The sequence below is a fragment of the Pseudoalteromonas sp. NFXS53 genome (assembly GCF_056629255.1).
In genome coordinates this window covers 1-53,407 of record NZ_JBWVBR010000025.1, presented here as the reverse complement: position 1 = coordinate 53,407, position 53,407 = coordinate 1, and the positions used below count along the sequence as shown (strand labels likewise).

Sequence of the window (53,407 nt, the reverse complement as noted above, 5' to 3'; positions counted from 1 at the left end):
AGAGAAAGCCCGATTCGAAAGAGTCGGGCTTTTTTGCTTTAAGTCCCTCTGCAATATATAAAATGGTTCACTTCACCGTAGTCACTCAGTTGATTCTTAAACACTTTTCACACGCCTAAATAACTAAACCCTCAACTTCAGTTAAACTAATTCAGTCCACCTTGCGCGAAAAGAATGTAAGCGCTACGCGCTTGTCATAAACCTTTCGCACTATACTTGCGCAAAAGAAGCGCTCTCACTGCGTTCTCAGTCGCTAATTTTGCACCATAAGCGCAAGGTGAAATGAGCAACTTTCACAGTAGTTACTCTCTTCATTCTGAAACACTTTTGTCACGCGTAAATAACTAAAGCCTCAACCCCAGCTAAACTGGTTTATCTCACCTTGCGCGAAAAGAATGTAAGCGCTGCGCGCTTATCATAAACCTTTCGCACTATACTTGCGTAAAAAGAGCGGGTTCACTTTGTTCACTGTCGCTAGCCTTTTACACCTTTCTTGCGCAAAGCAAATGCACTCGCTTTGCTCGCTGTCATTAACTTTGCACCATATTTACACTTTTATTGAATAATAAAATTAAATAACTCGGTCATCTGTGTGTATGCTTAACTTATATATCTAGAGGCTGCTATACACTAAGGGTATACGCACTCAAAAATATGGAACATTTAGATGAAATACAGCAAACTGAAGTTTCTCTTTAGCTTAGCTTTATGCTTTGTAACACACTCTCAGGCATTTGAAGTTATAGTCAAAGACAAAGCAGGCAACCCTTTAACTAATGCTGTGGTGTGGCTTGAGGGCGACTTATATAAGCCTAAAGCAGAACAAGTTTCAGATATGTATAGTATGGGACAAAAAAATAGAGCTTTTACACCCCATATCTTGGTTGTACCAACTGGTGCTAAAATTGAATTTCCTAACCTCGATTCTATTTTGCATCATGTTTACTCCTTTTCGAAGCCAAAACCATTTGAATTAAAGTTATATAAAGAAACGCCTAAATCAGAGATTGTCTTCGAGAATAATGGTGTTGTTGAGTTAGGGTGTAATATTCATGACTGGATGTTGGGATATATCTTAGTAGTCGACTCTGGCTTCTATGCGATCACTGATGCGCAAGGTATGGCAAATATAGAGTTATCTCCTTCGCAAATAGGTTCGGCGCAATTACATGTTTGGCATGAGCGTTTTGAAAAGCTAGAGGCAAGTGAGCAAATAGAAGTGCAGCTTAGTTCTCATTCTCAAAAAGAAACCTATAAAGTAAAGCAATCTCTTATAGAAGCTTTCGACTTCGCAGTGGATGAAAGTGATGGTTATGAATAAAGTTATTTTTGTACTGCTAGGTTTAAGTTTTTCTTCGGTTGCTATTGCAAGCAATATTCAAACAAAACTAGAGGGTAAGTTCGACCTAAGCTATGACTCGGGCTCTGATTCCGTGAGTTGGTTAGATAATGGCTGGGGTACAACTCGATTTGGTAAACACGATGATAAACTCTCAGTATCTCGTGCAGTTTTAGCTGGCCGAGTAGATTTTGCAAATAGTTGGTCCCTCTTTGGTGTGGCACAGTATGTTCCAAACCCAAAAGCTACTTTAGGCTTTACCGAAGCCTATCTTCAGTATCAACCTATTGCTAAGGGGTATCAAGTATCAGCTAAAATTGGTGCTTTTTATCCAAAAATGTCTCTTGAAAACACGGGGTTTGCTTGGTCTTCGCCTTATACATATAACTATTCTGCTTTGAATGCTTGGTTAGGTGAGGAAGTTAGAGCCATTGGCACAGAATTTACGATAAAGCGTCCGGCAAGAAGGTTTAGAAGCAAGTACGATGTAAGTTTTCACACAGCTGTTTTTAAGGGAAATGATCCTGCTGGAACATTGATTGCTTGGCGAGGTTTACTTCCTCATGACAGACAAACACATTTAAATGAACGAATAGGTTTTGCATCTCTGTATTCATTGCAGAAGCCACAGCTTGCAAAACAATGGCAGTACTCAGATCCGTTTCATGAAATAGATGGTCGCTTTGGTTTTTATGCAGGTGTGCATTTAGACTATTTGAAAAAGCATAGCCTTAGAGTTTACTGGTATGACAATAATGGTGACCCTGCTGCGATAAATGAAGGAATTGGTCAATATGCTTGGGATACCAGCTTCTTATCAGTAGCTTGGAAAAGTAAGCTGTCTAGTCAAACACATCTTTTGGTGCAAGCAATGTCAGGCTCAACGGCAATGGGCCCAGGTAGGGGGGTTGATAATGATTTTCGTAGCTGGTTCGTTTTATTAAGCCATAAATGGAAAACATATCGATTCTCGGCTCGCTTAGAAAAGTCTGAGGTTGTTGATAAGGATCATTGGGTATTTGATCTGAATGCCAGTGACAACCAAGCGCTCACGTTACATATCAATCGTTCTATAAATGATAACTTGAAGCTTGGTATAGAGTGGTTATATTCAGATAGTTGGTTGAGTTATCGATATAAAAGCGGATTACCACTAAATGTAACTGATAAAGTTTGGCGTGTTGCGCTAAGTTATAAGTTTTAATTTTAAAGGCAGCACGGAATACTTATTTAATAAAGTATTCCGTGCTTTTTATTAGTCTTTAAATGACTTGTGGCAATCCTTACAGCCTTTAGCCCAATTTCTAAATGCAGGGCCGATTTCTTTTTTATCCCCTGATTGAGCTGCTACAGCAAGTGCCTTAGCATACTTTGCAAATTGTTCCGCTTTCTTGTCAAACGTTGCACGGTCAGACCAAATAGCAGGTAAAGCGCCGGTATCGCCTTTTTGTGAATCTGCAGTAAATGCTTCCCATGGCATACTTGAAAGAGCAGCTGCACTATCAGCTCTCTGCTGAAAGCGTTTTGCATCAAAAGGTACTTTACCTTTTAACATGTCACCCATATCGCCAATTTGATAACGAATAAGCTGAAAGGTTGCTTTGCGATATTCAATCGCGTCTTCTGGTTTTTCAAACATAGATTGTGCATTTGCTTGTAAAGAAAATGCACCAACTAAAGCTGCTGCTAAAAGAAGAGTCTTTTTCATGATTTGCCCCAAAAAAATTAGAATCCATTCTTTTTACGTAAAACAACATAAAAACGCAAGTCGAACATGATGAGTGGTCAAAGATGTTCAAAAATGCTGAAAAGTGCAACCATATTAACTTTGTGAACGTTTTGTTTACGTTTATTTACCATTTTATGTCGTTATTTAAGTTTATGAAATATTGAGAATTTTTGGTCGGTGTTAGTCTCTTTGCTCTACTTGTTACCAGTGTACCTATAAATGTTTTGCTTGGATTAATGTATTGTTGTCGCAATGGAAACATTTAAGAAATTGTGTCCACTTACAAAATAAGAATGAAGGGTAGTTATGTCTAATCAATTTATCAAAGCCACAGCTGTTGCATCGGCTGTATCAGGCGTTTTGTTTGCAGCAAATGCATCTGCAATCGATACAAAAGCATTATTGGAGCATCGTCAAAGCTTGCTTCAAAACGTACAAGAGTTTAAAGCTGAGCAAAAGCATGAAGTAAATGCTTACATGGTTGTTTTGAAAGCAGAAAGTGCGTCTGATTTATTAGATCAAGGTCGATACTCAGTAGCTGCAGCGCAGCAGGCTGCAATTTCGATTGAAGAAGTGCAAGCACAGGTTTTATCAACGCTTTCAAGCTTCGACCCTGGTGCAAAAGTGATCGCCAAGACAAAGATCTTAGCAGCGACTTTGATTGTTGATGCGGATGAGGTTGCACTTGAGTCACTTCAGAGCCACCCATTAGTTGAGAAAATTTTACCTGTACTTGATAACGAAATTCAGGTTGCAGATGTTAACAAATATATTTCAGCTGATATTGTTAATACAGAAAAAGGCTTTACAGGTAGTTCACAATCAGTGGCTGTACTAGATACAGGTATTGATTACACGCACAAAATTTTAGGTGGTGAAGGTACACTTGAAGCTTATAGTGCTGCTGCGGCTGACCAAACTTCAGTAACATGGCCACAGGGCCAAGTTGTTGGCGGTTATGATGCATTTCGAGGTGATGCGGACCCGATTGAAAATGACCCTCGCTTTGACAGCACAACAGGCACGCCAAGTGCGACAAACCACGGTACTAATGTAGCGCACTCGGTAACAGGTATCGCGCCAGGTGTTGAGCTATACGCATATACAGTGTGTGGTGACCGCTCGCAAGGTTGTACAGGTGCAGCGCAAATCTTAGCGCTTGAAAAAGCAATGGATCCAAATGGCGACGGCAACATTAATGACCGTGTTGATGTAATTAACATGTCACTAGGTGGTGATTATGGTTCAACGCACACGCAAAGTGGTACGCAATACCTAATTCACAAAGCAGTTAAACTAGGCACTAACTTAGTTATTTCTGCAGGTAACGATGCGGATCATCCATTCATCGTTGGCGGTCCAAGTACAACACCAAATGCGCTTTCAGTTGGTGCAATGACTCACCCGGTTGAGCAGATTGTGACTTCAAAAAGGGAAGCATCGTTAAATGGTAGTGCTGTGGCATTTGGTACAGCATCATTTGGCGAACAAGGGCCACTAAGCTTCACAAGTGAAGGTAAAGAGTTTATCTATCCAGAAGCAAACCAAATTGCCTGTGAAGAGTTTGCTGAAGGCACAGATTTTACCGGTAAAGTTGTTCTGGTAGATCGAGGTGGTTGTGGTTTCTCTGACAAAGTACTTAACGCTCAAAAAGCGGGTGCAAGTTTTGTTATTGTTGTAAATAACAAGGCAAATGACGGTGCATTCGGGATGGCAGCATCACCAGGTGCGGAAGCAGTTACTATCCGTTCGTTCATGTTATCACTTGAAGATGGTCAAGTTGTTAAAGATGCGATTGCAAATGGTCGAGCGTTTGACCTTACTGTGGATATTGAAGAAACAAATATTGCAGGTAATGCAGTAGCTGGTTTCTCATCTCGTGGTCCTTCAATGGATGGCTTATTAAAGCCAGAAATTACAGCTCCAGGCTCTGAAATTGTACTTGCAAAACCAGGCTCAGTTGAAAGTGATCCAGCAGCGATTGGCACGTCAACAATGAAAAACTCAGGTACTTCATTCTCTGGCCCTATCGTTGCAGGTGCAGTAGCGCTGGTACGTGATGCACGTCCATACATGAATGCTGAAGAAGTAAAAGCTGTATTAATGAATACTGCTGACCTGAACGTTTATGAAGAAGCGTTAGCGCTAAATGAAGATGCGAAGTTAGCGCCAATCAGCCGCATTGGTGCGGGTCTAGTAGATGTAAATAAAGCAATCGAATCTCCGGTTGCTGCGTGGGTACATCATGCAGACTTTGATACCAACCAAGCTGCACTTTCATTTGGTTTACTATCAGTATCTGAACCATCATCTTACACAAAGACAGTACAAGTGAAGAACTTCTCTTCTGAAGCGAAAACTTACAGCCTTCGCGCTGAAGCTCGCTATGAAGATGACAGTAAAACAGGTGCATTTTCTTGGGACCTTCCTGAGGAAGTGACAGTACCAGCTGGTCAAACAGTTACATTTGATGCAACGCTAAATATTGATCCTGCCAAGCTGAATGAGTGGACGTTGAAGAGTACTTCAATGGCGCGCATGTCTGGAGAAACGGACGCAGAATTTAATGCTCGTCGTTCTGCTGAATACCAACAGCGTCGTGATGCCCTAACAGCAGCTGAATTTGATGGTGCGATCATCTTCAATGACATTGCTTCTAGTGAAGATCATGATTTACACCTAGTATTCCATGCTATGCCTAAAGCGGTTGAAGCACTTGAGATGGGTTATGAATTCATTGAAGGTAAAAAGCAGCTAGTTGTACACAACACAAGCGCAAAGGATATTGAGCTAAATGCAGACAATTTAATTGTATCTCAAGAGCCGGATCATTCGCTTACTATGGACATTGTGTCTACGTCGATGAACGTATACGGTGGTATCACAAGTTGTCCTTCTGGTCGTATGATCACAGCGACAATGCAATTACGTGATTCTGTGCAACATCTAAGACAAGGCGATTTTGGCTTCCATTTTGATACTAACAATGATGGTATTGATGATTGGGTAATTTATAACTGGACAGATGGTAACCGCGATGGTAGTAGCGTTGATGGTAATGTTCGAGGTGTATCTGGCTTTGTACGTGAAGATGGTTCAATTGGTTGGGCATACTGGGTAGATGTGCACCATGAGGTTGGCTCTGACTCAATTACTTATTCTGCATGTGATGACTATGTTGGTTTAGGTGATCAAACTGTTGATATCGATGGTACGCCGACAGTTCAAAGCCCTGTAGGTCAAAACATTCGTATTTCAGCAACGGTTGGTCCTGATAACGGTTGGTACCTAGGTGGTCCATTACTAACGACTGATGTTGTAAGTGGCACTGTGACTTATCAATCTGCTCGTGTTTCTATGGAAGACATGGAAGGCGAAGACGTAAATATGATTGTTGCAGGTGGTAAAGTAACGATTGAAAGTGAAGGCGCATTTGTACTAAGTCGTTCTGACTTACAAAAAGCAGTTGCTGTCGTTGATCAAGCAGTGCTTGATGAGCAAAGTAGAATTACACCATTAGCGATTGAATCGATGTCTTATGACATTAGTGAAGATATTACAGATGGTACAGTGATTGGTCAGCTTTCACTGGTTGAGCAAGAAGGTGTTCTAGAGCTATCTGAGTACTTTGTACGTAGCCAGTCTAACGAAGGTATTAACATCACTAAAGGTGGTGAGATTGTTGTATCGAATGCTGCTCTATTAGATTACGACCAAGGCGTCACTGAAGTTGAACTGAAAGTGGTTGCTATTGATGTTGCAGGTAACGTATCTGAAGAGGCGTCAATTTATATCAGTGTTCAAAATGCGGTGGATACAGTTTCAGAGAAAACACCAATGATTGCGGCTGATCAAGCATTTGAAGTGAGTGAAAATGTAGCAATTGGCACTATTGTCGGTAAGCTTTCTGTTATGGACCAAGATGACAATCTTGAAAGCTTTGAAGTATCAGGCTCTGATGCATTTGCAATCGACACTGATGGCACAATCACAGTTAAAGGTGAATTTGACTTAAGCCAAGGTGCAGAAGTAATGCTTGAAGTAGTTGCGGTTGATACTGATGGTAATAAGTCTGAAAGCACGAATGTTGCAATTACGATTATTGAAAACGTTGCGACGATCGCTGCGGGACAACAGTTTACAGTACAAGAAAATGTAAGAGTTGGTTATCAAGTGGGTCAACTACAATTCACTGATAGAGACAATGGTGTAATTGGATTTGAAGTATCTGGTACTACTCTGCTAGAAGTAAATGCGCAAGGTAATATCTTAACTACGTCAGCTCTAGACTATGAATATGATCGTAAGATTACTTTCACAGTAACCGCTGTTGATGCGCACGGTAACCGTTCAGATGCTGAAACAGTTGAAGTTAAAGTAAACAAAGTTGAACCTGTAGATGTATCTAGTGGCTCAAGTGGTTCACTAGCTTGGTTAGCACTTTTAGCAGCACCATTTGCAGCACTTCGTCGCCGTAAGCAGAAGTAATGCAAATAGATTAGCTGCCTGAATCTCAGCTAATTACTAAAAAACCCAGTCTTTAATTTGACTGGGTTTTTTTATTGTATTTTTAAACTCATCAATTCTCTAAACCCGACATAAAGTCGGTGCTACCGAATGTGACTCCATTCAGTGAGAGGGATTATTTTCGTCAACTCGTTATACCAATCCTCTTAATTAAGCGGTCTATTTTGAGGCAAGAAAAACTAGTCGATAACGAGGCGGAAATTTTGCTATTTAGTTGTTCTAAATAAGAAATTTTCAACGAAGTTAGCGTTAGTTTTAGTCCCTCAAAATGATTGAGTATTATTGAGGGTTGGTATTATTGAATATCTTTAAAAATCATGCCTCTGCGCATACTGCGAGTCGCTAAAAATACTTCGGCTAGCAGCGCTAAAAATGCGCCAATCAATAAAATCATCGCACCGATAAAACAACTAGAAATAGTGACACTTAGCGGCATAGTGTATAGATGCGAGATAAACATCATCATCACCACGGCACAGACAAGTAGGGCGCTGAGCACACTCATACTAAAAGCGATATGAATACAGCGAGAGCGTTTTAATAACGCGCGCATTTCTTGTGTGAGTGAGGATGCTAGGGAGTCGTCTTGGTTGTTATTCAGTTTTCTGTCTAACAGTCTTGCTCTGTCAGTAATACGCGCTAAACGGTTAGATAAAACGCCAAGCGTTGCGGCAATACCTGTAATTAAGAAAACCGGCGCAACCGCAGTTTGAATAACTTTAGCAATTGTTAGAATGTGAACTGGATCTTGTGACATATAACCTCTTTATTGAGAGCGTTTAGTGTAAATCAGCGATTGGCTATTTGATGCTTTTAACTCATTACCAAATGACTTTCTCAATCACATTGGCTTGTTCGCCAATCAATGTTTTCACTACTTTATTTTGTTCGTCTAATAAGATTAAACGTGGAATGCCCTTATTTGCGTAGTGTTGATAAATGACGCGTTCTGGATCTGCAATTAGGGCAAAAGGTAACTCAAATTCTTGATTGAACTTAGCCATTGATTCAGTATTTTCTTCGCGGCCAATACCGATAATTTGTATATCCTGATTGGTAATGAGCGGTGAAGCTTTTAGCTCACGCAGCGTGCGTTTTGAGTCAGAGCACCAAGTTGCAAATAAGATAACCAATTTCTTTTTATCATTTAAGGTGACTGGCTTACCGTTAATATCGGTAAAACGGGTGTGTTTAAAATCATCACCTTGCACCACGTAGGTTTCATATCCCTTAGGGTGAGGCTCAATGCTTTGGGTGGCGGCGCAGCCGTTTAAAGTCAGTGCAATTGATGCAATTAACACGCTCTTTTTAAAGTATTCGAACATGAGGCTAAATCCTTGTTGTTATTTTATTATCAGCAACGAGTAAGTAATTAACCTGAGGTCAGGTTAGTTACTCGGTTTTCGCGCTTACATTAACCGCTATTTGATAGGATAATGCAACGCTATATGTGATGACATGAACGCTTTATTGAATGTGGATTTATCTTAGTCTGTTTGCCTCGGCATTCTTATCAGCCACGCTATTACCCGGTTCGTCTGAAGTGGTGCTTTCAGGGCTGGTGGTCAAACAGCAAGGGTTACTCTGGTTACTTTGGTTGTCTGCGACTGTGGGTAATGTATTGGGTAGTTGCGTCAATTATTGGCTGGGCTTAAAAATGATGGCGTTTCAAGATAGGCGCTGGTTCCCGATTAATGCGGAGCAAATTGCAAAAGGGCAACGGGTGTTTGATAAATATGGCGTGTATAGCCTGCTGTTTGCTTGGCTGCCAGTGGTTGGAGATCCACTCACGTTATTGGGTGGGGTCTTTAAAGTTAGGTTGTCATTGTTTGTGTTACTGGTGAGTATCGGTAAAGCGTTGCGTTATGGTTTTATTATTGCGATCGCATTAGGTATAGAGCGGCTGATATAGCCGCACTTGAATTGAATAACTGTTAACTTTTACGCCAATCTAAAGTCAAAGAGACTGAATCAGCGAAGCGCAGCGCATGCGGTTTATCGACACGCACTTTTGCATAAGTGACCGATTCATGTTCGTGACAAATCTCTAATATGTCAGCAACCAGCTTTTCTAGCAGTAAAAAGTGGCCTGTTTCGACTTGGCTTATTACCGCCTTGGTGATGGTTTTATAGTTAAGCGCATGTTCTACAATATCACCGTTGATACAGGCGCTGTCAGCAGGATAATGAATTTCAATGTTCAATACCACATCTTGCTTTTTCTCACGCTCTTCTTGGTTAAAACCAATATAAGTACGTAGTCTCAAATTGGTGATATTAATGATCGCGTTTTGCATTCACTGCTCCTTAGTTTTTTACTAGCTGTAAAAACTCATTACGAGTTTTAGGGTCGTGCCTAAAGTTGCCCAGCATCACTGAAGTGCGCATTTTTGAGTTTTGTTTTTCAACACCGCGCATCATCATGCACATGTGTTTTGCTTCAACAATGACACCGACGCCTTTCGCGCCCGTCACTTCTTCAACGGCTTTAGCGATTTGGTGAGTAAGCTGCTCTTGAATCTGAAAGCGACGCGCGAACATATCAACAATACGTGCAAATTTAGATAGGCCGAGTACTTTACCATTTGGAATATAAGCAATATGGCACTTACCTACAAAAGGAAGCAAGTGGTGCTCACACATTGAATAAAGCTCGATATCTTGAATCAGCACCATGTCATCGGCATCTGAGCTAAACACGGCATTATTGGTGATCTCATCTAGAGTTTCACGATAGCCTTTGGTTAAAAACTCCATTGCTTTGGCGGCGCGTTTTGGGGTGTCTAACAAACCTTCTCGCTCTGGGTTTTCACCTACCGCAGTTAAGATTTCGTGATAACTTTTCTTTAAATCGTCATGCATAATCTGTCTCTTTATTTTAAGTGGCGTCCGCCATCAACTGCTAGGGTGCGGCCTGTGATGTAGTTACTGCTTAATAATAGCTCAACGCTATTAATGATCTCACGGCAGCCAGGCTCGATGCCCATCAGGGATTTTTTTAATGTTTTTGCTTTATAAGCGTCGTCGTCATGATCGTTGAAAATGATCAAACTCGGCGCGATAGAGTTCACTTTAATACGCGGTGCAAACTTCGCGGAGAAAGACTTAGTTAAGTTGTCTAAAGCCGCTTTGCTTGCTGCATAGGCAATATGTTTCGGACTGCCTGTCTCAACCACATAATCGGTTAGGTGAATGATATCGGTAATGTCATCAGAGTTTTGTAACAGCGGGCTTAGCGCCATATTTAATAAGTAAGGGACTTTGGCATGAATATGCATCATGCGGTCAAATAAGTTGGCATAGTCGTCACAACTGGCTTCACAATCCCAGCTTGATGCGTTGTGGATCACAGCATGAAGGCTGGGAGTGATCGAGGTTACTTGATTGACCAATTCGGTAACGGCGTCGGGCTTATCAAAGTCACATTGAATACAAGTAACGCCTTGGGCTTCGAGTTCATCAATACATGCATGACGGGTGCGATAAGTCATTATTACGGGTTGGGCTTGAGCAACAAAGTGTTCTGTGAGTGCTAAGCCAATGCGCTGGGCGCCACCGGTAATAAGTATGGGTGCTGTCATATAAGACCTATCTTGATTGTTAAATTTTTTCTATTTAACCAGTGTATACGCTTTTTTTATTTTTATCGATCAAGCGCTTGCATCGGCTTAAATTAACGCTCCTAAAAATGTGAACTTAAAGTATACAACTTGGGTATAATTGACAGCGTTGTCTATGGAGGTCGGATGTTAGCAAGAGTTACGCAAAAGTCAGTTTGGCCGTTTTGGTTTACTGCCGGAGTTTATGCCACCTTGTTATTGTTACAAGGCGCAAAGCCTGCGTTGATGCAGGTTTATCAAGAATTTGAGATTGCCTTAACCATGGCGTTAGGGTCTTTTGTAGCAGGTGGCACAGCCTTGGGAGGTGGTGCGGTGGCGTTTCCGATCATGACCAAGGTGCTTGATATTGAACCGGCCACATCTAAAGTGTTTTCTTTGGCGATACAAAGCTTTGGCATGACGGCTGCGAGTTTAACTATTATCTGTCGAGGCATTCCTTATTATCGCAATGTGGTGCTGCTTGCACTGCCAATGGCATCACTGGGTGTGATTTTAAGTTTATTGTATGTTGCCCCTGTTGTGCCTAGGTTGTGGGTTAAGTCGGTATTTAGTGTGTTGCTGCTGTGCTTTGCTGTGACCATGCTGGTTAGGTGGTGGCGCAAAGCCCACCATGAGCAAAGTATTGATGACATTCACCCGCATCAACAGCGCTTAATGCTGGTGGCTTTTATTGGCGGGCTTGCCAGTGGCTTGGTGGGCTCAGGTGCAGATATTGCATTATTTGCGCTGTTATTGCTTTGCTATAAAGCTGATGTGAAAAAAGCGACCGCGACGTCGGTATTAGTGATGGCGTTCACCTCAGTGATCGGCAGTCTTATCAATGTGGTTTATTTACAGCAGATCACGCCGGAAATTCATAGCTACTTGCTTGCCGCTATTCCTGTGGTGGTGATTGGCGCGCCTCTTGGAGCATATGTATGTGCGAAAGTAAAAGTGGGTTATGTGGTGATGTTTTTACTGAGTTTAATTGTGCTTGAGGCGGGTATGACAGGTTATGAGCTAGTTAGCTCATAACCTAATTTTCTTTATTGCCTAAAAAACGAACTTACCTGAGCTCAGGTTACTTATACTTCGTCGTAAACCGTAGGAATAGGCTGGCGCTTATGCTGCGTGCGTAGGTAAATCGCAATCAGCTTGTCAGCGACTTCAGCGTCTACGTCTTTACCTTCCAAGAAGTCATCAATTTGCTCGTAGCTTAAACCTAACGCATCTTCGTCTTTTAGACCTGGCTTATCACATTCAAGGTCGGCTGTCGGTGCTTTTTCTACTAAGGCAGCTGGAGCGCCAAGCTTGCTGGCTAATGCGCGAACTTGGCGTTTAGATAGGCCAAACAATGGCGCAAGGTCACAGGCACCGTCACCAAACTTAGTATAGAAGCCAGTAATGTTCTCAGCGCTGTGATCAGTACCAACCACTAAACCTTGAGTAAGACCGGCAATCTCATATTGCGCAACCATACGCTGACGAGCTTTCACATTACCTTTTACAAAGTCCACATGGTTGTCACTAGGTAAAGCGGTATCGCTATCAGACATGGCCAGTAGAGCTTGAGCATGCAATGCATCTGCCGCATCCTTAATATTCACAGTTAGACGCTTGCTTGGTTTGATAAACTCAAGAGCTAATTGCGCTTCGTCTTCATCCGCTTGCACGCCGTAAGGTAAGCGCATCGCAATAAATTGATACTCAGTGGTGTTTAACTCGTTATTAAGCTCGTCAACGGCAAGCTGGCATAAGCGACCACAAGTTGAAGAATCTACACCACCACTAATACCCAACACCAGTGACTTACAATGTGCACTGACAAGACGTTGTTTGATGAAGTTAACGCGACGGGTGATTTCAAAGTCGACTTCTATATTAGGCTGAACGCGCATTTCGGCTAAAATGGCTTGGCGCATGATGATTCCTCTGTGAGTTCTGGTTTATTGAGTGCAAGCTCTATTATGTTGTGATATTTGCTGAATTTAAAGCGCTATTTCTTACATTTAAAGTCCTAAATGCTGTTTTATCTTGGCTAATTCTTGCTTAAGTTGCTGCACTTCTTCTAATAAGCTGTTTAAGTCTGACTCCGCCAATGGCTCGGCCCCTGCACTGGCCAGTTCCGCTTCTGTGCTAGATATAAACAGGTGTTGATAACGGCTTTCGCGTTTACCCGGCTGTCTTGGTAGTTGCTGAACAAGACTTTGCTGTTGGAGATCTTGTAATACTTGTTCAACTTCACAGACCTGAGCAAAGTTCGCTAGGCGGTTGGTACGACTGCGAAGCTCGCCGGGAGTTTGTGGGCCTCGCAATAGCAATACGCACACAACCGCAAGCTGTTGTTCGTTAAACTGTAAATCGCCGAATTCGGTATTGCAGAAACGATGGCGGTATTTATCGACTCGACCCGAAACAGCTTCATCTCGAACTACTATTCTTTTAGCAATTAAACCATCAACGGCATCTAAGACTTCAGCTTCGCTTAACTCTAAAACCGGCTCACGATTCGACTTTTGATTGCAACCCGTCGCCAGAGAATTTAAAGATAGAGGATATTGGTCAGGGGTAGTGACTTCTTTTTCTAGCAACACACCAATAATACGTTGTTCAATTTGATTTAATTCCATCGCCAAGCTCCTTAATTAGGCTATTTCTCAAATGTACGTTAAGGCGAATTAATATACCAGTAAGAATAGTTAAAGATTTGATTTAGTTGGCTATCAGAGAGGGACAAGATTGAAAAGCTGGGTATAACATGAACATAATGCAGTTTCGCTGACACAATAGCGTCACTTATTTATGGCTAGTATAAAAATAATAAAGCACAAGGAGACACCGCAATGTTAAGTTGGCTCAAGCGTGGATTATCTGGGTTGTTGATCCTCATTTTAATTCTTACCGCAGGTTTATATGGCTTGTTATCGCTCAGCCTACCGGCATTAGACGGTAAAGGCTCTTCTGATGCTATTTCTAAGCCCGTCACACTGGCAAGAGATACATTGGGGCAAGCAGTCATCACTGCGAAAACCCGGCAAGATGCCGCTTATGCGTTGGGTTTTGCTCATGGTCAAGATCGCTTCTTCCAAATGGATTTATTACGCCGCAACGCTGCGGGAGAGTTAAGTGAGTTATTTGGCAAAGGCGCGCTCGAACTTGATAAGAAAATGCGCTTTCACCAGTTGCGTGCTCGCAGCCAAGAAACTCTTAAATTATTACCCGAAGCTGATCAGCAACTACTGGCATCTTACACGCAAGGGGTTAACGAAGGTAGAAGTCAAGCAGGCATAGCTAGCTTTGAATACCTATTAAGTGGCGCAGAGGCAAAACCTTGGTTAAGCGAAGATAGCTTGCTGGTGATCTTTAGCATGTATCTCGATTTACAAGCTGGCACCTATTTTAGAGATGAAGCATTAATTCATTTAGATAAGCTGTACGGTGAGCAAATGCGCGAGTTCATCTTGCAGCCGAGTCAGTACCAGGCGGCACTCGATGGCTCAAAACTGCCACAAGGGCGAGTTGCTATTCCTGAGCCGATTAGCCGTGAAGCAATATCACAAGTAACCCATATTAAAGAGCAAGACCACTATGGCAGTAACAACTGGGCGGTAACCGGCACGTTAACCAAAACCGGAAAAGCCATGCTGTCAGATGACATGCATTTGGGTTTGAATGTGCCATCAATTTGGTATCGCGCGCAATTAAACTACCGTCACCAAGGCGAAAAATACCAGGTCACCGGGGTGACGTTACCGGGCACGCCAGCCGTTGTAGTTGGTAGTAATGATCATATTGCATGGGGCTTCACCAACGGTTATTTAGATACCGCGGATTGGGTAGCCCTAACAGAGCAAGACAAAACATGGCAAGTAAACGAGCGTATTGCATTACCAAACGGTGAGCATGCGGTGTATGAGCTGACCATGTCTGATTACGGCCCGGTGAAAGACATTCAGGGTGAGCAATATGCATTAAGCTGGGTGGCGCACCAGTCTTATGCAGTAAACTTAGAGTTACTTAGGTTTGAACGCACGAAATCGGTTGAAGAAGCCGTCGCACTGGCCCCGCATGTGGGTATTCCAGTACAAAATTTAATGGTGGTAGACGACCAAGGTAATGCTGCGTGGAAACCAATGGGTGCAGTTCCTGCTAGAACGAACCCAGCAGACATAGCACAACCAAGTGAGCACTACGCCAAGCTTTGGCAATTTAATGAAGTGCAGCGCCCACAAGTAGTGAATCCGCAAAGTGGTAAACTTTGGACGGGTAACGCTCGTGTGGTCTCGGCTGTTGCCCATCAGCGTTTTGGTGATGGCGGTTATGCTTTGGGTGCGCGTTCAGCGCAGATCAGAGATCGATTATTAGAGAAGTCACAATTTAGTGAAAAAGATTTTTATACCATTCAGCTCGATAATGAAGCGCGTTTCTTAACGCCATGGCATAAGCAATTATCGGCGTTACTACGACAAGACACCGAAACTCAGTTTAAGTATCAAATTGACTTAAGCTGGCTAGATGATTGGCAGCAATGCGCGTGTGCTGAGTCAGTGGGCTACACCTTAGTGCGCTATTATCGCGATAGCCTCATTGATACTGTGTTTGTGTCGGTTGAGCGTAACATGAAAAAGTCAGGTAGCAGTTTAAGCGCATTGAAAAATTATTTAGAACCGGCGCTTTGGCAATTGAGCAATGCCCAACCAGAATCTTGGTTACATGGGCATGATAACTGGCAAGCGCTGCAACTGGCAGCTTACGAACAAGCCAAGCAAAAGTTGGCCGCAGAGTTTGGACCAAATATGGCCGCATGGAAATGGGGTGAAGTGAATGCATTACAAATTCAACATCCGTTTAGCAAGCAACTGCCGATATTGAGTCACTTCTTAAATATGCCCAAATACGACGGCTTTGGCGATAGCTATATGCCTGCGGTCCAGCGACCTGAATTTGGTGCGTCACAGCGTTTTATTGTGCAACCGGGTGAGTTAGAAAAAGCCATTATGACTGTGGCTGGTGGACAAAGTGGTCACCCACTTTCACCTTTCTATCGCAGTGGCTTTGATGAGTATGCAGATGGCGATAATACGCCGTTATTGCCACAAGTTTTAACTCATGAAATCACGTTCACACCACAGCCATAAACAGTGAGGGGTTATATTTTTATCTCTTTATTGTGTTATAAATAGGCACAGTACTGGACGAAAATTAAAAAAGGTGAAGCATGGAACACAATAACTTACCTGACATCAGCACCAACTTTTTTAAGAAAAAGGGCTTGTTTGGTGGTGCAGCGGCGGCAATCGGTTTGCTGATTGTTGCGAATGGTGCGTTTTATACCGTTGACGAAGGGCATGTGGGTATTATCAAACGCTTTGGTGAAGCGACCGAGCAAGTTAACCCGGGTCTGCACACTAAGGTACCCATTGTCGATAGTGTTGAGATGTTGGAGATCCGTACACGCAAAAATGTCGAGAAATTACGTGCCGCGACTCATGAACAAATGCCAGTAACTGCAGAGGTATCAATTAACTGGACGGTGATCCGTGCAGAAGCGTTCGACTTATTTAAAAGTTATGGTGGCTTAACGCAATTTGAGAACCGTATTCTCGACCCTAAACTTCGCTCAGCAACGAAAGATGCTTTAGCACGCTATAAAGCCGAAGAGCTTATTCAAAATCGCTCTCAGGTCATTGCTCGTATCGAAGAGTTACTACTGGAAGAAATGAAAGACTATCCGGTGAAATTAGACTCGGCGCAAATCGAAAACTTAGAGCTTCCGCAAAAGTACATTCAGTCTATTGAAACCAAGCAAACAGAAAAGAACCTTGCGGCAGCCGAAAAGCACCGTTTAGAGCGTCAAAAGTTAGAAGCGCAGCGTGAAGTGAATACGGCACTGGCACAACGTGATGCGGCCAAAGCAAAAGCGGACGGCCAAGCATACGCAATTAAAGTAGAAGCCCAAGCCGAAGCTGAAGCCATTAAATTAAAAGGTTTAGCAGAAGCCGAGGCAATACTGAAAAAAGCTGAAGCGATTAAGAATAACGCAACCCTAGTTGATTATATGCGTGCCCAGCAATGGAATGGCCAGATGCCAACAACCATGATGGGCGAAGGGCAAAGCGTGCTTTGGAATATGAATAAGAAGAACTAACTCTTTTTGTGTATTAGCAAAGTAAAAGGCTCATCATGGATGAGCCTTTTTACGTTTATAAATAAAAGTTTGGTTAAGTCATCATCACCAAGATAGCCGCAACGGCGATTAAGCCTAGCCCAAGTCCATCGCGTTTTTTTACCGGTTCTTTTAACCAGAAAATCGACAGTAAGATGGTAAAGAACACTTCAACTTGCCCAAGGGTTTTGACATAAGCAACGTGTTGTAAGCTCATGGCACTAAACCAACCAATTGAGCCAATACAGCTAGTAAAACTGATCGCACAAGTCAGCGGTTTATGAGTGAGTAAAGTGCGCCAAGTGTGTGATTCTTTAATGCTGATATACGCTGATAGCATCATAGTTTGTGTAAGTAATACAAAGAGTAATACCCAAGCGGCACTATGTGGAAAAGGTAACCCTGATGCGATACTCGCTTCTCGTACCCAAAGAGAAGTAAGCGCAAATGCGGTGCCTGAGGTTAAGCCAATGAGTGCCGTTTTTGGGTTGAGGTTTTTTAAGGTAAAACCGCTCAGAAGTAGTACTGCGACACCACCGATTGCAACACCTAACCAGCCTAATAACGATAAAGTAGAGCCAAAGAACAACATGCCCAAAATGGCGGCGACTAAGGCTTCACTTTTAGCTAGTCCTGCGCCGACGGCGTAATTATTTTGCTTAAAGAGCACCACCATGAGCGCAGTAGCGGCAATTTGCATAACACTGGCTGCAAATACATAAAATAAGAAGCTGCTATTGGGTGATAGTGCTTCAGCAGGCTGCCATTGGTAAAGGCCAAATAAGTAGAGGGCCGCGAGTGGGCTGGCGAGTAAAAAGCGGGCGAGGGTGACACCTGCGACACTTGCATGGTTACTCAGCTTGCTTTGCAAGGCGTTACGCCATGCTTGAGAGAAGGCGGCTAACAGTGTGAAAGCGATCCAGGTCATAGGATACCAATTTGTTATTGTTAAATGATTTATCTAGTGAGCAAGGCTGCCCACCCACGTCGTCTAAAACTGCTTATATTTGACAACACTATATCGTAATAACCTCCTTGTTTTGTCAGCATGTTTGAATAATGAATATTTATCACAATCATTGATCACGAATTGCAGGTTTTAGGCATTTATTTTTATTATCTAAAGCATTATCTGAAAATATACAGCTTAGAAAGGGCAAAATTGAATAGAGGCTTTTGAAGCTTCAATGGCAACCACCTAAGCTGCGACAATCTGTCGCAGTGTGTTTTTTATTTTTGTGCGTATACTCGGTATCAGATGCTACAAAATAATTCGCCACCTGCTTTTTAGGTGGCTTTTTTTTGTCTGCAGTTTTGTGCTAGCGTGTTGTTTTGAGTTCAAAATATTTTGACTGTGAATATTGTCAGTTTGGAGTAAATAAAATGACCACGCTACTCGTTTGTGCTTTTATCGCCATGTTACTGCCTTATTTGGCAAAAGCCCCTGTCGCTATCGCGATGAATCGATTAGGCGGTTACGATAATCGACACCCAAGAGCGCAACAAACGCAGCTTACTGGCTTTGGTGCACGCGCTTTAGCTGCCCATCAAAATAGCTTTGAAGCATTAACTGTATTTGCAGTTGCATTAGCTGTGGTGTTGGGTACAAATACCATAAACGAGACCACACAAACCTTGGCTGTCACCCACATTATTGCCCGTGTTGCCTATTGCGTATGTTATTACCTTGACTGGCATATCGCCCGTTCATCTGTGTGGCTGGTGGGGTTAGTCAGCGCCTTGGCGATGGTCGTGGTGTGCTTATAAAAAACACTAGAGCAACTCATCTAAGGTGATGGCTTGGTAAGTGTTTTCGCTTACTTCATTTGGATTTAACACATAGTTGGCAATGCGCACTCGGTATAAATCTATCACCTTATAACCACAATATTTGGCCATTTTTCTGATCTGTCGATTTAGCCCTTGCTTGAGAATGATTTTAAAGCGGGTCTTATCAACCAGAGACACTTCACAGGGCAAAGTGATTTGACCATCAACAGGCACGCCCGCTGCCATTTTTGCACAGAAATCAGCATCAAGGGGCTTATCGACTTCGACTAGGTATTCTTTCTCTTGATGGTGATCTGGGTGGATTAACTGTTGGCATAATTCGCCATCGTTTGTTAGTAGTAACAAACCTCGAGAGTCTTTGTCTAAGCGGCCAATTGGGTAAACACGCTCACCTTGCGGTAAGTGATGAATAAGGCTGCTTGGATCATCAAGCTTTAGCTTACAGTCTATCCCAACAGGTTTATGGTAAGCGTAGAGCACCTTTTTGGCAGGTCCTTCAAGCTTCACGCCCTGCACTATGATCTCATCAAGTTCATCAACGTGATCGATGTGATTTGCAGGTCGGCCATTCACCGTCACTTCACCCAAGTCAATTAAGCGGGAAGCCTGACGGCGGGAGCAAACTCCCGCATGACCAATGTATTTTGCAAGGCGTGTTTTAGACATTGGGTTGTTTATTTATTGATATGTGCACGAATAATCTCAGCAATCGCTTTGGCAAACCCGCGTTCATAGTGGATCCCCATGGCTTTTAAGCGCTTATTTTCAAGAGCACAGTTATACGGGCGTGGTGTACCATCGTTGGGTTGGCCCAGTGGCTCCAATAAACTGCGGTCATAGCCAAGTGCATCGGCTATCAAACACGCCATTTGGTATTTAGTCATTTTCTGAGTGCCAGAAATATGGAAAATACCGCCTAATTTGTCAGCTTGTTGGACTAAGTCACGAATACTCATGGCGATATCGGCTACATGAGTTGGGTAGCGGATCGCCCAGTTGTCGTGACTTGAAGGCGCAGTGGCACTGAGTTGTTGTGCAAGCGTGGTGACAGCTGACTCGCCTAAATGCGTAACATCACCGTATAAAACCGGCACACGGATCACGCTATGAGTTTTCGCAACCGCTAACACGGCTTGCTCCGCTTGTTGCTTGCTTTGTCCATAGAGGTTTAGAGGATTCGGTGCGGCATTTTCTAAATAGGGGGCATCTTGGCCGTCGAACACATAGTCGGTACTAATTAAAATCAATTTGGCACCGATGGCTTCACACTGTTCAGCTAAAAATTTTGAAGCGGCGACATTCAGGGCAATGGCTTGCTCTGGCTTGTTGCTGCAAATATCTGGGTTGCGCTCAGCGGCGGCATGGATCACGACTTGTGGTTTATGCTCTGTTAAGCTGTTTGCAACTGCATCTTGGTCGTGTAGGTCTAATTTGATGATGTTGCCTTCAGCACGGTTAAAGCCTGTGCCAATTACATTAAAGCGGCTGTTCAACTCTGAGAATAAAGCGCGTCCCAAAAGGCCTGTAGCGCCTGTTATCATTATTTTGGTCTGAGACATTAAAAAGTCCTGTTAATTTACTAAAAGCTTTAACTGCATAATGTCAGTTATTTCAATATCAGCAAGCCCTTTGTAGTTGTATACACAATCTTGGTTATCGAGCCAAACACTATAACATCCTGCATTATTCGCCCCCTGTACGTCGGTATCAAGGCTATCGCCGATATGCAGAATATCACTTGGGTTAACTTCTAACAGTGCACAGGCTTTATCAAATAATGCGCGACTCGGTTTAGCTTCACCGTGAGGGCCGGCCTGCAACACCAGATCAAATTCGCCTTTTAAGTTAAATTTGCCGACTTCAACGTTGCCGTTGGTAATGGCGATGAGGGTATATTTCTCACGTAATTGCGCTAGTAGCTCAAGTACATCATCGCTCACCACAATATTGCTACGCGCATCGGCGAATGCCCTGTACGCTGCGTTTGCATATTCTTGGGCTTGCCTGTCAGAAAAACCTAATTGTGCAAAGCCATACCTTAATGCAACCTGACGCCATTTAGTCACATCACTCTGAAGTTCAGGCTGTGTTTCACCAATATGGTTGCGACACTCACGCCAATAATCGGGGCCTTTAGCATGCCACTGCTCAATTGTGGCAAGATAATCAAACTGTGCCTGTAGCGCAGCTTTGATTATCGGATGATTGTTATAAAGGGTGTCGTCTAGGTCAAAGCTTAAAACTTTAACGGGCGTGATAGCTCGGTTGAATCGCATTAAATGGCTCCTTTAAGGTTATGCGCATTATACGTAAATGAGTGGCTATTTGGATTTTTTCGCTCTCGGGTGTGCTTTGTCGTACACCTTGGCCAGATGTTGAAAGTCGACATGGGTATAGACTTGGGTTGCTGACAAACTACTGTGTCCGAGCATTTCTTGCACGGCGCGCAGATCACCACTTGATTCCAGCATATGACTGGCAAATGAGTGACGCAGTTTGTGTGGGTGCACTGGGGTACTAATGCCTTGTTTTAGGCCCCAGTCTTTCATACGCTCATGAACATGTCGGGTTGAGATACGGCGCTTTTGTTTGCTAACAAATAACGCGGGGTCGCCTTCAATGGCAAATTGTGGGCGCAGCTTTAACCATGCCTCTAATGCGGCGAGGGCTTTACTGCCAACTGGGACTACGCGCTCTTTACTGCCTTTACCCAGTACCCGAATTTCCCCTTCGCGAATATCATTTAAGTTGGCATTCACTAGCTCACTAACACGCAAACCACTTGAATACATTAACTCCATCATGGCTTTGTCGCGCACGGCTAGGGCATCGTCTTCGGGCAATTCTAATAACTGCGCCATTTGGTCGACATCGAGATTCTTTGGCAATGGTTTTTGAAACTTAGGGCCTTTAATACCTTCTCCGGGGTTGATTAAAGTCTGGTGGTGTTGATGTTTGGCTTTTAAAAATTTATACAGACTGCGAATGCAGCTAAGCTTCAAATTAATACTACGAGGATTGTACTGCTTGCTGCGCAGTTGCATGCTAAAACGTCGAATATGGTCGGGGGATACACCTAGCCAATCATGGCAGTCTTGCTGAAAGACCAAAGCGGCTTGTATAAGTTGGCGCTTATACTGTCCTAAAGTGTGTTCTGAGTATTGCTTTTCATGACGTAAATAAGCCATAAATGCATCGATTGGCTGAGAAAATTCGTCTTTAAGTTCACTTTCAGAGGCATTGAACTGACTATTCACAACGGGCTATCCAAGAGCTGCTATTCTCAGTTTTAAGCCTGCTAAAAACTCTTGCATCAACAAGTCGTCGTTATTAGGGCAAAAATGCGCAGGGTTGTCACTGGCAAAAGCCAATACCGCATCACTGTCGTCAAGTTGATACAGTGCCACAGAGCCAGTGCTCGGGGCTTTATCCCAGACGCTATCTAATTGCTTCGGCGTGCGACCTAAGTATTGGGCCTTATCCTCAAGAGTGGTGTTTAGGGCTTGGGTTACTTGTTTGGGCTGAAAGAGCAGCTCTGTCGCTGAAATATTAGGTGTATTGGCAAACGCTGTTTGGATCACTTTAGAGATTTCATTCAAGGAGTTAGCCTGCCAAATCTGGCGCTGGCAATCGCTCAGTGTTTTGAATATCTGTTCATTGCTGTGTGCAATTTTAGCCATTCCAGAGAGCTGCTGTTTTAATGCTTGGTTTTGCTCTCTTAATAAACGCAACTGTTGCAGGGCTAAATTCGGTAAGCTTTGGCTTTTGCTGAACAATTCTAATTCGAGTAACACATAAGGGTGATGCTGAAAAAAGTCGGGGTTGCGTTTTAAGTAGTCGCAGACTTGTTGTTCTTGATCTGTTTGCTTCATGTTAATTACTCCGACTTTTTATTGTGAGCGCGCTACAAAGCTGATTCTTTATAAAGAAATTTGCCCATCGAATACGTGCTCTGCAGGGCCTGTCATACGTACTGGGTTACCTTCACCTTGCCAACGTATTTGTAATGAACCGCCAGGTAAATCTACTCGCACTGTACTGGCTAACTTCTTTTGCATTATACCCACAGCAACTGCAGCACAAGCACCGCTGCCACAAGCGAGTGTTTCGGCAGCGCCGCGCTCCCAGACTCTCAGTTTTATGTGTTCAGGGTTGATGATCTGCATAAAACCCACATTGGCACGCTCAGGAAAGCGTTCGTGGTTTTCAAGTAAAGGGCCTAAGGTCTCGACTTCAGCGGTATGCACGTCATCGACTTCTAATACACAATGGGGGTTGCCCATAGACACTACGCCACAAAAAACCGTGCTTTCACCTGCGCGAAGAATATAAGTGAGCTCTGGCTTTTTCGCTTTAAATGGCACACTGCTCGGCGCAAAGTGCGGATTGCCCATGTTCACTGTGACTTGGCCGTCTTTTTCTGTGTACAGGGTAATGTTGCCACCCTTAGTAGACACTGCGACTTTATGTTTGTTGGTGAGACCCTTCATGCGCACAAAGCGTGCAAAACAGCGTGCACCATTGCCACATTGTTCCACTTCGGTGCCATCAGAATTAAAAATACGATAATGAAAATCGAGATCGGGTGAATAAGGCGCTTCAACCATGAGTAGTTGATCAAAACCCACACCGAAATTGCGGTCAGCAAGTTTCTTGATTTGGTCGCGTGATAAAAATACATTTTGAGTGACGTTATCAACGACCATAAAGTCATTACCCAAACCGTGCATTTTAGAAAAATTTACAAACATAATGTCTTAATGTAACTCCAAGCTGCTACTACTTTGCCATGGCAATTATCAAAAGCCCAGTGATATCCACTGGGCTTGGTACGGGAAAGCGCTTAATTAAGGCAGTAATTGCTCGCCTTGCCAAAGAGAAGTGAGCGTCTCGCGTTGGCGAACCAAATGACTCTCATCGCCATCTACCATGACTTCAGCGGCACGAGGGCGCGAGTTGTAGTTTGAGCTCATGGTAAAGCCATAGGCACCGGCACTGCGCTGTGCAAGTAAATCGCCTGCTTGAATGGCAAGGGGTCTATCTTTACCTAAGAAGTCACCGGTTTCACACACTGGGCCTACTACGTCATAATTTTGTGTTGGTGTGCCATCAGCGCGCGGTGCAACAGCAATGATGTTTTGCCATGCTTGATATAAAGACGGACGGAGCATGTCGTTCATACCCGCATCAACAATCGCGAAGTGTTTGTCTTTAGTTGGCTTAATATACTCAACTTTGGTCACTAGAATACCGGCATTGGCAGCAATAGCGCGACCTGGCTCAAAGACGAGTTCTAGGTGAGGGTAGTTTACTAGCTTAGCTTTCACTTCTGCGGCATAGGCACTTGGGTGAGGTGGCTTTTCACTGTCGTAAGGCACGCCCAGACCACCACCAATGTCTAAATGTTCAAGTTCGATACCTGCGGCTTTTAGCTTATCGACCAAAGCCAATACTTTGTCTAGTGCGGCTAAGAATGGCGCGACTTCGGTCAGCTGCGAGCCAATATGAAAATCAACACCGACCACGTCAATGCCTGGCAATGCATAGGCTTTTTGATAAATATCGAAGGCCTGATTGATGTCGATACCAAACTTGTTTTCTTTTAACCCAGTAGAAATGTAAGGATGGGTTTTAGCATCAATATCTGGATTCACACGAATAGACACGCGTGCTGTTTTATTCAGCTCGCTAGCAACATGACTGATACGCTCAAGCTCGGCTTCAGACTCAACGTTAAAACATTTGATGTTTTGCACTAGAGCAAAAGCAATTTCTTGTGCAGTTTTTGCAACACCAGAGAAAACCACTTTGCTGGCATCACCGCCGGCTTGCAAAACTCGCGCAAGCTCGCCTTGCGAGACAATATCAAAGCCAGCACCTTGTTTGGCCAAGATATTTAACACAGCCAGATTCGAGTTTGCTTTAACTGCATAGCAGACTAAATGCGGATGACCGTCAGCGGCATCAGTAAATGCATGATAGTGACGCTCTAAGGTTTTGCGAGAATAGACATAACAGGGTGTACCGTATTGCTCGGCGATATCTGCCACCGAAACCCCTTCAGCAAACAGCTGATTATTTTTGTATTCGAAAAAATCCATCTTACTTTTCCTCTTGCTGTTGTTTCTGTTGGTCTTGCTTTGGTTGTTTACTCGCAGGTGTTTGGTTATCTTGTTGCTGTTGCTCTGGTAAATAGAGCACGCCACTTTGGCCACAACCAGTCACGAATAAGCTGGTAAAGATGACCAAAAATAATAAGCTTGTGAATGAGGGGTTCGCTTTCATTAGATTAATGATGTCAGTGCCTTTATAATCGCAGAGTAACAGAATTCATAGAAAATGCAGCTATTGGGGCTGTGAAATTTCGTCATAACTTATACAACCGTGCTTATTGAAGGATGCCGTGATGACCGATCATGAATACCACGAACTTGCCGACGCGTTAATGTTAACCATTGAAGAGCAAATTGATGACTGTGATGTTGATTTAGACTATGAGTCTCAATCGGGCATTTTAGAGATCATCTTCCCTGATAAGAGTAAGATCATCATCAACAAACAAGCACCACTTCATCAAGTATGGGTTGCCACTAAATTCAATGGTCACCATTTTGAGCTACAAGGCGAACAGTGGATCGACAACCGCTCGGGTGCAGAATTCTGGCAATTTATGAGCGAAGCGGCGACCAAGCAAGCTGGTGCACCTATTGAGTGGCAGCACGACTAATGCTTGAATTTGTAGAATACCCAGCACAAAGCACGCATAAAGCGTCGATCATTTGGTTACATGGCCTTGGCGATTCAGGTAACGGCTTCTTACCGATAGCTCCTGAACTAGGTTTACCTGCAGATCTTGGCGTACGGTTTATTTTTCCTCACGCACCAGAGCAACCGGTCACCATAAATGGTGGCATGGTGATGCGCGCATGGTATGACATCAAGTCTTTTGATCTAGATAAAAGAGCCGATGAAACAGGTGTGAGAGACTCTTCAGCTCAAGTTGAAGTTTTAATTCAAGCCGAGTTAGACAAAGGTATACCTGCCGATAAAATCATCTTGGCTGGTTTCTCTCAAGGTGGGGTGATAGCCTTGCATTTGGCACCGCGTCTTCAGCAAAAACTCGCTGGTGTGATGGCGTTATCGACTTATATGTGCGCGCCGCAAAAGTTGGCAGACGAGGCTGTGCAAGCCGAGTTAGATATTTTCATGGCGCATGGGTCGCAAGATCCTGTTGTGCCTATGATGGCGGGTCGCCAAGCATTTGATACGCTCACCACGCAGGGTTACTCGGTATCATGGCAAGATTACCCAATGGCACATCAGGTATGTGCTGAAGAGCTAACAGCAATTCGCACTTGGTTGCTTGAAAAACTGGCTTAATTAAACGGAGCAAAATATGTCACAGAAGATTGTCATAAAAACCAGTGTGAGTAAGGCACCTGCCCAGCCGCAAGCTGTGTATTATCAGTGGCATTGGCGACGCATTTTTATGGCAGCAAGCATGTTAATGCTGACCGCTGTGGCTATCGTGTATGGCTTAATGAATTCAGTAAATGCCGATGAAGTGCAAAATATTGAAATGGTTGAGCCAAACACAGTCGTTATTTCAGAGCCAGAACTTGTTACAGATACTGCACAGCAAGAGTTAGATAACGGCGTTGCAGCTATACCTGAGCCTGAAACCGAGGTGATCGCCGAAGAAGCCATTACTCCTGTGCAAACTGCTGCAGCAGAGCTTGAGCTTCAAGAGTCGGTGCAAAATGCCGCAGCTGTTAATAACCAAGCTGGTGTGGAAAAAGCCAGCGTAGCTTTAACTGAGCAAACAGACGCAGTGCACACCCTTGATAGCGAGTCTGAGCTTGCGCAAGTGACTGATGAAATCAGCGTTGAGAAAGAAACTGTTGAGGCGGCAACTACTTCACCTGAGGCTGAGCAAGATGCAGAAACGTCATCAAAACAGTTTTCAGACAACGCGAAAGTGACTTCAGTGGCGTTAGGTGCACAAATTGATGTGCAATTTATTAGCCGTGCTGTACTGACTACAGGCATCAGTGAGCGTGAGCCAGTTGATGTGTTAAAAGAGTCGATTGAGCAAACCGAGTTTCAAGAAAAACTATTTTTCTTCACAGAGGTGCGCAAGCTAAAAGGTCAAACTATTAGCCATTTATGGTTTCATCAAGATCAGTTAATGGCAGAAATCCCATTGACGATCAGCGCAGACCGCTACCGTACTTATTCAAGCAAAAACATCATGCCAAGCCAAACAGGTCAATGGCGTGTTGAAGCCGTAACTGAGCAAGGCGAGTTACTGGCACAAAAAACTTTTCGAATTATTCCATCGGCGCTTTAATCGCGTCCAACAGGCAAAAGCATGACAGAACAAGCAAATATTTTACGTATCGCAACCCGCAAAAGCGCACTGGCACTGTGGCAGGCAGAATTTGTGAAAGCCGAACTTGAGCGTTTTCACTCAGACCTTACCGTTGAGCTGGTGCCAATGTCGACCCAGGGTGACATTATTCTAGATACACCACTGGCAAAAATCGGTGGTAAAGGGTTATTCGTAAAAGAGCTTGAACAAGCCATGTTAGATGGCCGCGCTGATATCGCGGTGCACTCAATGAAAGATGTGCCGGTTGAGTTCCCTGAAGGGTTAGAGCTTAACACCATTTGTGAGCGTGAAGATCCGCGCGATGCGTTTGTATCAAACAAATACAAAAGCTTAGATGAGCTACCGCAAGGCGCAGTAGTCGGTACTTCGAGTCTACGTCGCCAATGTCAAGTACGTGCATTACGCCCAGATTTAGACATTCGTGACTTACGCGGTAATGTAAATACCCGTTTAGCTAAGCTAGATAATGGCGATTACGATGCGATTATTTTAGCTGCTGCTGGTCTACTGCGTTTAGAAATGCCTGAGCGCATTGCTGACTTCATCGAGCCAGAAACATCATTACCAGCCAATGGCCAAGGTGCCGTGGGTATCGAGTGTCGCAGTGATGACGAACGAGTAAAAGCATTGCTTGCACCGTTAGAGCACACTGAAACACGTATTCGTGTACTTGCAGAGCGTGCTATGAACCGTCGTTTAGAAGGAGGTTGTCAGGTGCCAATCGGTGCTTATGCTCTAGTAAATGGTGAGCAAGTACATATTCGTGGCCTTGTTGGGGCAGTTGATGGCTCTGAGATTTTACGCGATGAAGTGTCAGGTTCAGTTGAGAACGCTGAGCAGTTAGGCGTTCAGCTTGCCGAGCAGCTATTAGCGCAAGGTGCTGACAAAATTCTAGCTGAAGTTTATAGAGACGCGTAATAAGGTTAAATCTAGTATGACAAAGATTGCAATCACACGGCCAAGCGGTAAAGGTGAGCAGCTTAAGGCGCAACTCGAGCAGCATCAGATTGCATATCTTCATACCCCAGTGTTATCACTTACCTCGATAACACTGGACGCTCAGCAGCTTGCGCCACTCGATAATGCTGATGTCATTATTTTCATTTCTCAAGATGCCGTGCAGTCCCTTGCTGAGCAATATCCAACTTTACCAGCCCATGCCAAACTATTTGCAGTGGGTGAGCAAACCGCACAGGCCATAGAAGCGCACTTTTCTCGCAAAGCTGATTTTCCAGAGCAACAAGATTCCGAAGGCTTATTGGCCTTAAAAACCTTACAAGATTTAGACGCAAAACAATGTGTACTTGTCAAAGGCAAGGGTGGTCGCACGCTGATAGCCAAAACCTGTAAATCACGCGGTGCTATTCTAAATCAATGTGTTGTATATGAACGCGCAGCGTTAGAAGAAAGCGCTGATAGCTGGTTAGACCACTGGCGTGAGCAACAGATAACCGCTATAGTGCTGAGCAGTAATGCTGCGATTGATGCTGTTTTTAACACACAATCAGAACAACATTTGGACTGGTTAAAGCAACGAGATTTTTATCTTGTTAGTCAACGTAGCTGTGATTATTTACAACAAGAGTACCAAATTGCTGAGACGCAGATATACCTTGCCGACGGTGCCAGTGATGATGCCGTGTTCAGTTGCATTAAGTCGTCTCAAAAACAGCAGGTAAGCACTATGAGTGAAGAACAAAAACAACCAACCGCTGCGAGTGAAAAACCGAGCGTGCCAGAGACCAAACCGATGAAGCAAAAGATCAGTAAAGTAGGCGTATTAGCCTTGTTGATAGCAACGGCAACGGGTGTCATGACAACCGGTTTAATTGTCCATGGACAGCAGATCAGCGACAAAACCTATGCGGCACTAGATGCCTTAAAAACCGAAAATAGCGCCTTAAAAAGTGAACTCAAACAGTCGCAACAGAATTTAGCAGCTCTGCAAAGTGAGCAATCACGCTTGTCACAAGCGGTGAACCAGTCTTTGTCATCGCAAGCAGCGCAATTACAAGAGAGCTTTGCAGCCCAGTTAGACAGCAAATTACGCCAAGCTGATCAACAACTCAGTGGCGCAGCAATTAATGAAGCGGTTTACTTGCATCGTCTAGCGGTATTTAAAGTGGCCGCAGAGCAAGATTATCAAGGCGGTGCAGCGGTATTAAAGCGTGTACACGATGTGTTGTTAGCACAGAGCAACAATACGGAAGTATTAAAAGCATTGGCAGATGACATTGCTTTACTCAACGCTCAGCCTCAACCCGCGGTGGAAAGTATTTACTTAGAGCTACATGGTTTATTGAATCAGGTCGATGCGTTGCCATTAGTCACTTTGCAGTTACCTGAGACACGTCAGCAAGCGCCAGCTGAATTATCAACAGAGGTTAGCGATTGGCAAACTAATCTGAAGAGAACATGGCAAGGGCTGGTGGATGACTTTATTAAGATCCGCGAGCGTGATGTGACAGTGATAGATCCGCTACTGGATGCCCAAGAGCAGCAATTATTAAAAGCACAACTACGCGGCTATTTATCACAAGCGCAAACTGCGCTAATGGATAAGCAAGCCAGCGTATTCTTCACTGCTTTAAAGCAGGCTCAGCAACATGTTGGGAGCTATTTCGCAGCAGATAAGGCTGAAGTTAAAGCAATGCAATCCGCACTGATTGAGTTACAACAACAGCCGCTTCAGTTTAGTCGGCCAGTGCAGTTAAGCTCTGAGCAAGTATTGAAGAGCTGGTTAGCTGAAGAGGTTGCGCCATGATAAGAGCAATTTTAGCATTTGCCCTTGTCGCTGCAGCATTGGCTGCAGGTCATCTATTAATAGATGAAAAAGGCTATGTGCTCATCGCATTTAATAACACCACAATCGAAGGCACAATCGTCGCCTTTGTAATCATGTTTGTGCTGGGCTTTATTGCGTTGTGGCTAATGCTTAAATTATTAAAAACATTGTTACGCATGTACGGCAAAACCACAGGTTTTTGGCGTGGTAAAAAAGCACTTAAAGCACAGCAAGTGTGGCAACAAGGTTTATGGGCAAGCATCAATGATGATGTGGCAGCGGTGCAAAGCACCTTTAATAAAGGACAAGCGCCTGAAGAGTGGCAAGACGCGCAGCAAGCCTTGCTGGCAAAAGCTGCTTTACAGCAAGGTGATAAAGCACAAGCGCTGGCGCATTTACAAAATATCAGTGATGCTGCGCAGAGAAAGGTGCCTAAACTTTGGTTGGATGCCAATCAGAACGAGCAAGCGTTAGCCTTATTAGACGCCCCAATGGCAGAGAAAAAACCAACGCAGGCTACGGTAAGTAGTTATTTAGCCGGGTTACTACAGGCTGAAAAACACGCTGAATTAGCGACGGCGATTAATCAGCATTACAAGCGCTTAGATTGGTCACAAGCACAGTGGCAGGTATTTATGGCACGTTGGTTTAATACGAACGCAGAGCAGGCGATTGGCCAATTTGAGCAACTACCTAAAGCATTAAAAGTGCAAAGCGAAGCACTTTACATGCAATCGCAAGCCAGTGCCGGTCAATGGCAAAACTTGCTGCCGACATTACAAAAATGGCTCAAGAAAGGTCAGTATCAAGCCTTTGCTGATGTGGTTGTGCATGCCAAAAACCCAGATGTTAAATTGCGTTCATCACTGCAAGATGCATTGAAAAAACACCCTGAGCAACCGCAATTGTTGTTTGCCATGGGGTGCCTAGCCAACGCGGCAGGTGAGTATGAATTGGCGGCAAAAGTATTCGACAATTGTCAGCTAACAGAGCTCGATAAAGCCCATTTAAAACCGGTTCTAAATAGTTATGAGCAAACCCAGCAGTTCCAAAAAGCTTATTTATTATTGGCCGCAAAATAACGGTAACTATTTAGAAAATTAGACACAGATAGAGCCCCAGCTATAGTTATGTAGCTGGGGCTTTTTATTGAAAGTGGTCGAATGAGCTCGCTCCGGAGGACACCTGTCCTTGATCGAGAGCCACACATGCGTATGATCTGAAAAATTTTATCCGCAAAACAGAAGAGTAAATTATGTTTAGTAACCAATATCCGCTATTAGACTTACACCGCCACTTAGATGGCAATGTGCGTGCTAACACTATTTTGGAGTTAGGTAGGCAATTTAATTTACCGCTTCCGGCCAATGATCTAGAAGGCTTATTACCACATGTTCAAGTGCAGAGCACTGAACCAAACCTTGTGGCGTTTTTACAAAAGCTAGACTGGGGGGTGAAGGTATTGGGTGACTACGATGCATGTCGTCGTATTGCGATAGAAAACGTAGAAGATGCCATTGCGCAAAACATCGATTACACAGAATTAAGATTCAGTCCATACTATATGGCACAAAGTCATAATTTACACCCGCAAGGTGTCGTAGAAGCCGTAGTTGACGGCATTAAGTCGGCAACTGCTAACCGTGATATCAAGGTTAACCTGATCGGCATTATGTCGCGTACTTTCGGTGTAGAAAAATGCCAGTACGAGCTAGATGCAATCTTAGCATTTAAAAACGATATGGCAGCTGTTGACTTAGCGGGTGATGAGCTTGGCTTCCCGGGTGAATTATTTGTTGATCACTTTAAGCAAGTTCGCGACGCGTATTTAGGCGTAACCATCCATGCTGGTGAAGCTGAAGGCGCATCAAGTGTGTGGCAGGCGATTCAAGAACTAGGCGCAACGCGTATTGGTCATGGTGTGAAATCAATTGAAGATCCAAAACTGATGGATTACTTACGTGACAACCGCATTGGTATTGAATCGTGTTTAACCAGCAACATTCAAACAAGTACCGTGGCTGATTTAACCAAGCACCCTCTTAAACAATTCTTAGATCACGGTATTGCGGCTTGTATTAATACCGATGACCCAGCCGTGCAGGGGATTGAGCTACAGCATGAGTTTATTGAAGCCGCAAAAGTAGCAGGCTTAACCGCTGATGATGTGAAAAAAGCTCAAGAAAATGCGCTTGAAATTGCATTCTTAAGTGATTCAGACAAACAAGCTTTACTAGCCAAAAAAGCGGGTTAATCTGCTGCTATCTCTATAAAAACTAATAGACGGTAACACCCTGATGGTTACCGTCTAGTCTAAACTTTGATTAACTTATGAAGCTTTTGCACAGCTTAAATAAGCTTGCTTAAGCGCATTGATAACCCGCGAGCGCGTGACTAATCCAATCACTTTATTGTCTTCTATTACAGGGTAAATTTTCGGTTTATCTCCCTGCATTTGCGTGGCTAGATCGACCACCAACATGTTGCTTTTTACTGCTAAAACGTCTTTATTCATCAAGTCTTGTGCGGTGATTTGACCGTCACAAAAATAACTGTTTTGTAACAGTGGATTAAGCAGTTGTTGTTCAGAGATAAAACCAATTAACTGTTTTTGGCCGTCGAGTACGGGCGCACCAAATAGTCCATGGCTTTGTAGTTGTTCAATAATGTCCGTTAATTCTGTGTGTGCGTAAATAGCCGGAAATTGGCTCGTCATAATGTCTTTAATTGCTTGCATAATACGGTTCTCCTGTTGGTTGAGATTAGTATCAGCAATAAAGTTTGATTGGTAAAATGGGTTGTTTTGATTGGTTTGATTGTTTTTATTGAATAGATCATTTTCAATAATTATGGAAAAGTTTCTCCATTAGATAATAGGCTTTCTATTAAACTTTTTGTTTGATGAGACATGCAATCTAATGAATGTGTCATGTGCGCGTGCTCTGAATCATGGCAATCGTACGAGATGAGTCTTAAAGATCCGGAAAATAGCGCAATGAGGTCTAAAAAATCATTAGGTTGCATGAAAGGATCTTTTTCATATGTGAAAAGTAACCCTCGAATAGGAGCGCCACTCTTTAACTTCTGCATCTGATAGTTATTAGCTAATCTCCAATTAGGGTATTGTATTTGGCTTTGTCTAGTACCAGCGAATGCAGGTGCAAATGCAATAATAGAGTTATATTTTTCAGGATTCATAGATGCAAAAAGCATAGATGACCATGCTCCAGCAGAATGCCCAGCCAAAAAAATGTCATTTGAGGAAAATCCATCCGCTAAAACTTTATCCACTAAGCTTTTTATTTCATTTGCTCTAGAAAATGTATAGTTACCAGTAGCTTTTGGGTAAGGCTTTTCAATTGAGTTTGAACATAAAATAATTATAAAAAAATCTCTAAAAGCGTTGTCTGTAATGGAGCTCGGGACATATTTGCTGCATGAGTTGGGTTTTCTAGGATTAACTGTTCCGTGGTTGTAGATTAAAACTTTTTTATTTTTCGAAATCTTATCTAGTATTAAGGTGTTTATTTCGTTCGCATTTATAGCAAAAATTAACGTCTTTTCAATATTGTGGATGGCTATTTCTGTCTTTTCTTTAGGAATATCCAATAGATGCAAAACGCAAAGAAATAGAGTAGAAATGAAGAGTAAGGGAATAAAAATTTTTATATAAATATTCATAATTTAGCGCTTTAGATTATAAAGCGCTCAAGTTATTTGTTAAACAATATTTTTGTCTGGTACGTAGGTGCAAACCCAAACATACGTTGGACCGCCGCTGCCATCATCGCCGCCGCCACCGCCGCCACCGCATGAGATAACGGGATGTGAAGCAACAGTTGTGGTAATGGTTATTGTTTGCCAAGTGCCCCCTGCAACGTTTGGAGTTTGTTCAACTGGCAATGACTCTAAATCTTTGCTTAAAGTTTTGAGGTGACTTTTCTTAAGCTTTAACTTCAAAATAACTTCCTTTTAATTTGAAATTTGATGTTGTCATTGTGTTTTAAATTTGTAAATTGAAGAAATCTAAATCAGATATTAATGTTGCTCATATTTCGCCTTGATAAGTGCTACATAGTGATCGAGATTTTTCGTTTCGTGCAGGTTAAAATCTTTGTCTAATAAAGTCGCACCTTGAATTCTATCGAGTCTAAATTCTCGATAATCTGCTCTGAGTTGGCAATAAGCAACCAGTGTCCATTTACCACCCCAATAGACTAACCCCAGCGGTTCAACAGTGCGCGAAGTGAGCGCTTGTTTGGCATCGCTATAATGCAAATCTACACAGCGTTTTTGTTCGATGCCTTGGCGCAGGGTAAAAGTAAACGATTGATGTTCGGCGTTATGGCTCCAGCCTGAGACTAAATAAGGCTGATCGGTTGTTTGTTGTTTTAACTGGGCGGGCAGTACAGCTTCTATTTTGGTGATGGCGCTTTGTGCTTTTTCGGCTAAATCAGGATCGGTCCATGCGCTGACCATTTTACTGCCAAGCAACAGCGCTTGTAGTTCGTCCATGGTGAACATCATAGGTGGCAAGTCATAGTCACTAATGAGATAACCAATACCAGCTTCGCCTTCAATGGGCACACCAGAGCTTTGAAGGTGTTGGATGTCACGATAAATGGTGCGCTCTGACACATTCAAACGCGTTGCCAAGTCACAGGCACGGGTTGCGAGCCGACGACTTTTTAGAATGTTGACCAGTTGAAATAACCGCTCAGATTTATGCACACCATTGTCCTTTTTGTTTTACTTGATGACTAGAGTGTTAGGCACTTTGTTCACAAGGCGTCTGACTCACTGCATTGTAGCGTTCTAATTTCACAGTGTCTTTCTCAATCAGTTGCGCGAACTGCTGACAAATTGGGTTTTCCATAAAGGCATCACCAATGCGCTTGGCATCAGCCATGGTTTCAAAATACACCACATCAACATAGCTGTGGGCATCTGCTAATTTTGCAAGCGAGCGGTAGAGCACACCCGGTTGTTGATCAATGAAGCTTTGGAAAGCGGTGTTTGCGGCTTCGAACTGAGCAAGATCAGCGTTTTCTTGTAACTTGAATTGCACGATTTCAATGGCGTTATTAGACATATTTATCTCTGTATTGACTGTTTGTTGGTTGACGTAGATAAGTAAACCACAGCGTTCTGTCAGGGAGTGTCAGTAGGGTTTTATTCGCAGCCAGCAGGACAATTCGATTTAGACTCTGTCATAGACTTTGCAGTTTTCTTATGCCTATCAAAGCGGTAAGATGAAAATCGGTACTTGTAGTAGGTTCAACGGATATGAAAGAAAAATTGAGATCTAGTTTAGGTAAAGTTACTTTTGAGCTGACAATAGTGACTCTGGGCGTGTTAATCGCTCTCGTGATTAACGAGTGGTTTCAAAACTATCAAGAAGAAAGGCATGCGCATGTCATTCTTGAAAAAACTCATTACGAGCTAAAAGGCAATTTAGATGCATTGAGGCGAACTCAAAAATCTTTTGAAGAAACGATGCCCTATCTTGATGAGCTAATTGCGCGGGATAATTATCCTGATGATGCTCAATACTCATTGCAAATTAACTATCTCGAAATTCATTCATCAGTATGGGAGTTTGCTTTACAAAGAGGTGAGCTACGAGAGCTACCTGTTGAATTATTGCTCCCTATCGCATCAAGTTATCAGTTTAGCAAAGAAGCACATGTTGCATCGCAAAAATTGAATATGGCTGCATTGTCTCGGTTTGGTCTTGAGTTTTCTCAGTCAGAGAATAAAAAAAGCTTACTTAAAAATTTGAGGCTGGATATGGCGAATGCGATCTATGAAATTAGACTGGCTGTTGCTAGGCTAGAAAGAACGCTTGAAAATACTGGGCACTTTTTAGAGCAAGGCTATTTGAATCCGAATACAGAAGTAGAAACATATACCATAGAAGTGCAATAGCAGTAGATTTAAAAAAAACGCCAGCAAATATGCTGGCGTTTATTATTATTAAGTTGCGTTACTTAATGTACGCAAAGGCATCGGCGTACATATTCTCACGAATTGCGCCGTGGGCGATAAAGTCATCACGCACTGGACCAATCATATCGAAACGGCCTGCCATATAGATTTCGTAGGCTGCAAGCGAGTCGAAATCTTTTAATACCGCTTTGTGTACAAAACCTGTGTGGCCTGCCCAGTTATCGCTGGCATTATCAACGACAGGCACGAACGTGAAGTTTGGCTTTTTCGCGGCCCAAGCTTGCATCTCTTCTGCTGCATATAACGCTGATTCGTCACGTACACCCCAGTAAAAATGCACCTGACGGTCTGAATCAATCTCAGCTAAATGGTCTGCCATTGATTTTACATAGCTAAAACCTGTACCGCCCGCTAATAACACGATTGGTAATTGTGATTCAGTACGTAATTCAGAAATACCTAAGCCCACCTCAACGATTGCTTGCGTGCCATTTGCGTGGTGTTCACGCAAATGATCAAGCGCTTGCATGGCATAGCTGTTTTCTTCTGAGGCACCAATGTGTAGCTCAAGTAATTCTTTTTGGCTTGGGCGACTCGCAATTGAAAAAGCGCGCTTATCTTTTTCGCCAAGTACTAATTGAAGGTAATGACCTGCTTTAAACTCTGCAGGCTCGCTTGGTTTTAGCTCTACCTTGTAAACAAATTCTGTTAGGGGGGTAATACTTACTACTTCTGCATTTAACACTTGCATTATTAAACCTTTCACGACGCGTGCAGCGTTTATTTATTTAGAGACATAATGTTTAACGAGTCCCAAATTTCATCAACTCGTTGTTTGATTGATTCATCCATCACGATGGGCTCACCCCATTCGCGATCGGTTTCACCTGGCCATTTATTGGTGGCATCCATTCCCATTTTTGAGCCAAGACCTGACACCGGAGAAGCAAAGTCGAGGTAATCAATCGGGGTGTTTTCGATCATGGTGGTGTCACGAGCTGGGTCCATACGCGTAGTAATGGCCCAAATGACATCATTCCAGTCACGCGCGTTGACGTCATCGTCACAGACAATAACAAACTTGGTATACATGAACTGGCGTAAGAACGACCAAACACCCATCATCACACGTTTCGCATGACCCGGATACTGTTTCTTCATGGTGACCACGGCCATACGGTATGAACAGCCTTCAGGCGGTAAGTAAAAATCGACAATTTCAGGGAATTGCTTTTGTAAAATTGGCACAAATACTTCATTCAGTGCCACACCTAAAATGGCCGGCTCATCGGGTGGGCGACCCGTATAAGTGCTGTGATAAATCGGGTTTTCACGATGGGTAATGTGCGTGACGGTCATCACTGGGAAGTCATCTACTTCATTATAATAACCTGTGTGGTCACCATAAGGCCCCTCAGGTGCCATTTCACCTTGTTCAATATAGCCTTCAAGTACAATCTCGGCAGTGGCCGGTACTTGTAGGTCGTTAGACACAGACTTTACAACTTCAGTTTTTGAACCGCGCAGCAAACCCGCAAATGCATATTCACTTAAAGTATCAGGCACAGGGGTCACAGCGCCTAAAATCGTCGCCGGATCAGCGCCTAGCGCAACTGAAACTGGGTATGGTTCACCAGGGTGCTCTTTACACCACTCTTGATAATCAAGTGCACCACCGCGGTGTGATAACCAGCGCATGATGATTTTATTCTTACCTAATAGCTGTTGGCGATAGATGCCTAAGTTTTGGCGCTTTTTATATGGCCCTTTGGTGACCGTTAAGCCCCATGTGATCAACGGTGCTGCATCACCTGGCCAACAATGTTGAATTGGCAGCTTAGTTAAATCGACGTCATCACCACTTAATACCACTTGCTGACAAGGCGCTTTGCGCACTTCCTTGGCAGGCATATTCAGCACTTGCTTAAACACTGGGATTTGCCCTAAAGCTTCTTTGATGCCTTTTGGTGGTTCAGGCTCTTTTAAGAAAGCCAATAGCTTACCTACTTCACGTAGTTCGCTGACATCGGTTTGACCCATGCCCATAGCAACACGTTTTGGTGTACCGAATAAGTTGGCTAAAACAGGAATATCAAACCCCTCGGGGTTTTCAAATAAAATCGCTGGGCCGCCAGCACGTAAGGTGCGATCGGCTATTTCGGTCATCTCTAGCTTGGTAGAGATGGGCTGCTTAACCCGAACAAGTTCACCTTGTTCTTCTAAGCGCGTAATAAAGTCTCTTAAGTCTTTGTATTTCATCGTTGGCATAGGGCACTTTTCATTGTCGCGAAGTATATCAAGATGTGGCGAAAATGGCATCACCACTTAAGTTGAGTAAGGTATACGAAGGTAAATGCATTTTTGTTTGATTTTGCACAAATGCAGTAAATTGAACTATGTTCAACTATTGCGGATTAGATTATAGTCGAATGTGTTGTGTGATTTGTGAGTGGAAGTTTTGAAGCGACTTAAAGCGATATTGTTGTGTGCCTTACTCAGCTTGAGTCAGAACGCCAGTGCCGATCATTTACCCGAGGTGGTTTTTGAGCAACACAGTGCGGTGATGCTTGTCATCACGCCTTCAACAGGTGCTATTGTAGCTGCCAATGGTGCAGCTGATAATTTTTATGGTTATCAAGCCGGGGAGCTTGAACAGCAATTTATTCAGAACATCAATCAACTCACGCCAGAGCAAGTTGCTAACGAGCGTGCTAACGCCGCAGCTGAAGGGCGCAATTACTTTATCTTTAGACATCAATTGGCTAACGGTGAGATCCGTACTGTGAGTGTTCACTCTGCGCCTTTTACCGACGAGCACGGCAAACAACAGTTATTATCTGTGATCACTGACATTAGTGAACAGCGGGCTTTACAAGAGTCGCTTTGGCATTATCAAGCCAACCTAGAGCAACAAGTTGAGATACAAACTGATGCTATTCAACAAGCCAGTCGAATGCAATTGCTGCTGTCTTTTGTCGTTATCGTGTTACTCATAGGCTCTTTGCTCATTTTGGGGCGCTTTTTTATTAAGCTTAAAAATGCCAAGCGTAAAGCTGATTCTCAAGGGGCGCGTTTATCGTCTATTTTTGATGCCATCGAGGGCTATTTACTTTTCACGTCTCGTGCAGGCACCGTACTTGATGCCAACCAACAGGTTTTTCAAGATATTGAGAGTCGAGATTCTATTATTGGTAAAGCATTAGGTGAAGTTTTCTTTAGTAATGTTGATTGGGCAAATCAGACTTATGGCTGCTCAGAGCATCGCTTAAAGATAAAAGATGAATGGCGCTTTTTTAGGGTTGATAAACAAGCGGTGAATAACGCCGATAAATCACTTGGTGATTTATATATGCTGCAAGATATCACTGCGCAATTAGCCATTGAGCGTGAGCAACGCCTAGCCAGCACTGTGTTTGCGACAACCAGCGAGGGGGTACTGGTTTCTGATAAACACAATCAGATCCAGATGGTGAATCGGGCATTTACTGAGATCACAGGGTTTACGCAAGAACAAGTATTAGGTCAGTCGCCTGCGATTTTGAACTCAGGCCACCATGGTCCAGCTTTTTTCTCGCAAATGTACGATACCTTAAGTCAGCGTGGTCACTGGGAGGGAGAGGTGTGGAACCGTCGTAAAAGTGGCGAAGTATTCCCTTGTTGGCTGCAAGTGTCAGCAGTGTTTGATCAACAAGGCGAGATTGAAATGCATGTTGCCTTGTTTAATGACATCACCTCTCGCAAGCACCACGAGCATATGATGTGGCAACAAGCCAACTTCGATACCTTAACCAGTTTGGCGAATCGCAGAAACTATCGAGAAAGATTTGAACAAGCACTAGAAAAAGCGAAAAAGGACAAGACTCGCTTAGCTGTGTGTTTCATCGATTTAGATAGGTTCAAGGCAGTCAACGACACGCTCGGTCATCATATTGGTGACTTGATGCTTATTGAAGCGGCAAAGCGTTTAGAAGAGTGCACCAGAAATTCCGACACCGTAGCCCGTTTAGGGGGAGACGAGTTTGCATTGTTGCTGCCTGATGTTGATTCAATTACCAAGGTTGAGCAAATAGCGACACAAATTCTTGAGAAACTACACGAGCCTTATGAACTTGAAGGTCATGAAGTATTTGCTTCGGGCAGTATGGGGATCACCTTCTACCCGGAAGATGGCGATGATACCAAGGTGCTGCTACGTAATGCTGATAATGCCATGTATAAAGCCAAAGAGTTAGGACGAAACTGCTTCCAATTTTACACTTCTGCTATGCATGAGCATGCAAAAGCGCGCAGTCAGTTGGAAGGTGCGTTACATAAAGCCTTGGTGAATAACGAGTTTCATCTTGCTTATCAGCCAATTCTCTCTCGTGATGATGTGAAAATTGGCTGTGAAGCCTTGTTACGTTGGGAAAATAAAGCGTTAGGCTCGGTATCACCCGCAGATTTTATCCCGATTTGTGAAGAGCTTGGTTTGATTATCTCTATAGGTGAGTGGGTAATGTATCAAGCTTGTTCGCAAGCCAAAGCGTGGCAGCAGCAATGTGATAAACCTTTTTTTATTACCGTGAATGTTTCTAGTACTCAGTTTAAACGTCAAAGTGTGGTTGAGCTGGTTAAAAAAGTGCTCAAACAAACTGGTTTAGAAGCACGATACTTAACCATTGAGATCACAGAAACGGTTCTTGTCGATAACTCAGAAAGTATTTTATTACAGCTAAAGGCGCTCAGAGCGATGGGGGTTGAGCTGGCCATTGATGATTTTGGTACGGGTTATTCTTCTTTGAGCTACTTAAAGCGCTTCCCGCTTTCGAAGCTAAAGATTGATAGAGAGTTTGTACGAGACCTACCAGATGATCAGGATGACCATGAAATGGTTAAAGCGATTATCTCGATGGCAAGTAATCTAAACCTTAAAGTGGTTGCTGAAGGCGTAGAGACAGACGAGCAGTTGTGGCTATTGAATGAATTGGGTTGTGATTATACGCAGGGATATCTTCATAGTAAGCCGCTGCAAGCAGCGGCGTTTGAAAGCTTCTTATTTGAGTATACCCAGGTAAAACAACCTGAGCTCAGGTTAAAATAGGCCTACCGACACATAGCCTTGTGCTTTTCACAAAAAGACTCAAGTGCAGCTTTAGCTTTGTAGTTGTTTTGTTCTGCTGCGCTTTTATACCATTTATACGCACCTGCTAAATCAACATCACCGCCTTCTCCGTACTCAAGCATATCTGCGAGGTTGAATTGTCCATAGTCATAACCTTGCTCTGCGGCCTGTGTAAACAGTTTTCTAGCTTCTTCGAAGTCTCTTTCTAAATAGGCTCGCACACCTTCTTGGTTAAATTGATTAAATGAGACCTTAAGTTTATGTGGCACATGTTCAGGAGCCGCTCTATGTCTGACGATTCCGCCCATCACATAGATGTCTGTAGGGCGGAATATTTCGTCAATGGCCCCTTGGTCATAAAGCGTAGCTAATTCTGATTTTTTAAAGCTAACTAGTGCCGGGCGGAAATAGTTTTTGAGCATTAAGCTATCTAGTTTAATGGCACGCTCTGCGCCACGCTTTTTACGGTAAGTGTAACTACCTTGCTTTAGAGTGATAGAGTCTTCTTCTACTGAGAGTACCTGCGCAACACGATATTGGGTTTGGTATTTACGGTCTGTGATTAAATGGCCCATATCTAAGATAAGTACATCATCAACTTGAGGGGCTGATAAAAACTCAGCCTGTTGTTGCTTGTTTTCAAAAATGCTGTAAGCAAAGTAAGCAATCACAATTAGTGCAATAACAAACAAAGTGCGGTGGTGATGTTTGTAGAGTTTGTCTGTTTGATCGTGAAAGTAAAAAAGAGACTTTTGGAAAATGGTTTGCATAACAGCTTCCCTGTACCGATTAAAACTTCAGTCTGCCATAAGTTTGTAATCTAGTCATGTGCTGAAACTCTGAGCGGTTTGATTTTGAAGCTTAATAACCATGCTGTAAATGTGTGGTCGAGCGCATTTGCTGGTAAACTAAGCCATTAAATAAGCTTTGTTAGAGAGACGATAAGCATCATGCAATTTAATACACTGGCTTTATCACCCGTATTACTTGAGACCATTGTGCAATTAGGGTTTAAACAGATGACAGAGGTTCAGGCGCAAAGCTTGCCACTGATCCTCGACCAACAAGATGTGATTGCACAAGCGAAAACAGGATCAGGTAAAACGCTGGCGTTTGCGCTTGGTGTGTTATCTAAACTCGATGTATCGAGTATGCATGTACAAGGCTTAGTACTGTGCCCAACACGCGAGCTGGCAGATCAGGTGGCGACAGAAATTAGAAAGCTAGCCAGTGGCACAGCAAACGTTAAAATTCTTACCTTATGTGGTGGTGTGCCTATTGGGCCGCAAATAAGCTCTCTTGAACATGGGGCGCATATTATTGTCGGTACGCCAGGGCGCATAGAAGATCACTTGTTTAAGGGCACGCTCGACTTAACACAAGTAAACACCTTAGTGCTTGATGAAGCCGACCAAATGCTCGATATGGGTTTTACTGATGCGATAGAAAACATCGTTGCTTATTTACCACCTGAGCGTCAAAGCCTCTTATTTAGTGCAACCTATCCCAAAAATATTGAATCACTTTCTGCGCAACTGATGCGCAACCCACAGCAAGTTAAAGTTGAAGAAGTGGGGATCAATAAAAGCATCAAACAAACTTTTTATAAGCTCAGTAATAACAAGTTGCGTTTTAATACACTGCGACTACTTCTGATGAAGCATCAACCAAAAAGTTGTGTGGTGTTTTGTAATACCAAGGTGGAAGCTAAGCGCTTATTTGAAGAATTAAAAGAGGCCGGTTTTTATGCTTCGGCACTGCATGGTGATTTAGCTCAGCAAGAGCGTGCCATGATGTTGATGCGTTTTGCCAATAAGAGCGCTTCTATTTTAGTGGCGACTGATGTTGCGGCGCGAGGCTTGGATATTGATGATATGGACATGGTGATTAACTATCATCTCGCACTCGACCCTAAAACCCATGTTCACCGGGTGGGCCGAACAGGTCGTGGTGATAAAAAAGGCCTGGCGTGTTCTATCTTTGGTGAAAAAGAGGCGTTCAGAGTTAAGCAAATAGAACAGCTATATGATCGTGAATTTGAACCTGCGGTTTTACCTTCGCTGAGCTTATTAGATAAACCGCCTTATAAACCAGAAATGCAAACCCTCTATATTGACGGTGGTAAAAAGCAAAAGCTACGCGCTGGTGACATAGTCGGTTGTTTAACGGGCGAAGAGGGCATTGGCTTTTCGCAAATCGGTAAGATCACTGTGTTTGAAAACCAGTCGTTTGTTGCTGTGAAGCGCGAAGCAAGTAAACCGGCTTTTAGAAAGCTGCGAGATAACAAAATCAAAGGTAAGAAATACCAAGTACGCCGCGTCAATTAAACTGATTTAATGTGTCCAAGCAGCTGTTGATACTCATTCTGCAACTGCTTGAATCGTGTATCGTCATGACTGCCTTTGTCTGGGTGGTACTGAATGGCCAATTGCCGCCAGCGTCGGCGAATGGCTTTTTCTTCAAGTGGCTTTGTTAACTGCCATTGCACACACAAGTCATCGAGGTCAAATTTACTCAGTGTATTCTGCGGATGATGAAAACCTTGAGCAAAACGTTGCCAAAAAGAATCTAGCAATGATGTTATTTCTTCATTATCTGTTTGGTAGTTCTGCCAATCTAAATAATAAGTACTGAGAGGTGTTTTTAATTCAGGGGCTTGGCCTTTGTCAGCAAGGTAAATATCCATGCTATCTATATGTAAGTAGATATCGTCTTCAATGAGTTCCAGTTGCAAAGTATATAAGCTATTCATCAACACAAAGTTGCGTTTGAATAAATCTTGATTTGGGTCTTCATCAAGTTGCTGAAGTAAGTCAACGGTTTGAAGATGAGCGGCTAACGTATGGACTTTAAAGTGTGCGCCATTACTCAGCACTGAAAAAATTTCATCTAGAATTGGACGCAACATTGTCCCTCTGAGTTTGTTGGTGTATCTTCACCTTACCATGTTTATTTTTTGTTAGGCAATGAGGGCAAGGATGTTGATTAAGCCATTGCGAAAATCACTCACGTCAGTGCTATTTGGGTTCACGCTATTTAGCTTATCATCACCAGTTTTGGCTACCTCAGAGACTCAATTAAAAGCCGAGATAGAAAAAGTAACTCAGTTGTCAGATTGGCAAACTGTGCAAGCAGAAGCGCAAAAGCTGGGCGAATCGCTACAACTTAATTTCCAAGATTATAATTATTTTCTTACCCAAATGGGCAGAGAGTCTCTTAAACGTGAGAAGTTAGCCGATGCAGTAAGGTATTTTCAGCGTTTGGCTGATATCACCTCAGATTCATTAAGCAGTGATGAAAAGTACCTAGCATTTAAAATGCTTGGTATTAGTACTTATTACCAAGGTGAATATGAAAAATCCATCGAGCATTATCAAACAGCACTGAATATTGCCAAGCTGCGAAATAAACCTTTAGAGCTAGCTAATATATACAATAATTTGGGGCTGGCGTATCTCAAGGCACATGACCTTGAAAAAACAGTCCAACATTATGTTGAAGCACATCGCTTGTACGAATTGCATGGTAGTCAGCAAGATAAAGCGGATATGTTATTAAATCTTTCAGGCGCTTATATTCGCCAGCATCGTTATGACATTGCTAAAGATATGCTTTTAAGGTCTATAGGTTTATTTAATCAACTTGATGACGAATACGGTGTTGCACTCGCACAGGCTAATTTGGGTGCCATGTATATGGAGCAAGGAAAAAGCAAATTGGCCAGAGCGAGTTTATTAGCGGCAGTGGAATACTATGAAAAAGTAGGTTCGGCGCGCAGCTTAACCTTCGAATATAGTAATTTGGCAACACTCAGCATTGCATTAGGGGAGATGGAACAGGGGTATGAGGAAGCTAAAAAGGCGCTCTATTATGCAGAAAAAGTAGACCTTCAATCTGGTTACATGGAAGCACTTTACCCTATGGCGAAGTTGCAAGTTTATCGAGGTGACTTTGCTGAGGCGCTAAATAGCATTGAAACTTCGCTGTCTATTGCACGTAAACAGGGCTCAAAGCTGCGGGAAAAAGATGGCTTAGCAATTTTAGCAATTATTCAGGCGCATTTAGGTGAGTCTGAGAAAGCGATGGAAAGCTTTAATGCATTTCAAAGATTGCAAAGGCAGCTTTTAAATGATCAAGTCTATGCGCGTTTAAATGAATATCAGAGTAAAATTGAGGCGACAGAGCTTAATCGTGAGATTGAATTGCTGAAGCAGCAGCAGGCGGTTCAAGCTTTACAAATTGAGCAACGAGAGCAGTTAACGTGGCTCATTGTTTTACTGTTGATCACAGGCACAGTTGCCGTTGTGAGTATGTATAGAAAACGCATGGAGCGTGCTGCCAACATTGAGTTGAGCCAACAGGTTGCTAAGCGTACAGCAGAGCTACAAAAGTTAGCAGATGAGTTAAGTGAAGCTAACACGGTTAAAAGTCAGTTTCTAGCTAATATTAGTCATGAGATCCGAACGCCTCTCACTTCAATTATTGGTAACAGTGAAGCACTGTTACAAGAATATCAACATGACAAACATATTCAGGAGCCTCTGCAAGTCATTCAAAGGCAAGGGGAGCATCTAAAAGACCTAGTTAGTGATGTACTCGACCTGAGTAAAATCGAAGCACAGCGTTTTGAGTTAGAGTTTACTGAGTTTGCCTTAGAGCAGTTGCTTGATGATGTCACCGAGATGTTTCAGCATGTCTGTGAGGCAAAGGGGTTAAACTTCATCGTAGTGAATCAGCTTCCTTCACCGTATGTGGTGCGTTTAGATTATGTAAGGCTTAAACAGGTGCTCATTAACTTACTTGGTAATGCCGTTAAGTTTACAGAATATGGTCATGTTGAGCTGGTTGTAAGTCAAGAAAATAACGGGGTTAGATTTTCGGTAAATGATACGGGCATCGGGATGGATGCCACGCAATTACAGCATATCTTTGACTGCTTCCAGCAAGGGGATAACAGCATAACACGTCGTTTTGGCGGCTCAGGATTGGGTTTATGCTTATCTCAGCAATTATCGACCATGATGGGTGGTAGCATTCAGGTGAGTAGTATTCCTGAACAAGGCAGCCAATTTTACATTGTGATCCCTTGTGCACGTTTAGACTCAGTATCTGACTCAACTTTAGTGCATAAAGCTGCTCGGCCGATTACGCAATTATCTAAGCTAAGCGGTACAGTATTGATTGCTGAAGATCATGATGATAATCGTGCGTTATTCGAACGTATTCTCTCTCAGCTTGGTGTCGAGGTAATTACAGCCGAAAATGGTCAGGTAGCAGTAGAAAAAGCATTATGTGAATACCCAGATCTAATCTTGATGGATATTCAAATGCCATTACTTGATGGTCTTGAAGCATTTAAGTTACTTCAACAAGCAGGCTTTGACGGGCCTATTTTTGCACTTACAGCGAATGTTATGCAGCATGAAATTAAGTCTTATCTTGAACTTGGGTTTGCAGGTCACCTAGGAAAGCCACTTGATAGAGATAAACTCCACCTTGCTTTAAGTGATTTTCTTGCAGAAGCGAGCGTTGGAGGCGAGCAAGATATGCAAGTTGACATTAGTGACTTGATAGAAAGCTTTGCATTAAGCCTAGAGCAAGAGCGTTTTACAGTTATCGACTTATGGCAAAAGCAAGATTGGTTAGAGTTGAGAGCTGTGTGTCATCGTCTCACAGGTGCAGCCTCAACATTTGGCTTTGACGATATTGCCAAAACGGCAAAGCACATAGAGCAGGCATTAAAAAACCCACAAGAAGTTGATTCTCATGGGTTGCAGCATTGGTATTTAATCTTGTGTGATGAGCTACAGCAAGTTCAGTTATCAGAACAACTCAATGTCTCCTGAGTCTTGCTGAGTCTCAACCTTAGTGCTGGCTGTTTTCGTGTCAGTATGTAGTCTAGACCGGTCAGTTCTGGCGTCATGCTCAAAAGCTGTTTCATCCACTCTAAAAATTGCTAATTTATCGTGAATACTGTGGGCAAGACTGATCAGATCGTTGCTAGAAACAGCCTGTATCTTAGAGCTTGAAAGCGCATCTGAGTTAAGCTCAACCATAGATTCAATACTTGTTTGCGCTTCATCGGATACCGCTTTTTGATCTTTCACTTGTTCATGAATACTGTGAGACATAGAGTTTATGTTGAGCATAGCTGATTCGATTTGGTCTACTTCTCGAGTAGACGCTTCTGATAGCGTCACTGTTTGCTTTGTTTCTTCGAGTGCGTTGAGCATAAGTTGGTGTGCACTGTCTGTTCCGGCCTGGATTTTACTGACTACTTCACGTACTTGCTGGGTCGATTGACTGGTTCGAGCGGCTAAACTTCTGACTTCATCAGCTACTACTGCAAACCCTCTACCTTGTTCGCCTGCTCGCGCGGCTTCAATTGCAGCATTCAAGGCCAGTAGATTTGTTTGCTCAGCAATTGAGTTAATGACGTCAATAACAGAACTAATCGCATCTGAATCAACTTTGAGGGTTTCAATTTGCTCACTGGTCTCTTCAATGTTTTTTGCTAAGCTCATTAAGCTTGCTTGGCTTTTGTCTGTATCAACACGGGTTTTCTTAACGGCTTCTGTTGCCGCTTCCACGGAGGTGTAAATCTTCTCTAGGTTATCATCGAGTTCTCGTGACACTGCGAGCATACGGTTGATTGAGTCTGCCAAGTCTTCACCATGGGCGTGCTGAATCGTCGCTTTTTGTGTCATTGATGCATATGTGTCTCTGAGTCCATCAGCCATAGGCGAAAGCCGAGATGAAGAAACATACACCTCACCAATAATATGTTCTATGGTGGCAAGGCTAGCATTAATCGCTAAACAGGCTGGTGGCGTCGAGGTTTTACTATCATCAAAACGATAAGTGAGATCAATTAAGCCATCATGGTTTATTGAATTGACTAAAGTCTGTAAATACTCTGCTTGCGATGTTTTTTGGCTTGAATACCAAAGTGCCGCTGCACCTAAGATGATTTGCACACCGATAATAATGGCCGTTGTTGACCAAGACACAGAGAGTAATGGCAACATGACCGTTAACACTAAGGTGTTAAGGATTAGAAAGTTTCGAATTAATTGAAAGGGCTTCATAAACTGAACAGCTCCCTGTCTAAGCACGTAAGTCTATATCTAGAATAGTAAAAAATTGGGGGCAATGCGATAGTAATTAAGATCAAAAAAGCCTGCATAAGCAGGCTTCTTTAGGATATTTACTTACGACGCATGAGCTCGAAGAACTCGTCGTTTGTTTTACTCATCGAGAGCTTATCGATGAGGAATTCCATTGCGTCGATTTCACTCATTTCATGAACAATCTTACGCAAGATCCACATCTTCTGTAGCTCATCCGCTTTAGTCAGTAGTTCTTCACGACGCGTGCCTGAGCGGTTGAAGTCAATGGCAGGGAATACACGCTTTTCAGCAATCTTACGATTTAAGTGTAATTCCATGTTACCCGTACCTTTAAACTCTTCGTAGATAACTTCATCCATCTTAGAGCCAGTATCGATAAGCGCCGTTGCGATAATTGTTAAGCTACCGCCTTCTTCAACGTTACGTGCAGCACCGAAGAAACGCTTAGGTTTGTGTAGTGCATTCGCGTCAACACCACCCGTTAGTACCTTACCAGATGAAGGAATAACGGTGTTGTAAGCACGTGCAAGACGTGTGATTGAATCAAGTAGGATGATAACGTCTTTCTTGTGCTCAACTAGGCGTTTTGCTTTTTCGATAACCATTTCGGCAACTTGTACGTGACGGCTTGCCGGTTCATCGAACGTTGAAGCAACAACTTCACCTTTTACAAGACGCTGCATCTCAGTTACTTCTTCCGGACGCTCATCGATCAGTAACACCATCAGTGTTGCATCTGGATTGTTGTAGGTAATCGATTGCGCGATATTCTGTAGCAACATTGTTTTACCGGCTTTAGGCGGAGCAACAATCAGGGCGCGCTGACCTTTACCGATAGGTGATGCTAAATCAAGAACACGGGCAGTAATATCTTCTGTGCTACCGTTACCACGTTCCATCACAAAACGCTCATTCGCATGAATAGGCGTTAAGTTTTCAAATAAGATCTTGGTACGAGAGTTTTCAGGTCTATCGAAGTTAACTTCATTTACTTTAAGTAGAGCGAAGTAACGCTCACCATCTTTAGGTGGACGGATAAGACCGCTAATTGTGTCACCAGTACGCATGCTGAAGCGTCGAATTTGACTTGGTGAAACATAAATATCATCAGGACCAGCTAGGTAAGATGCTTCTGATGAACGTAAAAAGCCGAAGCCATCTTGTAGAATTTCTAAAACGCCGCCGCCATAAATGTTTTCACCGCTTTTAGCGTGTGCTTTTAGAATGGCAAAAATAATGTCTTGTTTTCTTAAACGGGCTACGTTTTCAAGTCCCATGGACTCAGCTAGTTTTACAAGTTCGTTGATTGACTTGTCTTTTAATTCGCGTAAATGCATATTGGTGGGTTCTTTATAACAATTGTCATCTCAGTGATGAGAGGTTGATTTGATAAAGCTAAAGGTTAGTGGCTTTATAAATTAGCAGTTAGCTTGCTAGTCGTCCAGTCTTTAAACAAATTTAGTCGAAAAAACTATGGGCAGGTAGGTGGGATATACGCCTAGCAAAGGCGAGGCGTATATATACAGACTTAGATGTTGTCGTTTAAGAACTCAACAAGTTGAGTCTTTGATAACGCGCCAACTTTAGTCGCAGCTACTGCGCCATCTTTGAAAAGTAGTAGTGTAGGAATACCACGAATACCAAACTTAGGTGGCGTACCAGCGTTTTGGTCGATGTTTAATTTACCGATAACTGCTTTACCAGCAAACTCTTCAGCAACTTCGTCTAAGATTGGCGCGATCATTTTACAAGGGCCACACCATTCTGCCCAAAAGTCTACAAGTACAGGTAGATCTGATTTAATTACATCAGCTTCAAAGCTGTCGTCAGTAAGCTGGATAATTTTGTCGCTCATTGCGTTCTCCGTTAGAAATTGGCGAATTATTTACTGCGTATTTAAACACTCTTGTTTCTTATTGCAAGTTTAAACGTTATGCTTAATTGCTATGACTAAGACACATTTGACCAATAAAAAATTTTCTGACTTTGCTATTGCACCGGAAGTGGTCGCCGGTTTAGCTGCGAATGGCTTTGAATATTGCACGCCAATCCAAGCAAAGTGTTTACCTTTTGTCTGTGACGGGCGAGATATCGCTGGTCAAGCACAAACCGGTACTGGCAAAACATTGGCGTTCTTAACTGCCACTTGCCACCGTTTAATGCAAACAGAAGGTCAATCCAGAAAGCACCCAAGAGCGCTGATCATGGCTCCTACGAGAGAGCTTGCGATTCAGATCCATAAAGATGCAAAAATTATTGCGCCACACTGTGGTCTAAACTTAGGTTTAGTATATGGTGGCGAAGATTACGAAAAACAACGGGCGCAACTCGAAAAAGGTGTCGATATTTTAATTGGTACTACGGGCCGCTTAATCGACTTCTATAAGCAAGGTGCTTATAACCTTAATGAAATCGAAGTTGTTGTACTTGATGAAGCAGATCGTATGTTTGATTTGGGCTTCATTAAAGATATTCGCTATCTATTTAATCGTATGCCTCCGACAGCAGAAAGATTAAACCTACTTTTCTCTGCGACTTTATCTTACCGTGTGCAAGAATTGGCTTTTGAACACATGACTAATCCAGAGCATGTACAAATTGAGCCAGATGTAAAAACAGGTAAACGTATTCAAGAAGAGTTATTCCACTCATCTCATGACGACAAAATCCCTTTGCTTCTTACATTAATAGAAGAAGAATGGCCTGAAAAAGCAATCGTATTCGCAAATACGAAGCAAAGTTGTGAAAACGTGTATGCTTGGCTAAAAGCGGATAAACATCGTGTTGGTCTATTAACAGGTGATGTAAATCAAAAGAAACGTCAGTCAATTTTGGCACAATTTACTAAAGGTGATTTAGATATTCTTGTGGCAACCGATGTGGCTGCACGTGGTTTGCATATCCCAGAAGTAAGCCATGTGTTCAACTTTGATTTACCGGATGACTGTGAAGACTACGTACACAGAATTGGCCGTACAGGTCGTGCTGGTGCATCAGGTCACGCAATTAGTTTTGCGTGTGAACAATATGCATACAACTTACATGAGATTGAAGAGTACATAGAACATTCGATTCCTCTGTCTCATTATGATAAAACAGCATTAATTGAAGATTTACCTAAACCGAATACGCAGAGAAGACGTCATCACTCTGGCCCAAGAAAGGGAAACAATCGACGTCAATCAAATTACAATAAATCGAAAGCGAACACTTAAGAAGTTGTAATTGCGGGATCTTGCAGCTAGAGGTACAAAGTGGCCAAAAATATAGATAATAATAACGTTTTTGCCGTTATTGATTTAGGCTCTAATAGCTTTCATATGTTGATTGCAAAACACATTGCCGGTGGTGTTCACACCATCGGTCGGGTTAAACGTAAAGTTCGACTAGCTGCAGGCTTAGACGAAAACAACACGTTATCTTCTGATGCAATGCAACGAGGCTGGGAGTGTTTGGCACTATTTGCCGAAAGGTTGCAAGATATACCGAAGCAAAATATCAGCATTGTCGCAACGGCAACGCTGAGGCTTGCTACCAATGCCCAAGAATTCAAAACCCAAGCCGAAAAAATCCTCAATCACAAAATCAATATCATCAGTGGAGAATTAGAAGCGCGCACTATATATAAAGGTGTTGCACATACTTCTGCATGCCAAGGTAAACAATTGGTAATCGACATTGGCGGTGCCAGTACTGAGGTTGTCATAGGCAAAGGGTTTGAAGCGCTGCTCTATAAAAGCTTAGACATGGGGTGTGTGACTTACTTAGAACGTTATTTTCAAAATGGCTTACTGTCTGAGAAGAATTTTGAGCAAGCAATTGCTGCAGCACATACTGTGATTGCGCCGATTAAGTCTCAATATGTAGAGACTGGTTGGGAACTTGCTATTGGCGCATCTGGAACTGTACAAGCAATTCAAGAAATTTTAGCTGCGACAGGTCAAACTGATCTGCTTTCTTTAGAAAAGCTGCAGCATATAAAAGCTGAAGCGATAAAGCATAAGAATGTATCAACACTTTCTTTGCCAGGTCTCAGTGAAGAACGTCGTTTGGTATTTGTATCTGGATTAGCAATTCTTATTGCATTATTTGAAGCGCTGAATATTCAGCAGATGGGATTGGCAGGTGGCGCGCTTCGAGAAGGTGTACTCTATAGTATGATCTCAGATCTACACCACTCTAATATTCGTGAAAGAACGCTTGAAAGCTTTGCGCTGCGTTTTCATACCGACAAAGAGCAAGCTAAGCGCGTTTCAGATGTCGCCTTATTAATAGCAAAACAACTTCAGCATGCCTGGCAACTAGATTTACAGCAAGTAAATGTATTGCTTTGTGCAACAGCGCACTTACACGAAATTGGTTTGCTAATAGATTACAAACAATATCATCAGCACAGCGCCTATATATTAAGTAACACCGATATGCCGGGTTACTCGCCAGCCGAAAAGAAAGTCATTGTCAGTCTTTTAAAAGGTCACCGTGCCGATTTAAATGATGCACTGTTTTCACATTTAGGTGCTAATAAAGCACTGACCGAAAAGTTAGTACGCATAATTAGGTTAGCCGTTATTTTATCTATGCGTCGTAAAGATGATGTTTTACCTACCTTTGAAGTAAAAGCAGATAAAAACAGACTTAATATTAGCTTTTCTGAAGATTGGTTAGCTCAACACCCACTTATGAAAAGTGAGCTTGAGCAAGAAAGCGTGTATCAATCAAAGTTAAATTGGCAGTTTAGTAGCTAAAACTGCTCATAAATTCTACTTAAAACATCGAAATTATACAGTTTCGTTCAAAATACACGCGAACAGTCAGTTTTTTACATTTTTCTTTAAAAAAGGGGTTGCGTAATTTTCTGCTCTCCCTATAATGCGACCCCACTGACACGGGGCGAGACGC

50 protein-coding genes are annotated in these 53,407 nt (G+C 43.0%); 21 read left to right on the top strand and 29 right to left on the bottom strand.

Annotated features, from left to right (window positions below):
• The first annotated feature begins 667 nt into the window (after positions 1-667).
• Positions 668-1,321, top strand: coding sequence for a methylamine utilization protein (locus AC1HJP_RS19775; RefSeq protein ID WP_480363241.1), 654 nt, complete (start codon positions 668-670; stop codon positions 1,319-1,321).
• Complete coding sequence (locus tag AC1HJP_RS19770) at positions 1,314-2,543, top strand: hypothetical protein (protein ID WP_480363240.1); 1,230 nt, start codon at positions 1,314-1,316, stop codon at positions 2,541-2,543. Before AC1HJP_RS19775 ends, AC1HJP_RS19770 begins: the two co-directional genes overlap by 8 nt.
• Before the next feature lie 51 nt (positions 2,544-2,594).
• Here the strand turns inward: AC1HJP_RS19770 and AC1HJP_RS19765 are convergent, their stop codons facing one another.
• Positions 2,595-3,047, bottom strand: coding sequence for a c-type cytochrome (locus AC1HJP_RS19765; RefSeq protein WP_475163894.1), 453 nt, complete (start codon positions 3,045-3,047; stop codon positions 2,595-2,597).
• 327 nt (positions 3,048-3,374) lie between these two features.
• Between AC1HJP_RS19765 and AC1HJP_RS19760 the strand changes: the two genes are divergently transcribed.
• A complete protein-coding gene (locus tag AC1HJP_RS19760) occupies positions 3,375-7,556 on the top strand; it encodes a S8 family serine peptidase (protein WP_480363239.1) in 4,182 nt (1,393 codons plus the stop codon).
• Positions 7,557-7,890: 334 nt separating this feature from the next.
• Here the strand turns inward: AC1HJP_RS19760 and AC1HJP_RS19755 are convergent, their stop codons facing one another.
• Complete coding sequence (locus AC1HJP_RS19755) at positions 7,891-8,352, bottom strand: DUF2721 domain-containing protein (protein WP_421965705.1); 462 nt, start codon at positions 8,350-8,352, stop codon at positions 7,891-7,893.
• A 64-nt stretch (positions 8,353-8,416) separates the two neighbouring features.
• Positions 8,417-8,920 carry a TlpA family protein disulfide reductase gene (locus AC1HJP_RS19750; RefSeq protein ID WP_480363238.1) on the bottom strand — a complete coding sequence of 168 codons (504 nt, stop codon included), beginning with the start codon at positions 8,918-8,920 and terminating at the stop codon, positions 8,417-8,419.
• A gap of 149 nt (positions 8,921-9,069) precedes the next feature.
• Here AC1HJP_RS19750 and AC1HJP_RS19745 point away from each other — a divergent pair, with 149 nt between their 5' ends.
• Complete coding sequence (locus AC1HJP_RS19745; protein ID WP_480363237.1) at positions 9,070-9,507, top strand: YqaA family protein; 438 nt, start codon at positions 9,070-9,072, stop codon at positions 9,505-9,507.
• Positions 9,508-9,529: 22 nt separating this feature from the next.
• Here the strand turns inward: AC1HJP_RS19745 and folX are convergent, their stop codons facing one another.
• The 3 genes from folX to folM are packed head-to-tail and all read right to left on the bottom strand — an operon-like array spanning position 9,530 to position 11,176.
• A complete protein-coding gene (gene folX, locus AC1HJP_RS19740) occupies positions 9,530-9,892 on the bottom strand; it encodes a dihydroneopterin triphosphate 2'-epimerase (protein WP_349285316.1) in 363 nt (120 codons plus the stop codon).
• A 10-nt stretch (positions 9,893-9,902) separates the two neighbouring features.
• Complete coding sequence (folE, locus tag AC1HJP_RS19735; protein ID WP_058028330.1) at positions 9,903-10,457, bottom strand: GTP cyclohydrolase I FolE; 555 nt, start codon at positions 10,455-10,457, stop codon at positions 9,903-9,905.
• A gap of 11 nt (positions 10,458-10,468) precedes the next feature.
• Positions 10,469-11,176: a dihydromonapterin reductase gene (folM, locus tag AC1HJP_RS19730; protein WP_480363236.1), complete on the bottom strand. Its 708-nt coding sequence runs from the start codon at positions 11,174-11,176 to the stop codon at positions 10,469-10,471.
• A gap of 165 nt (positions 11,177-11,341) precedes the next feature.
• Here folM and AC1HJP_RS19725 point away from each other — a divergent pair, with 165 nt between their 5' ends.
• Positions 11,342-12,229 (top strand): sulfite exporter TauE/SafE family protein, encoded by an 888-nt coding sequence (locus tag AC1HJP_RS19725; RefSeq protein ID WP_480363235.1) that lies wholly within the window; start codon positions 11,342-11,344, stop codon positions 12,227-12,229.
• 50 nt (positions 12,230-12,279) lie between these two features.
• On the opposite strand, the gene nadE is transcribed toward AC1HJP_RS19725, so the two are convergent.
• Together nadE and AC1HJP_RS19715 are read right to left on the bottom strand one after the other, a co-directional pair.
• Positions 12,280-13,116, bottom strand: coding sequence for an ammonia-dependent NAD(+) synthetase (nadE, locus tag AC1HJP_RS19720; RefSeq protein ID WP_480363234.1), 837 nt, complete (start codon positions 13,114-13,116; stop codon positions 12,280-12,282).
• Positions 13,117-13,203: 87 nt separating this feature from the next.
• On the bottom strand, positions 13,204-13,824 hold the full coding sequence (locus AC1HJP_RS19715; RefSeq protein ID WP_480363233.1) for a YceH family protein: 621 nt from the start codon (positions 13,822-13,824) through the stop codon (positions 13,204-13,206).
• Between the two features lie 213 nt (positions 13,825-14,037).
• Between AC1HJP_RS19715 and AC1HJP_RS19710 the strand changes: the two genes are divergently transcribed.
• Both AC1HJP_RS19710 and AC1HJP_RS19705 read left to right on the top strand, forming a co-directional pair.
• Positions 14,038-16,332: a penicillin acylase family protein gene (locus AC1HJP_RS19710; protein ID WP_480363232.1), complete on the top strand. Its 2,295-nt coding sequence runs from the start codon at positions 14,038-14,040 to the stop codon at positions 16,330-16,332.
• An 80-nt stretch (positions 16,333-16,412) separates the two neighbouring features.
• A complete protein-coding gene (locus tag AC1HJP_RS19705; RefSeq protein WP_349285321.1) occupies positions 16,413-17,342 on the top strand; it encodes an SPFH domain-containing protein in 930 nt (309 codons plus the stop codon).
• 73 nt (positions 17,343-17,415) lie between these two features.
• Here the strand turns inward: AC1HJP_RS19705 and AC1HJP_RS19700 are convergent, their stop codons facing one another.
• The gene (locus AC1HJP_RS19700) at positions 17,416-18,288 is read right to left on the bottom strand and encodes an EamA family transporter (protein ID WP_480363231.1); all 873 of its coding nucleotides are present in this window, start codon (positions 18,286-18,288) and stop codon (positions 17,416-17,418) included.
• Between the two features lie 455 nt (positions 18,289-18,743).
• On the opposite strand from AC1HJP_RS19700, the gene AC1HJP_RS19695 reads away from it, so the two are divergent.
• Positions 18,744-19,127, top strand: a complete 384-nt coding sequence (locus tag AC1HJP_RS19695) for an MAPEG family protein (protein WP_480363230.1) — start codon at positions 18,744-18,746, stop codon at positions 19,125-19,127.
• A gap of 6 nt (positions 19,128-19,133) precedes the next feature.
• Here the strand turns inward: AC1HJP_RS19695 and AC1HJP_RS19690 are convergent, their stop codons facing one another.
• The 8 genes from AC1HJP_RS19690 to lptM form a co-directional block, all read right to left on the bottom strand.
• A complete protein-coding gene (locus AC1HJP_RS19690; protein WP_480363229.1) occupies positions 19,134-19,817 on the bottom strand; it encodes a pseudouridine synthase in 684 nt (227 codons plus the stop codon).
• 8 nt (positions 19,818-19,825) lie between these two features.
• Positions 19,826-20,710, bottom strand: a complete 885-nt coding sequence (locus tag AC1HJP_RS19685; protein WP_480363228.1) for a dTDP-4-dehydrorhamnose reductase family protein — start codon at positions 20,708-20,710, stop codon at positions 19,826-19,828.
• Between the two features lie 12 nt (positions 20,711-20,722).
• The gene (locus AC1HJP_RS19680; protein WP_480363227.1) at positions 20,723-21,427 is read right to left on the bottom strand and encodes an HAD-IA family hydrolase; all 705 of its coding nucleotides are present in this window, start codon (positions 21,425-21,427) and stop codon (positions 20,723-20,725) included.
• Positions 21,428-21,472: 45 nt separating this feature from the next.
• Positions 21,473-22,339: a tyrosine recombinase XerC gene (gene xerC / locus AC1HJP_RS19675; RefSeq protein WP_404395131.1), complete on the bottom strand. Its 867-nt coding sequence runs from the start codon at positions 22,337-22,339 to the stop codon at positions 21,473-21,475.
• A gap of 75 nt (positions 22,340-22,414) precedes the next feature.
• Complete coding sequence (locus AC1HJP_RS19670; RefSeq protein WP_480363226.1) at positions 22,415-23,023, bottom strand: DUF484 family protein; 609 nt, start codon at positions 23,021-23,023, stop codon at positions 22,415-22,417.
• Positions 23,024-23,071: 48 nt separating this feature from the next.
• Entirely contained in the window at positions 23,072-23,902 is an 831-nt protein-coding gene (gene dapF, locus AC1HJP_RS19665) for a diaminopimelate epimerase (RefSeq protein WP_480363225.1), read from the bottom strand.
• Between the two features lie 96 nt (positions 23,903-23,998).
• Complete coding sequence (gene lysA / locus AC1HJP_RS19660; protein ID WP_480363224.1) at positions 23,999-25,252, bottom strand: diaminopimelate decarboxylase; 1,254 nt, start codon at positions 25,250-25,252, stop codon at positions 23,999-24,001.
• 1 nt (position 25,253) lies between these two features.
• Positions 25,254-25,436: an LPS translocon maturation chaperone LptM gene (lptM, locus tag AC1HJP_RS19655; RefSeq protein ID WP_138568812.1), complete on the bottom strand. Its 183-nt coding sequence runs from the start codon at positions 25,434-25,436 to the stop codon at positions 25,254-25,256.
• 121 nt (positions 25,437-25,557) lie between these two features.
• On the opposite strand from lptM, the gene cyaY reads away from it, so the two are divergent.
• From cyaY to add, 7 genes are all read left to right on the top strand, one after another.
• Positions 25,558-25,878, top strand: a complete 321-nt coding sequence (gene cyaY / locus AC1HJP_RS19650; protein WP_058028361.1) for an iron donor protein CyaY — start codon at positions 25,558-25,560, stop codon at positions 25,876-25,878.
• Positions 25,878-26,531, top strand: coding sequence for an alpha/beta hydrolase (locus AC1HJP_RS19645; RefSeq protein ID WP_480363223.1), 654 nt, complete (start codon positions 25,878-25,880; stop codon positions 26,529-26,531). Before cyaY ends, AC1HJP_RS19645 begins: the two co-directional genes overlap by 1 nt.
• Positions 26,532-26,547: 16 nt before the next feature.
• Positions 26,548-27,501, top strand: a complete 954-nt coding sequence (locus AC1HJP_RS19640) for a DUF2914 domain-containing protein (RefSeq protein ID WP_480363222.1) — start codon at positions 26,548-26,550, stop codon at positions 27,499-27,501.
• Positions 27,502-27,522: 21 nt separating this feature from the next.
• Entirely contained in the window at positions 27,523-28,461 is a 939-nt protein-coding gene (hemC, locus tag AC1HJP_RS19635; protein ID WP_058028367.1) for a hydroxymethylbilane synthase, read from the top strand.
• Positions 28,462-28,477: 16 nt separating this feature from the next.
• Entirely contained in the window at positions 28,478-30,307 is a 1,830-nt protein-coding gene (locus AC1HJP_RS19630) for a uroporphyrinogen-III C-methyltransferase (RefSeq protein WP_480363221.1), read from the top strand.
• Positions 30,304-31,410 carry a heme biosynthesis HemY N-terminal domain-containing protein gene (locus AC1HJP_RS19625; protein WP_480363220.1) on the top strand — a complete coding sequence of 369 codons (1,107 nt, stop codon included), beginning with the start codon at positions 30,304-30,306 and terminating at the stop codon, positions 31,408-31,410. Before AC1HJP_RS19630 ends, AC1HJP_RS19625 begins: the two co-directional genes overlap by 4 nt.
• A gap of 173 nt (positions 31,411-31,583) precedes the next feature.
• The gene (add, locus tag AC1HJP_RS19620; RefSeq protein WP_349285337.1) at positions 31,584-32,582 is read left to right on the top strand and encodes an adenosine deaminase; all 999 of its coding nucleotides are present in this window, start codon (positions 31,584-31,586) and stop codon (positions 32,580-32,582) included.
• Positions 32,583-32,657: 75 nt separating this feature from the next.
• Here the strand turns inward: add and AC1HJP_RS19615 are convergent, their stop codons facing one another.
• The 5 genes from AC1HJP_RS19615 to AC1HJP_RS19595 all read right to left on the bottom strand — a co-directional run bounded on the left by AC1HJP_RS19615 (position 32,658) and on the right by AC1HJP_RS19595 (position 35,420).
• Complete coding sequence (locus tag AC1HJP_RS19615; protein ID WP_480363219.1) at positions 32,658-33,065, bottom strand: CBS domain-containing protein; 408 nt, start codon at positions 33,063-33,065, stop codon at positions 32,658-32,660.
• A 110-nt stretch (positions 33,066-33,175) separates the two neighbouring features.
• Positions 33,176-34,009: a serine aminopeptidase domain-containing protein gene (locus AC1HJP_RS19610; RefSeq protein WP_480363218.1), complete on the bottom strand. Its 834-nt coding sequence runs from the start codon at positions 34,007-34,009 to the stop codon at positions 33,176-33,178.
• Between the two features lie 39 nt (positions 34,010-34,048).
• Positions 34,049-34,288 carry a hypothetical protein gene (locus AC1HJP_RS19605; protein ID WP_480363217.1) on the bottom strand — a complete coding sequence of 80 codons (240 nt, stop codon included), beginning with the start codon at positions 34,286-34,288 and terminating at the stop codon, positions 34,049-34,051.
• Positions 34,289-34,366: 78 nt separating this feature from the next.
• The gene (locus AC1HJP_RS19600) at positions 34,367-35,059 is read right to left on the bottom strand and encodes a helix-turn-helix transcriptional regulator (RefSeq protein WP_480363216.1); all 693 of its coding nucleotides are present in this window, start codon (positions 35,057-35,059) and stop codon (positions 34,367-34,369) included.
• Between the two features lie 37 nt (positions 35,060-35,096).
• Entirely contained in the window at positions 35,097-35,420 is a 324-nt protein-coding gene (locus AC1HJP_RS19595; RefSeq protein ID WP_480363215.1) for a hypothetical protein, read from the bottom strand.
• A gap of 194 nt (positions 35,421-35,614) precedes the next feature.
• Here AC1HJP_RS19595 and AC1HJP_RS19590 point away from each other — a divergent pair, with 194 nt between their 5' ends.
• Positions 35,615-36,256, top strand: coding sequence for a hypothetical protein (locus AC1HJP_RS19590; protein WP_480363214.1), 642 nt, complete (start codon positions 35,615-35,617; stop codon positions 36,254-36,256).
• A gap of 58 nt (positions 36,257-36,314) precedes the next feature.
• Here the strand turns inward: AC1HJP_RS19590 and fre are convergent, their stop codons facing one another.
• Entirely contained in the window at positions 36,315-37,028 is a 714-nt protein-coding gene (gene fre, locus AC1HJP_RS19585; RefSeq protein WP_480363213.1) for an NAD(P)H-flavin reductase, read from the bottom strand.
• 29 nt (positions 37,029-37,057) lie between these two features.
• Entirely contained in the window at positions 37,058-38,536 is a 1,479-nt protein-coding gene (gene ubiD, locus AC1HJP_RS19580) for a 4-hydroxy-3-polyprenylbenzoate decarboxylase (RefSeq protein WP_480363243.1), read from the bottom strand.
• 199 nt (positions 38,537-38,735) lie between these two features.
• Between ubiD and AC1HJP_RS19575 the strand changes: the two genes are divergently transcribed.
• Positions 38,736-41,357: a sensor domain-containing protein gene (locus AC1HJP_RS19575; RefSeq protein ID WP_480363212.1), complete on the top strand. Its 2,622-nt coding sequence runs from the start codon at positions 38,736-38,738 to the stop codon at positions 41,355-41,357.
• Between the two features lie 2 nt (positions 41,358-41,359).
• Here AC1HJP_RS19575 and AC1HJP_RS19570 read toward each other — a convergent pair whose 3' ends face one another.
• Positions 41,360-42,148 (bottom strand): tetratricopeptide repeat protein, encoded by a 789-nt coding sequence (locus AC1HJP_RS19570; protein ID WP_480363211.1) that lies wholly within the window; start codon positions 42,146-42,148, stop codon positions 41,360-41,362.
• Positions 42,149-42,319: 171 nt separating this feature from the next.
• On the opposite strand from AC1HJP_RS19570, the gene dbpA reads away from it, so the two are divergent.
• Positions 42,320-43,705 carry an ATP-dependent RNA helicase DbpA gene (gene dbpA, locus AC1HJP_RS19565; protein WP_480363242.1) on the top strand — a complete coding sequence of 462 codons (1,386 nt, stop codon included), beginning with the start codon at positions 42,320-42,322 and terminating at the stop codon, positions 43,703-43,705.
• On the opposite strand, the gene AC1HJP_RS19560 is transcribed toward dbpA, so the two are convergent.
• Positions 43,702-44,286, bottom strand: a complete 585-nt coding sequence (locus AC1HJP_RS19560; protein ID WP_138484697.1) for a DNA-J related domain-containing protein — start codon at positions 44,284-44,286, stop codon at positions 43,702-43,704. The genes dbpA and AC1HJP_RS19560 overlap by 4 nt on opposite strands.
• Before the next feature lie 70 nt (positions 44,287-44,356).
• On the opposite strand from AC1HJP_RS19560, the gene AC1HJP_RS19555 reads away from it, so the two are divergent.
• On the top strand, positions 44,357-47,224 hold the full coding sequence (locus tag AC1HJP_RS19555) for an ATP-binding protein (protein WP_480363210.1): 2,868 nt from the start codon (positions 44,357-44,359) through the stop codon (positions 47,222-47,224).
• Here AC1HJP_RS19555 and AC1HJP_RS19550 read toward each other — a convergent pair.
• The 3 genes from AC1HJP_RS19550 to trxA form a co-directional block, all read right to left on the bottom strand.
• Positions 47,201-48,466, bottom strand: coding sequence for a methyl-accepting chemotaxis protein (locus tag AC1HJP_RS19550; protein ID WP_480363209.1), 1,266 nt, complete (start codon positions 48,464-48,466; stop codon positions 47,201-47,203). The genes AC1HJP_RS19555 and AC1HJP_RS19550 overlap by 24 nt on opposite strands.
• Positions 48,467-48,585: 119 nt before the next feature.
• On the bottom strand, positions 48,586-49,845 hold the full coding sequence (gene rho, locus AC1HJP_RS19545) for a transcription termination factor Rho (protein WP_058028397.1): 1,260 nt from the start codon (positions 49,843-49,845) through the stop codon (positions 48,586-48,588).
• Between the two features lie 191 nt (positions 49,846-50,036).
• A complete protein-coding gene (gene trxA / locus AC1HJP_RS19540; protein ID WP_058028399.1) occupies positions 50,037-50,363 on the bottom strand; it encodes a thioredoxin TrxA in 327 nt (108 codons plus the stop codon).
• A gap of 91 nt (positions 50,364-50,454) precedes the next feature.
• Here trxA and rhlB point away from each other — a divergent pair, with 91 nt between their 5' ends.
• Both rhlB and gppA read left to right on the top strand, forming a co-directional pair.
• Complete coding sequence (rhlB, locus tag AC1HJP_RS19535; RefSeq protein WP_390449475.1) at positions 50,455-51,723, top strand: ATP-dependent RNA helicase RhlB; 1,269 nt, start codon at positions 50,455-50,457, stop codon at positions 51,721-51,723.
• Positions 51,724-51,762: 39 nt separating this feature from the next.
• The gene (gene gppA / locus AC1HJP_RS19530) at positions 51,763-53,253 is read left to right on the top strand and encodes a guanosine-5'-triphosphate,3'-diphosphate diphosphatase (protein WP_480363208.1); all 1,491 of its coding nucleotides are present in this window, start codon (positions 51,763-51,765) and stop codon (positions 53,251-53,253) included.
• The last annotated feature ends 154 nt before the right edge of the window (positions 53,254-53,407 follow it).

What these genes read in the sequence shown, in the direction of transcription:
- AC1HJP_RS19775 (WP_480363241.1), top strand. Translation starts at nt 668, where the DNA reads ATGAAATACAGCAAACTGAAGTTTCTCTTTAGCTTAGCTTTATGCTTT.
- AC1HJP_RS19770 (WP_480363240.1), top strand. Translation starts at nt 1,314, where the DNA reads ATGAATAAAGTTATTTTTGTACTGCTAGGTTTAAGTTTTTCTTCGGTT.
- AC1HJP_RS19765 (WP_475163894.1), bottom strand. Translation starts at nt 3,047, where the DNA reads ATGAAAAAGACTCTTCTTTTAGCAGCAGCTTTAGTTGGTGCATTTTCT.
- AC1HJP_RS19760 (WP_480363239.1), top strand. Translation starts at nt 3,375, where the DNA reads ATGTCTAATCAATTTATCAAAGCCACAGCTGTTGCATCGGCTGTATCA.
- AC1HJP_RS19755 (WP_421965705.1), bottom strand. Translation starts at nt 8,352, where the DNA reads ATGTCACAAGATCCAGTTCACATTCTAACAATTGCTAAAGTTATTCAA.
- AC1HJP_RS19750 (WP_480363238.1), bottom strand. Translation starts at nt 8,920, where the DNA reads ATGTTCGAATACTTTAAAAAGAGCGTGTTAATTGCATCAATTGCACTG.
- AC1HJP_RS19745 (WP_480363237.1), top strand. Translation starts at nt 9,070, where the DNA reads ATGTGGATTTATCTTAGTCTGTTTGCCTCGGCATTCTTATCAGCCACG.
- folX (WP_349285316.1), bottom strand. Translation starts at nt 9,892, where the DNA reads ATGCAAAACGCGATCATTAATATCACCAATTTGAGACTACGTACTTAT.
- folE (WP_058028330.1), bottom strand. Translation starts at nt 10,457, where the DNA reads ATGCATGACGATTTAAAGAAAAGTTATCACGAAATCTTAACTGCGGTA.
- folM (WP_480363236.1), bottom strand. Translation starts at nt 11,176, where the DNA reads ATGACAGCACCCATACTTATTACCGGTGGCGCCCAGCGCATTGGCTTA.
- AC1HJP_RS19725 (WP_480363235.1), top strand. Translation starts at nt 11,342, where the DNA reads ATGTTAGCAAGAGTTACGCAAAAGTCAGTTTGGCCGTTTTGGTTTACT.
- nadE (WP_480363234.1), bottom strand. Translation starts at nt 13,116, where the DNA reads ATGCGCCAAGCCATTTTAGCCGAAATGCGCGTTCAGCCTAATATAGAA.
- AC1HJP_RS19715 (WP_480363233.1), bottom strand. Translation starts at nt 13,824, where the DNA reads ATGGAATTAAATCAAATTGAACAACGTATTATTGGTGTGTTGCTAGAA.
- AC1HJP_RS19710 (WP_480363232.1), top strand. Translation starts at nt 14,038, where the DNA reads ATGTTAAGTTGGCTCAAGCGTGGATTATCTGGGTTGTTGATCCTCATT.
- AC1HJP_RS19705 (WP_349285321.1), top strand. Translation starts at nt 16,413, where the DNA reads ATGGAACACAATAACTTACCTGACATCAGCACCAACTTTTTTAAGAAA.
- AC1HJP_RS19700 (WP_480363231.1), bottom strand. Translation starts at nt 18,288, where the DNA reads ATGACCTGGATCGCTTTCACACTGTTAGCCGCCTTCTCTCAAGCATGG.
- AC1HJP_RS19695 (WP_480363230.1), top strand. Translation starts at nt 18,744, where the DNA reads ATGACCACGCTACTCGTTTGTGCTTTTATCGCCATGTTACTGCCTTAT.
- AC1HJP_RS19690 (WP_480363229.1), bottom strand. Translation starts at nt 19,817, where the DNA reads ATGTCTAAAACACGCCTTGCAAAATACATTGGTCATGCGGGAGTTTGC.
- AC1HJP_RS19685 (WP_480363228.1), bottom strand. Translation starts at nt 20,710, where the DNA reads ATGTCTCAGACCAAAATAATGATAACAGGCGCTACAGGCCTTTTGGGA.
- AC1HJP_RS19680 (WP_480363227.1), bottom strand. Translation starts at nt 21,427, where the DNA reads ATGCGATTCAACCGAGCTATCACGCCCGTTAAAGTTTTAAGCTTTGAC.
- xerC (WP_404395131.1), bottom strand. Translation starts at nt 22,339, where the DNA reads ATGGCTTATTTACGTCATGAAAAGCAATACTCAGAACACACTTTAGGA.
- AC1HJP_RS19670 (WP_480363226.1), bottom strand. Translation starts at nt 23,023, where the DNA reads ATGAAGCAAACAGATCAAGAACAACAAGTCTGCGACTACTTAAAACGC.
- dapF (WP_480363225.1), bottom strand. Translation starts at nt 23,902, where the DNA reads ATGTTTGTAAATTTTTCTAAAATGCACGGTTTGGGTAATGACTTTATG.
- lysA (WP_480363224.1), bottom strand. Translation starts at nt 25,252, where the DNA reads ATGGATTTTTTCGAATACAAAAATAATCAGCTGTTTGCTGAAGGGGTT.
- lptM (WP_138568812.1), bottom strand. Translation starts at nt 25,436, where the DNA reads ATGAAAGCGAACCCCTCATTCACAAGCTTATTATTTTTGGTCATCTTT.
- cyaY (WP_058028361.1), top strand. Translation starts at nt 25,558, where the DNA reads ATGACCGATCATGAATACCACGAACTTGCCGACGCGTTAATGTTAACC.
- AC1HJP_RS19645 (WP_480363223.1), top strand. Translation starts at nt 25,878, where the DNA reads ATGCTTGAATTTGTAGAATACCCAGCACAAAGCACGCATAAAGCGTCG.
- AC1HJP_RS19640 (WP_480363222.1), top strand. Translation starts at nt 26,548, where the DNA reads ATGTCACAGAAGATTGTCATAAAAACCAGTGTGAGTAAGGCACCTGCC.
- hemC (WP_058028367.1), top strand. Translation starts at nt 27,523, where the DNA reads ATGACAGAACAAGCAAATATTTTACGTATCGCAACCCGCAAAAGCGCA.
- AC1HJP_RS19630 (WP_480363221.1), top strand. Translation starts at nt 28,478, where the DNA reads ATGACAAAGATTGCAATCACACGGCCAAGCGGTAAAGGTGAGCAGCTT.
- AC1HJP_RS19625 (WP_480363220.1), top strand. Translation starts at nt 30,304, where the DNA reads ATGATAAGAGCAATTTTAGCATTTGCCCTTGTCGCTGCAGCATTGGCT.
- add (WP_349285337.1), top strand. Translation starts at nt 31,584, where the DNA reads ATGTTTAGTAACCAATATCCGCTATTAGACTTACACCGCCACTTAGAT.
- AC1HJP_RS19615 (WP_480363219.1), bottom strand. Translation starts at nt 33,065, where the DNA reads ATGCAAGCAATTAAAGACATTATGACGAGCCAATTTCCGGCTATTTAC.
- AC1HJP_RS19610 (WP_480363218.1), bottom strand. Translation starts at nt 34,009, where the DNA reads ATGAATATTTATATAAAAATTTTTATTCCCTTACTCTTCATTTCTACT.
- AC1HJP_RS19595 (WP_480363215.1), bottom strand. Translation starts at nt 35,420, where the DNA reads ATGTCTAATAACGCCATTGAAATCGTGCAATTCAAGTTACAAGAAAAC.
- AC1HJP_RS19590 (WP_480363214.1), top strand. Translation starts at nt 35,615, where the DNA reads ATGAAAGAAAAATTGAGATCTAGTTTAGGTAAAGTTACTTTTGAGCTG.
- fre (WP_480363213.1), bottom strand. Translation starts at nt 37,028, where the DNA reads ATGCAAGTGTTAAATGCAGAAGTAGTAAGTATTACCCCCCTAACAGAA.
- ubiD (WP_480363243.1), bottom strand. Translation starts at nt 38,536, where the DNA reads ATGAAATACAAAGACTTAAGAGACTTTATTACGCGCTTAGAAGAACAA.
- AC1HJP_RS19570 (WP_480363211.1), bottom strand. Translation starts at nt 42,148, where the DNA reads ATGCAAACCATTTTCCAAAAGTCTCTTTTTTACTTTCACGATCAAACA.
- AC1HJP_RS19560 (WP_138484697.1), bottom strand. Translation starts at nt 44,286, where the DNA reads ATGTTGCGTCCAATTCTAGATGAAATTTTTTCAGTGCTGAGTAATGGC.
- AC1HJP_RS19555 (WP_480363210.1), top strand. Translation starts at nt 44,357, where the DNA reads ATGTTGATTAAGCCATTGCGAAAATCACTCACGTCAGTGCTATTTGGG.
- AC1HJP_RS19550 (WP_480363209.1), bottom strand. Translation starts at nt 48,466, where the DNA reads ATGAAGCCCTTTCAATTAATTCGAAACTTTCTAATCCTTAACACCTTA.
- rho (WP_058028397.1), bottom strand. Translation starts at nt 49,845, where the DNA reads ATGCATTTACGCGAATTAAAAGACAAGTCAATCAACGAACTTGTAAAA.
- trxA (WP_058028399.1), bottom strand. Translation starts at nt 50,363, where the DNA reads ATGAGCGACAAAATTATCCAGCTTACTGACGACAGCTTTGAAGCTGAT.
- rhlB (WP_390449475.1), top strand. Translation starts at nt 50,455, where the DNA reads ATGACTAAGACACATTTGACCAATAAAAAATTTTCTGACTTTGCTATT.